The organism is Xenorhabdus mauleonii, assembly GCF_900113945.1.
GTDB lineage: Bacteria > Pseudomonadota > Gammaproteobacteria > Enterobacterales > Enterobacteriaceae > Xenorhabdus > Xenorhabdus mauleonii.
Window position 1 is genome coordinate 57,672 of sequence record NZ_FORG01000013.1, and the last position, 57,671, is coordinate 115,342.

Here is a 57,671-nt window from a genome sequence, read left to right on the forward strand (position 1 = left end):
CCGGCGGTCGGAAAATTTAAAGAAGCGCTGAGGAAGATAAAATGGAAGAAACCCAATAAAGCCTATATCTCCAATGTCACGGGTCAATGGATCACGGCAGAACAAGCAAATTCCATTGATTATTGGGTTGCCCATTTGTGCGAAACCGTTGAATTCCACCAAGGGATTATGACGTGTTTAGATAAGCCGGAGTTGAATACGTTTATCGAAGTCGGGCCGGGCAGAACACTGTCGACTTTTGTTAAGCAAGTTATTGGAGCAAATACCGATATCTCTGTTATTAATGTGATGCGACATCCATTGGAAGAGGAAAATGATCGGGCATATTTATTAAAATTACTGAGTCAGCTTTGGATGAAGGGTTACGCCATCAATTGGCCAATCATTTATCAAGATGCCAATCCAAGAAGGATCAGCCTGCCCGGCTATCAGTTTATCTCAGAAAAAATGGGCCCCGGGAATTTACAGGCCAGCTCAAATCATGCGGAAAAAATAACTGAGACTCGGATACAAAAAAATAATATTTCAGACTGGTTGTATGGTGAAACATGGCAGGATGCGCGCTTACCCGATAAATCTAACCAATCTGAAGTAAAAACCGCCTTGTGCTTTGTTCCAAGTATGGAATGGTGCGAGCCGCTTGCCCGTCATCTGAATGTTGATGAAAAATCAATAAAGTTTGTGTTATCAGGTGATGATTACACTTCTGTGAATAATGTGATTACATTGGCCGCAGGTGAAGCCAGCCATTTCGAAAAACTCTTCCATGAATTAAAAGAAAATCAGCTACAACCTGATTCGGTGATATTTGCCTGGCCTTTATCGGGCCATCGGGATTTGAAAAATACTTGGTTTTCTGCCATTACGTTGCTTCAGGCATGGGCAGCCGTAGGGAATATGGGGGATTTCCGGTTATTGTTGGTGAATACAGAACAACCCGAATCCGGAATGCTCAAAGGGTTGGTCAAAGTCATTACTCAAGAAGTCGGTAAATGCCATCCCAGATTAGTTCAAATCAATACAACAGAATCGATTGAAAGTACCTGTGAGATATTAACTGAAGAATTACTGGCAACAGATAAGCGTTTTATCGTTTGCCGGACAGAGGGGCGTTGTTCTCAACAAGCCTATGAACGGCTTTATGTGGAGCCACAGAAGAAGGATTCGCTCCTGAAACAGCGGGGCACTTACCTGATTACCGGCGGGCTGGGTGATTTAGGTTTGCTGTTTGCAGAATATCTTTTGAAAGAATATCAGGCAACGGTGATTCTGTCTGGTCGCCGGGAATTACCCGACAGGTATGAGTGGCAGCAGGCAGCCCAAGCAGATTTATCGACCACCGGCCTGTTGCAGCAACTGAATAAACTTGCCGATCTTGGCAAAGGCAATGTGGTTTATTATTCGGCGAATGTGGCCGATAAATCCGCCATGCAGCGTTTATTGCAGACGATAGATAAGCAACATGGCGCATTGAATGGCATCATCTGTGCGGCGGGTGTGACGGAAGGCGATTCGTTTCAGGGCATTAACCGGATAACGCTGGATGCTTGTTCGCCACAAATAGAAACGAAAGTTGAAGCCTATAAAATTCTGGCAGAATTAACAGAAAATCAGCCACTGGATTTTTGCCTGCTTTGTTCTTCAATCGCTTCCATGCTGGGGGGCTTAAGTTTTTCTGCCTATAGCTCTGTCAGTGCATTTGCTGATGAGTTTGCAAAGCAACAAAACCAGAAAGGCAACCCCTGGATTAGTATTAACTGGGATGGCTGGGTGTTTGAACGCAATGATTCTGGTGATGCTCTGGGTTCCTCATTGAGCCAGCTTTTAATTGAACCGGATGAAGGCATTCAAATTCTGGAACGTGTTTTACAATCACCATTGCGAGGGCAAATTATTGTCTCCACCGGTGATTTGAATCAACGCTTTGAACAATGGGTTGGTTCTCATTTAAAACCCTTTGATATTAATAAAAACAGTCAATCTCAAAGCAAAACAATTTCCAAAGATCAGATCACAGAAACCATCGTTTCAATTTGGAAAGATTTCTTAAAAATCAACCAGATTAACAGTGAAGATAACTTCTTCGAATTAGGGGCAAATTCGCTGGATTTGGTGCAGGTTAATAAAAGATTAACCGATGCCTTAGATATTGATATCTCTGTTGTGGATATGTTCAGTTATCCCACCTCCGCGTTATTGGCTGATTACATAACGAGTCAATATGGAATAGTCAGCACAACTGATAGCCAGCCTGATACAAGCCATCATAATGATGAACGTGATGTTGTAGCAGAATACGCGGTTAAACCGGATACGGTTCTTGATAATCATATTGCGATTGTCGGAATGGCCGGAAAATTCCCGGGTGCCGAAGATATTTATGCGTTTTGGGATAATTTGTGCTACGGCAAAGAATCAATCAGCATACTGAGCAAGGAAGAATTAATTGAATCAGGCATTGATGCCGATTTATTAGATGATCCGAATTATGTTCGTGCCAAAGGCATCATGCCGCATTCCGGTGAGTTCGATGCTGAATTCTTTGGTTATACACCCCATGAAGCACGGCAAATGGATCCACAGGTTCGGGCAATGCACATTTGCTGTTGGCAGGCATTGCAGGACGCGGGGATCTCGCCCAAAAACAACAAGCTGAAAATTGGTTTATATACTGCGGCGTCAGGCAATCTGCCGTGGCTGGCACAGGCAATGGCAACGGCTGAAGGCAGCGCCGGCCAATACAGTGCGATGGTTGTGGCAGACAAAGATTATATGTCGACCAGTGTGTCATATAAATTAAATTTGTCCGGGCCAAGTATGGTCATTTCAACGGCTTGTTCTTCATCGCTGGTTGCTGTGAACGAAGCAATTAAATCATTGCGCACGGGTGAATGTGATGTTGCAATGGCTGGTGGTGTTTCAATTACGTTGCCAATTAAAGCCGGATATTTATTTGAAGAAGGCATGATTTATTCCAAAGATGGAAAATGCCGGCCATTTGATATTCAGGCTAACGGAACAGTATTTAGTGATGGCGTTGGCGTCGTCGTTCTGAAACCACTGAAACAAGCGATAGCAGACAAAGATGATATTTATGCCACTATTATCGGCTGCGGCATTAATAATGACGGTGGCATGAAAGTAGGTTATACCGCGCCCAGTACAAAAGGTCAGGTTGACGTTATTCAGGCCGCATTGCGGGATGCCAATGTTTCATCAGAATCGATACATTTTGTAGAAGCACACGGCACAGGCACGAATTTGGGTGATCCCATTGAATTTAATGCGCTGAAACAAGCGTTTTCAACGGATAAAAAGAATTATTGCAGAATCGGCAGTGTGAAGTCGAATATCGGCCATCTCAATTTCGCTTCTGGGGTTGCAGGGCTGATCAAAGCGGCTTTGTCTATCAAGAATAAAGTATTGCCGCCAACGCTGCATTTTGCCCGTCCCAATAAAGAAATGGATATTGCGAATAGTCCATTTATGGTGAATAACCAATATACGGAACTGCATGGCAATAAATACCCGATTAGGGCGGGTGTCAGCTCCTTTGGTCTTGGCGGCACGAACGTGCATATTGTGCTGGAAGAGTATCGGGTTGACCAAAATAAATTATCCGGACAAAAGGCAACTAATCGCTTGCCATTGATTTTATCGGCACCGGACGAAAAATCATTGCAGTCATATAAGAAACAGCTAAAGCAGTTTATTCAAAGTGATAACCAAACACTGAATATCAGTGACGTAGCTTACAGCTTGATGCAAAGAGAGCCAATGGCTTCACAATTTATTGCTGTCGTGAACAACCGTGAAGAATTGATCCACGCGCTCTCTTCAACAGAAAAAGACAATATCAAACTGTCACGCGGAATTAAGCGGAAAGTAGTGTTTTTGTTCCCCGGCCAAGGTTCGCAATATATCGCTATGGGGCAAGATCTCTATAAAAATAATGTCTTGTTCAGGCAGTGGTGTGATAAAGGGTTCGTGATTGCAAAAGAATATTGCACAACGGATTTGAAAGCGTTGCTGATTAATGATTCTCAAGAGCATTCTATTTACGAAACTGAAATTGTTCAGCCATTATTGTTCATTATTGAATATGCCTTGGCACAGGTTCTGAAATCTTATGATATTACACCTGATGTCATGATAGGTCATAGTTTGGGAGAATATGTAGCCGCCACACTCGCCGGTGTATTCTCATACGCAGAAGCAGTTAAGATTATCTGTATTCGTGGCAGATACATGCAATCGACAGAAACGGCGGCGATGCTCTCTGTCATGGCTTCTTCAGATAAAGTAAGGGAAATCTTACCGGAAGGTCTTGATATTGCCTTGGATAACAGCAGTGAAATTTGTGTTGTTGCGGGATCAGATGAGGCAATGATCCAATTCGAAGAAATCTGCCGTACAGAATCTATCAAAGCAAAACGTCTGGAAATTAAAAGAGCTTTCCATACGCGTTATATGGACTCTATTTTGAAAGACTATGGTCAGGCGCTTAAAGAGATCACACTCAATAAACCTCAAATTGGTTTTATATCAAATGTGACAGGCGAATGGGTGGATAACAAACGCGTGATAGAAAGTGATTATTGGGTGGAGCATATTCGTCAGCCTGTCCGTTTCAAACAATCCATTGCGACAGCCTTAGAAAATGAACATTGTTTGTTTATTGAAGTGGGGCCGGGCAATGGGCTTTCGACGCTAGTGCAAAATCATTCCGGCTATAATGCCAACCACGCCTGTCTTGCTTGGCAGAGTCACAAAACCAAAGGGATGAGCCACCATCATGAACTGATAGAAAAATTAGCCATGATCTCTTTATATGGTGTCCGTGTGAATTGGCAGCAGGAGCTGGATGAACAGCAACCCGAATTAATTCATTTGCCACCCACGCCAATCCGCGGAAAAGAGTATCCGACCGATATCAAACGATTGCAGGCATTATTTTCTGGTAATTCGTCGGGTATTGTCGAACAGGTTGAGAAAGCGGAAAAAATAAATACTCACCAGGCCGATCGGGAAAGAGCGCAGCACAGCGTGATTGATCAATTAAGCGCTATTTGGAAGCTCATTCTGGGTATTGAACATATCGACAGCAGCGATGATTTTATTTCTCTGGGGGGCAGTTCTCTTTCTGCCGTACAAGTGATTGCAAAAGCGAAGGAGATAAATTTACCGATTAACATCAATATGTTGTTATCAGGTAAAACACTGCTGGAAATCAATCAATTATTGGGCAATGAGAATAACGTTGAATATAAGACAACACGTTGGACATTCAATGAAAAATTTTCGCCTGAATTATATCCAGAGTATGCAAGCTGTCTGTATTCCGCCGTCAGAGAAAAATTGAAATATGAGCACCAATTAGACTGTAGTGATGCGCTTATGTTGGTTTCAGACGGTAGCCCGTTATTCGGCATAACATTACAGCAGCGTGAAAATGAAATTCAATTATCGCATCAGGAGGTTAATTTTGGCAGCCAGCTTGGCTGGCCTGCTTTAGACGAGAGTTATTCTTTCTCTTATGCCAAGAAATTCTTTGATGATTATGAATCCTATCGTAATTACTGTGAAAAAGAGTTATCCCTTGGGCATGTTGTCATTGTAGCAGGAAGTGATTACTACTTACCTTTCTCACCTTCATACGGCTTATCAGAGGCGGAATACATAGCAAGGCCGCTATTTCAGGATATCGTTTTGGATGATGAGGTCATTCCACACACGTTTGTATTGGTTGGAAAGACAGAATTGGGTTATCAAGTCTACGACGGCAGCTTCCAATACTTTGGCGAAATTACCGAACAGGAATTTGCACAAACAGTGATTGGGTTCAAGGGATTGGATTTTATGCAATCACATGAAGTCTATAAGAAATCCCGTCCCTATTTGGTGATTACCGTAAATTGTGTTGGTGATTTTCCTGATAGCAAAGAACAACAAAAAATCATTTTGCAGAACCTGACTCATGATTTCAGAAAAGAGGAAGAGATTACATACAATGAAAATGAGTTTTCTTGTTATATAGGGTTGGCTGCAATCGAAAAACTCATTGCAATGCCCGCATTGTTAACGAATAGTACAGTGACTGATTTGGAAAAAATGTTTGTGCGCTGGCGTGATCAAATGTCTTCATTAAAGAGATTCCTGATTATGGCCAAGCCAGAAAGTGCCAGTCAGCTTGAAAATTCATTCTCTGTCATCCAAGAGAAAATGGAAGAGCTGATAGTATCGTGTGCAGCTCATGATAATGGCGGTGATAACGTCAGTCGCTTAATTCAACTTAAGTCTGAATTGGAACATGTTATTAAGATTATTTCAGAATAAACTTTCTGACACTTGAACGTTCAGATTTCATCTTCACTAAATAAATTCATTCCAGTCATATAGCCTATACGCGTCGTACTTCAAGGTGCATGTATTATCATCCTGCGACGCGGGATGATAATACGTTGCTTCCTGAAACTTGGAGTTAATCGGGTATATAACTATGTGACTGTGAATGAATGCGCAATAAATTTCATCATTGAATATTAGGAGTGTTGTTGGATGAGAATAAGATTGCTTCTTGCATTTTTTAGTCTTTTATTCATGACAATGTCTTTTGCTAAAAATGACTCAACGGATCATGCTGAACTAAAGAAACAACTGCTTGAATATATGGAAGTGGGTAAAATTCCGGGGCTGTCACTGGTATTTATTGATCAACAAAATAACACTCATTTGATAACGTTGGGAAAGAAAAATGAAACCCCCGGAGAAATCATCAAACCGGAAACAATATTTGAATTGGGTTCGACAACTAAGGCATTTACTGGGTTGATAGCCGCAAAGTTTCTTGAAGACGGAATAATAAAACCAGATACAACCGTATCGTCTATCTTGCCGGAACTCTCATTTTATTATGAAGATAAGCCGATAGATGTGAGTTTTATTCAACTGTTGCATCACTCATCGGGGATTCCGTTTTCCAGTGTTGATTTTATTTATGGTGGCAATAGTGATGATTCATTAGGGCAGATGATAAAGAATATTGGGCGGATAAATCTTGAGGATAAGCCTGATACGCGTTATTCCTATGCCACCATTAATTATGATATTGCAGCCAGAATGATGGAAGTTGTTACACACCAACCTTATTCCAACTTATTGCAGGATTATGTGTTAACACCGATAAAAATGAGCGATACGTCCATTGATCCGGCGGTCAGCAATAAAGCAACCGGATACCAGATAAGTTATCTTGAACCTCGTCCTCATGATGCCCCTTTTTTCACTTCCAATATTCCTGCCGGATATATTCAGACAAACGCAACAGATATGGAGAAATGGCTGCGTTTCCTTATTGAAGATAATGACTCACAGTTAAGCCAATATAAGAAACGGAAGTTGGAGCCTAACACAAAATTATCGACCAATGAGGGCGAAAATGTTCATTATGCTCTGGGGTGGTTGATAAATAATGATAAGGTTTATCATACTGGAATGAATCCGGATTTCTCCAGTTTCGTTGGTTTCAATCGTGAATCTCACGTCGCTGTTGCTGTGATGGCGAATGTGAATAGTAATGTTCCATTTGCCATTGGCGAACAAATTCTGAAACAACTATCGTCAGGTGATAAGACCATAAAATTAACACCCGCTAATGATATTGAGCTGTTTGATACATTTGATCGTATATTTTTAATAGTGAGTGCCTTACTTTCCCTGTTCTTAATATGGATTGTATTTAGAGTTTATCGCAATATTGCGAAGAAAAACCAACAACTTCTTTCCGAAATAAAGAAATTCACTGTAATTGTTTTGGTCTTCTTTTGTCTATTTTTAATGCTGCTATGCTTTTCTTTTCCTTCCATTCTATTAAATATGTCTTGGAATTCATTGATCATCTGGATGCCAATGAGTTTTATATCAATGCTGGCAATATTAATGTCAACGTTAGTCATGAGTCTGATTAATCTGCTTGTTATATTTTCAAAGCATATCTCTTATGCAAAAAAATAGCGTTATTCCCTGTGAGAATGTTTTTAATACGGCACCTGTATTCTGGTAAATGGTTCCAAGAGTGTCTTTATCTCCGATTAAAATATTAAATTAGACATCGGTTATTTAACTTATCGATATAAATTAGGTTTTTAATATATGACGAATTCATTCGATATAGCCATAGTTGGAATGGCTTGTAATTTTCCTGATGCAACAACACCACAAATGTTTTGGCAAAACCTGATTGCAGGAAAAGAAAGTATAAGAAAATTTACGCATGAAGAATTAATCAAGAATGGTTACAAAGAGGAAGAGATCAATGATCCTAACTTTGTACCTGCTAAAGCCATACTCAAAGATTACAAGTCCTTTGACAATAACGTCTTTGGTTATCTCAAAGATGAAGTTGATAAAATGGATCCCCAATGTCGGCTATTGCATGAATGCTGCTGGCACGCCTTAGAAGATGCAGCTTATGTCCCCGGTGAAATGCAGGACAGGGTAGGTTTGTTCGCCGGAACCTCATTCAATTTACCGTGGATTTCTAATCAGTTAAAACAGACGCTGACTCCAGCTGAAATATTTGATGTTGTCAATTGGAGCCTCCCGGAATCGGTTATTACCCGCATAGCCTATCGATTGGGCCTCAATGGGCCTGTCATGTCCGTCCATACGGCATGCTCAACGTCGCTGGTTGCCATCCATACCGCTTGCCAGTCAATATTAAGCGGCGATTGCGATCTCGCTTTGGCGGGGGGCGTTTCCCTTTCATTGCCCCAGGAATCTGGTTATACGTACCAGAAGGGAATGATCCGTTCAGCAGACGGCCATTGCCGGCCATTTGATGCGGATTCAGGCGGTACTGTCGGCGGCAATGGCGTTGGGATTCTGCTGCTGAAGTTGCTTGATCGCGCTTTAGAGGATAATGATCACATCCATGCGATTATAAAAGGCACCTCAGTCAACAATGATGGGCAACGTAAAGTCGGCTACACGGCGCCAAGTATAGAAGGGCAAATTGAAGTTATTACCAATGCACAAATGCTGGCGGGTGTTGAACCTGAAGATATCAGCTACATAGAATGCCACGGGACTGCAACTGAAATAGGCGATCCCATTGAAGTCACGGCGTTGGCTCGTGTATTCCAGCATTCTCAGCAGACTTGTTGGCTAGGTGCGGTAAAAAGCAATATCGGCCATTTAGATGAAGCCGCAGGAATTGCGGGCGTCATTAAAACTGTTATGTCATTGAAGAATAAACAGTTGGCACCGACTCTGCACTACAAAAAACCGAATGATAAATTATATTTAGACGAAACTCCGTTTAAAGTTGTTGATCGTCCGATGGAATGGGCCGTTCCTGAAGGTAAACAGAGAATGGCAGGGGTCAGTTCGTTTGGTATTGGTGGCACGAATGCACATATTGTACTTGCCGAAGCTGACAGCCAAGAACATATGCCAGAGGATGAATCTCCCAATGTATTTTTAATCTCAGCCGAAACGCCTGCAGCGTTGCAGAATAATCAACAGAATTTGCTTAACGTGCTGAAAGATTCGAATTCGTACCGTTTAAAGGATGTTGCCTATGTTTTGCAGGAAGGGAGAAAACATTTCCGCTATCGCAAAGCATTTACTGGTTCAACATCCCAAGAACTCTGTACCGCGCTGGAAAGGGCAACAACCAATCCGGTAAAAGCAAAAGATGCAGAGCAGAGTATCGTGTTTATGTTCCCGGGCCAGGGAGCACAATATACAAACATGGCATTATCACTTTATGAAAACCATCCATCATTCCGTTCTAGAGTGGATGCCTGTTTACTTCTGGCTTCAGAATATCTTGGTGAATCACTCCGGGATAAGTGGTTTGAGAACGGTAATAATGATTACCTTAGCCAGACACAATATGCACAGCCCGCCATTTTCATTATCGAATATGCGCTTGCCCATTGCTTGATTGATAATGGAATAAAACCTTCGGTTCTTATTGGCTATAGCTTTGGGGAATTGGTTGCAGCAACCATTGCTGAAGTTTTCACCTTGGAAGATGCGCTAAAATTTGTCGTAAGGCGCGGGCAGCTTATGCAAAACCTGCCTACGGGTGCAATGCTGAGTATCCCGTTGCCTGCCGGAGAAGTATTGCCGCTTTGCCCTGAGCACATTGTTATTGCGATAGACAATAAAGATTCTTGTGTCGTTTCATCCGATGAAAAATCCATTGACGCTTTTTCTCAGATATTGAAGAAAAAACGTATTTTAACGACAGCCATAAAATCTAAACATGCCGCCCATTCCCCTGCAATGGCTGAAATAAATAAAGAGTTGTTGCAAATACTTTCTGGCTTTACGTTAAGCGCTCCGAAAACAGCCATTATGTCGTCTGTGACCGGCAAGGTTCTGTCTGAGGCAGAGGCAAAATCAATTCAATATTGGGCGGAACAAGCAGAAAGGACTGTGTGTTTTGTTCAGGGAATCGAAAATATTCTCCATAGCAGTAAGCATTATGTATTACTTGAAGTTGGTGTGGGAAGGGATCTTGTTAATCTGGTTCGCCGATATACATTACCGGAAAATGCCCAAGCCATTATTCAATTGCTGCCGGAAGATAATAAAGCTGCAACCCAACCTTATTTGTTCTGGTCTGGCTTAGGAAAAATATGGCAGCAAGGCGTTAAAGTCCAATGGGACAAAACACGCCCATCGCTGGATTATAAACGTATTTCCCTGCCAGGTTATGCGTTTGACAGAAGTATTTACTGGCCTGAAAACGCCAATTTCTTACACCTGTTTTCCGGTAATCATGAAAGCAACGAAACAGGTCAGAATTCGATTATTAAAAATGAAAATAGATCAGATTGGTTTTATCAATCAGTCTGGCAGCAAGATATTCTGAAATATTCGAAGCAAAATAAACATGCCAAAACCGCATTGTTATTCAAATTGGGCGAGCGTTCTGAGCAAAGCACTCTTTATGAACAAGAGTTAATTAATCATTACCCTAAACTTATGCAGGTTAGGGTTGATTCACAATGCAGATTTGAGGTTGGAATACCCAGTACTATTCGTGCTCTTCACGCAGACGATTATGAAAATCTATTCAAGTTTCTTAATAAGAATGAAGCTCCTGTTGAAGAGATTATCATCGATTGCACAGGGGGAAATCTGCTGGTTAATGAACAATTGGCTTCGATTCTCTATTTAATCAAATCACACCGCGCATTTTGTCATATCAATAAACTCACGAGTATCACTTTACTTGTTCAAAATGCACGTGAAGTTTGCAACGAGCCAGAGATTGATCCACGGGCTGCCGCGATATTGGCTGTCAGCACCGTTATTCGGCAAGAATTTCACGAAGTGGATTGCCGCGCAATAGACGTTGGCAATTTTGATGATTGCTCTGCCGAAATATTAATGCGCGAAATAGCGGCGGGTGGGAATAAAACGGTTATCTACAGAAATAATCGAAGATGGACTGAAACGTTTTTACCCTACAGCCCTTTTATTAAAGATAACCTTCCTGGCCTGAAAAAAGAGGGAGTATATTTACTCATTGGTGGGAGAGGATTTATCGGCCATACATTCTCTGAATATCTTGCAACAGAATATCATGCCCGCTTGGTCATTTCTTCACGGTCTGAATATGAGTATACCAATGATCAGAAATGGCAATCCGTAGCAGAAACTGCCGCTGACTTAGCATTTGTTCAGGTGGATGCAAGCGATCGTGTTGCAATGGAAAAACTGGTCAATGACATGATGTCCAAATATGGCGGTATTGATGGCATTTTCTATTTGGCGGGTTTAACCGATGATGCATCATTTAGGTCTATCAGTGAAACAGAGATGGAATATATTGACAGCCATCTGGTGCCAAAGCAAAAAGGGATAACGGTATTAGAACAGGTTTTAGAACCTATTGATTATGATTTTTGTTTGGTTATTTCTTCTTTAGCCCCGATTCTCGGTGGCGTCGGGTTTTATGCCTATGCAGCCGCCAGCGCTTATTTAGATGAGTTTGTGTTGCAACATAACAGGAAGAATCAGAAAACTTGGTCATTAATTAACTGGGATGGCTGGGAATTAGCTGAAAAAGATAAAATTAACGAAAAAGTGGGAAGCAGTTTATCACACTTGCTTGTGACGAGAAACGAAGGCATTTCTTTATTAGAAGATGTACTCAAATATCAGGAAAGGCAGGCTGTTGTCATTTCAACGGCAGATATCAATGCACGTATTGCCCAATGGTCAGCGCCTTCTATCCATGATAATGAAGCAGGGCCGCAGAATGAGGATTATTCCGCCAGGCCCGATTTAGATGTTGAGTATGTTGTGCCAAATAGTGAAATTGAAGAGAAATTAGTCTCAATTTGGCAAGATTTCTTAAGAATCAAACCTATTGGTTTAAAAGATGATTTCTTTGAGCTGGGCGGAAATTCACTTAAAGCAATCACATTATTATCACGCATTCACAAGAGCTGTAAGATAGATGTTTCATTAACACATTTCTTTAAAAACCCGACAATAGAGGATATTGCCATATTATGCGGCTCTCAGTCGGAATCAGAGTATCAAATAATATGCCCGGCAGCGGAACAAGAGCATTATCCATTATCTTCCGGCCAGCGCAGGCTTTATCTGCAACAGCTATTTAACAAAGATTCCGTTGCTTATAATGAAGTCGCTGCGTTTAATGTTATCGGCAAATTAGATAAAGATAAATTTAACAAAACGCTTCAATTATTATTCAAACGGCACGATTCACTGAGAACGTCATTTGTTTTATCTGACGGAGAGCCAAGACAAAAAATTAACAATGACATTGAATTAAATATCGATTATTTAAAACTCGATTCATCCAAGATGAATGATGATGAAATAAACGCTAAAGTTAATAGCTTGATTAAACCGTTTAATTTAAATGAACCACCTCTGATCAGAGTGACTTTGCTTGAAATCAGAGAAGAACAATATATATTCTTCTTGGATTTACACCATATTATTTCAGATGGATTGTCTCAAGATATTTTTGTCAGGGATTTTTTAAGTATTTATCAAGGTGAAGAGCTAACGCCTTTAGAAATACAATATAAAGATTATACTGTCTGGCAACAAGCAATGTTAAATGATAGCCGTATATTGAAGCAGAAAGAGTTTTGGTTATCAAATTTAAAAGATTTGCCTGAATTTAAATTACCGACAGATTATGCCCGAACAAATGAAGCAGGCAACACAGGCGGCTGGATAAACTTTGCTATTGGAAAGGAGTTGAGTGATCAACTTGATGCTTTGGCAGAACAGGAGAATATCACCAAATTCATGCTGTTCATTTCATCTTACGCTCTTTTATTGAAAGATATCTCCGGGCAGGGTGAGTTTGCAGTCGGCACGCCAATATTGGGACGGCCACAAAGTGAATTGCAAGATATTATCGGTATGTTTGTTAATTTGCTGCCGATCACCTTTAAATGTGAAAATGAATTATCATTTAATCATTTTGTTAAGAATGTTGCTGACACCACAATAATTTCATTTGAAAATGCTAATTTTCAGTTTGAGGATATGGTAAAAGAGCTGAATATCAAGCCACGATTAAACAGAACACCGATCTTCGATACGGTATTTTCCTATATGAATATTGGTATGGCTGATTTTATATTGCCTGAGGTTACATTCTCTCGTTATGAGGTTAATCAGAAAAATACCCGATTCGATATCACTTTCTTTGTGAAGGAAAATCCTGAGGGTTATGAATTCAATATTGAATACAAAAAGAATTTATTTAAAGAGGAAACGATAGCGTATTTTAAAAAGAGATATTTGATGTTGTTGAACAATATTGTTTCCCATCCGGATACAGCAATCAAACAGATATTGAATATAGGCCATGAGAAGCGTGAGAGTGAAAAGGCAGAGGGCGATTTATTTGATTTCAATTTCTAGCCATTGTCACGTCTCCATGAATATAACAATATTTTATTAAGCCACAGTAAAAATAACCCCCAGGATGAATACTTGCTATTCATCCTGGGGTAATAATGGCTGATAAATTCAAATAATATGGATTTCTAATATGTTAGATCAAATTCATTTAAATGAACCTGTCAATGCGAAATTAAGATTATATCTTTTTCATCACGCAGGGGGATCGCATATGCTCTATCGCGGATGGCAACGTGAATTGCCGGACTGGATAGAGTTTATTGCGATAGAGCTTCCAGGCAGGGGTTTAAGTTTTGGGAAAGCATGTCTGGAATCGATGGAAGAAATTATCGATAAATTATTGTCGACGATTAAAACTGATAAACCATTTGCGTTTTTTGGTCATAGTATGGGGGCATTGATTGCTTATGAGTTGACGCTGGAATTACAAGCACGTTGTATTCATCCATTATGGATAGGGTTATCTGCTTTTAAGCCTGCATACATGAAGAAGGCCGAGTTAGACACATATCATATGATGGAAGATAAGCCATTTTTGGATTATTTGAAAACATTGAGTGATATCAGTGAATTAGAGGAAGATAAACCTGCATTGCAAATGATGCTTGCCATAATCAGGGCGGATTTTAAAGTCATTGATAATTGTGACATGAGTGAATCTCAAATTGATGATAAAACAGCGGTGAGTCTGTTTTACAGTAAAGATGATCAAGAGATTAGCTATGAAATAATGAAAGGCTGGTCGAGATACATCTTAGGTTCGTGCACAATTTATGAACTTCCGGGGGATCATTTTTATCTACAAAAATATAAAAATGATGTCATCGACAAAATCACATTCGAATTAGATGAAATTATATAGGACATAAAATGAAATATGTCATTATTTGGACATTGGTATTTCATGATAAATGGAATGCTTTAACGAGACATGAACGGAAGAAATTGCAAAATACATCATTGCCTGAAATTCTGGAAAAATACCATTCAACCATTAGTTTAAGAACGATTGATACAGAAGGGTTTACGGCAGAGTTTCAAGATTTTGTGATTATAGAAACGGAAAATTTAAGTGATTATTACTGCATGTTGCAGGATATGAGAAACACCCTTGTTTTCTCTGAGAAATATTTATCTATATCTAAAGTTTTCATGGGGATTGAAAATGCCCATGAAATTTATCACGATAATTAATTTTAGTCAGTCTTATCGATAGAGTGAAAGAAATTAAATGATAGAGTGTTTATATTATGAATGTAAGAGATGAGCTAAATACAAACGTGGATAAAGTCTATTTTTGGAAGAAAGTCATTAATGGATATGAGCCATCAGAATTTGAAAAATCGTTGAGGTTCAATAATGAAGGCGTCAATATACAAAATATAGCACTTTCACATGAAGCATCAAAAAACCTCTTGTTTATGGCAAATAATTCAGATAAGCGATTAAGTCTTCTTCTTTTATCGTTGTTTGGGTTTGCCGAATCAGTGATGCAAAGAAGTAAGAACTCTTTAATTCTGACCACCAATTACATGGATGATGATGAGTGTTCAAAAATACTGTGTGTTCCGGCAAAGTATGAATCTGATCAAACTTTGGTCGGGCTTATAAAAACGGTATCTAAAAGTATCCATGATTTATTGCAGCATGGATTGGATTCCTTTCAGGATGTTTGTGCGCAATCTAAGTTTTTTACGTCTTGTGTTTTATTGAAAAATTGTCAGTCAGTGAATAAAGAAATTGATGATTTATCTGTTTCGCAATTACTTTTTGAACATGATAACGAAATAATTAGCTGTGAAATCCGTTCTCCTTATTCTGCCAGTTATTATCATGAACTGATGAAGATGGTAGAGCTATTGGTACAGCAGATTCGTTCTGAAAAGACGCTCAGTACCCTTAAATTAGCTGGGGAGTCGGGCCAATATACCGATCCATTGTCACCTAAGATTGAACATCATTTTACTATCCACTCTCTATTTGCGGAAAAAGCGAAAATACACCCTTTGCGTACCGCAATAACGGATGAAAGTTCGTCACTCAATTACAGCGAGCTAGATAAATTAAGTTCATTTTTTGCATCTCAGTTGTTAAGTCAGGGTATTAAACAATATGATGCGGTTGGCATTCATATGAACCGTTCATGTGCAGCCATTGCCGCTATGTTGGCAGTTCTGAAAATAGGTGCTAAATATTGCCCGTTTGATATCAATTGGCCGCTGGAACGAAAAAAATATGTTAAAGAAACCGCTGATATTCAGTATTTAATTGTTTCTGATGAAACGGTTTGTGAGCTGGAAAATTGTCAGAATGTTGTTTATGCGCCACTTGAGCTTAATACTGATATTGATGCCAGCGAAAAACGGCATATAACAGCAGAAGACTCAGCGTATATTATTTTTACTTCAGGTTCGACAGGAGCACCGAAAGGTGTGGAAGTTCCTCACTCGGCTGTAATCAATTTGGTTTTCGGGCTGCATGATCGGGTTTATCAACGTTATCAAGCTCAAACTCCTCTTAATGTCGCAATGATGTCTGCATTGAGTTTCGATGCCTCAGTACAACAGTTATATCCTGCGTTGTTGCTCGGTCACACTCTCCATATAGTACCGGAATCTGTCAGGCGAGATGGAAAAAGTGTCGTTGAGTTTTGGCGTAAAAGAGCCATCAATATTGCAGATTGTACTCCGACACATTTGCGTATGATCCACACGCAATTTGCTGAAAATGCAATTCATTTCACCGTGAATCACCTGATGATTGGTGGTGAATTGTTAGAAAAACACAACTGGCGCAACTTTGCCAAATGTTGGGCGTCGGTGCCTAACGCGTCCAATGCTTATGGCCCTACAGAGTGTTGTGTCCAGTCTGCTTCTTTTGAATTTGACGAGAATAGTGATATTCAAACATCCACGATCCCGATAGGTTTTCCTATGCCGGGAGAAGAGATTATATTGATTGACGATTGCTTAAGGCAGTTACCTCAAGGTGCCGTTGGTGAAATAGCCATTGCGGGAAATGGCCTGGCAAAAGGTTATATCAATAAACCAGCGTTGACAGCTGAAAAATTTATTATCATTGACGGTAAAAGATATTATAGAACAGGCGATCTCGCCCAATATTCTGGTGAAAATGGTTTAATCTATCTTGGCCGCAGCGATAGTCAGGTGAAAATTAATGGCTACCGGATTGAATTAGGCGAGATAGAAGCCATTACGCAAAAATTAGTTTATGAGCAACTGAATGAATCTGAACTGAATTCAGAGGCCGTGTGTGATGTTTTTGTCATGGTTAATTCTCAAGATTTAGATAATAAAATTCTGGTCGCCTATATTTATACCCATATTGCCTTTGATCAGAAAACGTTGAAAAATGCCTTGGCTAAACACCTGCCAAGTTACATGATCCCCAGTTATTTCATTAAGGTCGACGAATTTCCACAAAACAATAGCGGTAAAATTGATGTGTCAAAATTACCTGATCCCAGAAGTACAGTAAGAAATAGTGAGTTTAAACCTTGCAGCAGTGAAATTGAAGCCAATATATTATCTTTATGGGCTGATGTTTTAAAAACAAATCAAGAAAATATCAGTGTACATGACAATTTCTTTGATTTGGGTGGTTCTTCATACACGCTATTACAACTCAGTATTAAATTAAATGAGTTCTTTAATAAAGAAATTGAGGTTGTTGAGTTGTTCCAATATACAACGATAGAGCAACAAGCCAATTTCATCGAATCTTATGGGAATACAGAGGAAAATAATTCATTTGAGAATGAACAATCGGGACAACTTGATAAGGTGATAAGCCTGTTTAATTAGTCATCGTTGGCAATAAAAATAAAAGTCATGTTTGATTAATATATTGGTGAGTTTTATTCACTTCAGTGGTGTATTTATTGTATTGGTGACGACATATTATGAATAAAAAAGAAAGTCAGATTGATTATCAAATACCTCAGAAACTAACGGGCTTGGAAATCGCGATTGTTGGTGTTTCTTGTCAATTCCCCAATAGTCCAACGGTAGAAAGTTTCTGGAAAAACTGTCTTGAAGGTAATGATTGCATTACCCGTTTTTCTGATGAAACTTTAGCTGAAAATGGGGTTCCTGAGAATGAATATAAAAGCCAGAATTATGTCAATGCAAAAGGTGTGATTGAAAACCCTTTAATGTTTGATGCTGAATTTTTCCAATACAATAAGCGAGAAGCTGAATTACTCGAACCACAAATCAGGCACCTGCATCAATGTAGTTTTGACGCATTGGGTTCAGCAGGTATAGCACCTTCGGTTTATAAAGGAAAAATAGGCTGTTATTTGGCAGCCAGTGCACAGTTGCAGTGGCAAATGGCTGCTTATGAAGAAAGTAAACAAGATGCAGTCGGTTTATTTTCTGCATTTAGTCTTATTGAGAAGGATTTTGCCGCGACGCGTTTGGCATATAAGCTCGGTTTGACAGGGCCGGCAGTCGCATTACAAACGGCGTGTTCTTCTTCATTAACTGCCGTGCATATTGCCGCCCGTGCATTATTGCTGGGTGAATGTCAGATGGCTTTAGTGGCCGCCGCTGCTTTGACGTTACCTAATCAGCAGGGATATCTCTATTTGGATGGCATGATTGAGTCACCGGATGGGAAGTGCCGTCCTTTTGATGAACATGCCAATGGCACCGTTGGCGGAGAAGGTATTGGTGCCATTGTCCTGCAACCTTTGAAACAAGCCCTCGAAGAAAAACGTCCGATCATTGCTCTGATCAAGGGAAGTGCCATCAATAATGATGGTGCGCGCAAAGTGGGTTATACCGCGCCGAGTATTGAAGGGCAAACAGATGTGATTCGCAGCGCAATCACTGTATCTAAAGTTGATCCTAAATCAATTTCATATATTGAAGCTCATGGAACTGCCACTAAGCTCGGTGATCCCATTGAAATGGCAGCGTTAAAAAATGTATTTGGTGATTGTCCCGCGGGCAGTATCGCAATAGGGTCGGCTAAATCCATTCTCGGACATCTTGATAGCGCAGCAGGCATGGCCGGTTTAATTAAAACCGCGTTAATGTTGAAGAATAGGATGCTGTGCGCCAATCAATATTTCAACGCACCAAACCCTAAGATTAAGCTGGAATCGTCACCTTTTTACATTAATACGCAGAGCCAGGAATGGCACAGCCAATCGATCAGAAGGGCCGGAGTCAGCTCTTTTGGCATTGGCGGGACAAATGCGCATGTGATTCTTGAAGAAATGCCATATCAGATAGTGGAAACTGAAACGCCGGGGTCACTTACACTTTTGCCGCTTTCAGCCAAAAATGAAGCCAGCTTATCAATGATGGAAAATGAATTGCTGAAATTTTTGTCAGAGAAGCAATATAAATTATCTGATATTGCTTATACCTTGCAACAAGGACGGGAACACTTTGATTATCGCTCTGTACTGGTTTGCTCAGGGAATAAAGAAAATTATGCTTTATCTGATTTTATACGCGGCAAGGTCAAATATTCTGATAAAAAGATGGTCTTTTTATACCCAGGACAAGGAACACAATATCCGGGGATGACTTATGCATTATATCAGCAGGAACGTATATTCAGGGAGAAATGCCAGGAATGCCTATCTTTATTGCCGGAAGGTTCTAGACAAAAACTGTATGACTTTTTTGTGAATACGTCTGAGCAAGTGAATGTCTCTAACGAGATAACTCAATTAGCGATTTTTATTGTTGAATATGCGATGACGTCTTTATTCCAGAGCAAAGGTTTTCAACCTTTTGCTTTGCTTGGGCATAGCTTGGGCGAATATGTCGCAGCAACAATATCGGGGGTATTTTCACTGAGTGATGCTTTGTATTTGGTGAGTCAGCGAGCAAAACTCATTGAAACAATGTCACCGGGTGTCATGTTGAGCGTGTCATTGAGCGCAGAGCAGGTAGGTCATTATCTTAATGAAGAACTTGAAATAGCGGCAATTAATGGCAAAGAGTCTGTTGTTATCTCTGGTAATGAAAGGAATATTGGTAAGCTAGAATCATCCCTTCAAAATGACAATATTTATTGCAGAAGATTAAAAACCTCCCATGCTTTCCATTCCAGATCAATAGAGGAAATTCAAGCAAAATATGCGGATTCGTTAAACTCAGTGAATTTTGAACACCCCAATATTCCCATGATTTCTAATTTAACGGGTGTGTGGCATTCTGTGGAAAGTATCCGATCTCCTGAGTATTGGCTGGCACATCAGCGAAATACCGTTGATTTCCTGAAGGGATTGGAAACATTATCTGAGTTTAATGACCTCGTATTTATCGAAATGGGGCCGGGTAATACGTTATCCAGTTTTGTGCATAAGTATTATCAAAACGAGAGTAAAAATAAGCCGTTAATCATTAACATGATTAAGCATCCTAATTTGACTGATGATGATCATGAGTATTTCTATCGCCAACTGGGGAAAATAGGGTGCAATACAGAAGGCGTCGAATGGAAAAATATCGATCAACCAGAAGGGCGGTTGATTCATATGCCAGTGTATCAGTTTGCCAAAACAGAATATTCTAAACTAAGAGATAAATTAGTTTCTGGTTTAAACATTAACAGTGGCAGCAGCCAGGCGAATGAAAATAAACTTTACTCTCCGGGTTGGCAACGGGAACTTTATTATCAGGCAGGGAAAGTTCTGGCAGGGGAAGAAGCGCAATATCAACAAGTTTTTATCCTCTGTACACAAACAAATAATTCTTATCACCTGGATTTAAGCAAGACATTGTGGTCGCACAGTAAAGTCATTTTTATTGATAAGTTAGAAGAAATTAAGCCATTAACATCATTGTCTGACAGCACTTTTATTCTCATTCCTGAAAATGAACCGCAACAAGATGACCCTATTGAACATTATCTGCAATGGGTAGAGGCGCTTCGCGTCATTTTAAATCGACTTGAGTTACAGGCTGCGCAATTTGTCCTTTTTACCCCTGAGATTGAAGATGTATTGGGATATGAACGGCCTAATCCTGCCATTTCCCTATTAAAGGGATTGGTTCAGTCCATTTCCCATGAACATCAACAGCACCAAACTATGCAGATCGATTTTTCTGGAAATGAAGTGTCAGACAATCGATTGAATTCACTGATACGCGGGCTGGTTGAATCGGGTCAATGCGGTTTTAGTAAAAATGGTGTTAATAAATATAACCATGCCGCAATAAGACATGGTCAGTTGTGGGTGCCTGAATTTAAGGTGTTATCGACGGGTTCCCTGAATCAGGTTAAGAAAGAGCATGAATTACAAACAGGTGATTTAGTCTTTATCAGTGGAGGTCTTGGCGGTATCGGGCTAACGTTGGCAGAATCATTAGCAATTCAGTATCGCGCACGTCTTGTGTTGTCATCCCGTTCAAAATTCCCGGCGAGAGCTGAGTGGGGTTCAATAAAACAAGATCCGGCACAAATAGAAACGATTAAAAAGATTGAGGCTATTGAAAAAATAGAGCAATTTGGCGGCGAAGTTTATATCCATTCTGTTGATGTTTCTTGCAAAAAAGATCTTCATGCTTTGCTTCAATCTATTGAAAACGAATTAGGGCCATTTAGTATGGTTATTCATGCTGCCGGATCTGATGCAGGTGCACTCATTGTGCAACCTAATCTGATATTGCATCGGGACATCATGGCGGCCAAAGTTAATGGGGTGAATAACTTGCTGTCATATTTCAGTGACAAAAATTTGCGTACTATGCTGCTTTGTTCTTCTTTACTTGCTTATTATGGTGCATATGGGCAGTCAGCCTATGTTGCTGCCAATGCGTATTTAGAAGCTATTGCAGATAATCCTAATTACCCGTTCAGAATTAGCGCCATCTCTTGGGACAGATGGTTAGAGGTGGGAATGGCCGCTAAAAACAAACTGGATACCAACAAAACAGTTGGCCTGACTAACCGGGAAGGGCAAGAAGTCTTTCTTCAAATACTTTCTCATTACCCCAATCGATTTGCAGTATCCGTATTGCCAATAAAAGACAGAATGGAAGAGAGTGAACTGTTAAGATTAGATAATAAAGAGCATATATCCAATACAGAAATTTCTTATACCGAAGATTTGATAAAGAAAGTCATTCTAGAAGTCTGGGAACATCAACTGGGGTTGGTTAACCTTGATGAGAATATAAGCTTTTTTGATCTGGGCGCGACTTCGCTTGATATCGTTCAAACCAATGAGAGATTAAAGGAAAAATTAAAGGTAGATATTCCCATTGCCATGATGTTTACCTATAGTTCTGTTAATAAGCTCTGGTCAGCGCTACAGAATATGATGAATAAATCTTTCGGCAACACACATAAAGATAAGGAAGCCACAAATCAAAATAATAGAAGGAAATTAGCTAAAGATCGGGTAAGTAAAAAATTGAGGAATAGCTGAGTTCTGAAAGGTAGGAAATACTGACATTTTATTAAATGCCATTCATGCTTTATGATGAAGTATACGCGTCGTACTTCAAGGTGCATGTATTATCATCCCGCGACGCGGGATGATAATACGTTGCTTCCTGAAACTTGGAGTTAATAGGGTATAGATACATTTATTATTTTGTAACTGATTGCCTTTCACGTTCAGTTAATTAACAATCAGTTATTTTCTGGGTAAGGTGTTAGGAAAATATTTTCTGGTTTTAAAGTTAAACGCCTCTTTGGAGTATTTTATACTCATATTCCTGAGCATTAAGCTGCATATGCAATTCTGTTATAAATTCATCTTGGTGTTTAAACTCACTACAGACAAATAAATCAAGTGCGGCATAATGATACTCAGGCCATGTGTGAATCGTAAAATGCGATTCAGCCAATATTAATGCGCCACTAACACCCCAAGGCTTGAATTGATGAAAATTATGAGTAACAACATTCAATCCAAATTTTTGAGCAACTTCAAGCATGATTTTTTCAATGTCTGAGACTGATTTCAATATCCCTGCATTGCAATCTTTCATATCCACAATAATATGAGTGCCAAGTTGGCTTATATTAGTTGATGGATTTAACTTCTCTTGGCCTTTATATTGAAATTTATTGCCGTGACACTTATCACACGTTGCCTCGATAAGTTGTTCTATCGTTAATATATTTTTTCCAGACCCAATGGTTATCATGTTATTACATGATTTACATTGATAAAATTTTATACGAGGATTTAATTCACCTGTGTATATTTTATCGGAGTAGTCACTTTTACCTGAAATGATCGGATAGGTTTGTGGTGTCACAGAAAGAACATATAAGTCACTGACATTACTTATAATACTTCCCCCATGATATTTATTGAATTGTGGATAAATATTCTTGATAAGGAGATTTTGGCTATTGATTAATCGCTGTATCTCTTGGTTTTCCATTGGTTTTTTTTGACCAAATGAAAGCAAAATCTCACTGTTATCATTTTTAGCTAAACTGATTGCCCGAGATAAGAATAATTTTAATCCACTCAACGTATAAGGGGGATCTGTCCAAATAATGTCAAAATCTTTGTGGTAAACATTGGCTTTTTTTAGATCTAAGTATTCAGTGTGGATAACAAAATCATTTTGTTCCGCCACATCTTGGATAAACGTCAATAATTCTTGATCTATATCTTTAACAAAGATGTTTTTTGAAGAAGAGTGCCCCAGTTTTTTAAATGCCATCATTAAGGCTAAAGAAGTTAAATCATCATCGCCTAAGAATAAGATGTTTTGTTTAAATACGCGTGGGTTATTCAGTAATAACATGACCCTGCTTATTGATGTCTCTACTGTTGCATGAGCTTGGTCTAATAAGACATTAACTTGTGGTCTGTTATTATATATAGGTTCCAGTAATGCGGATAATTCACTTTTAAACTCTTCACGTTTTTCATCGGAAGAGAGCAAATTGTATTTATTGATATCTACTGATTTATATTCCAGTTCATTTTTAACATATTTTATGCCTGTGGGGTTTAATTTAAAAACACCTTTATTTTCTGCAAAATTATATTTTATTAATTCTTTTTTAAATGCGGATACTATAGGAATGGGTAAATTGCTTTTTAATGAAAGATCTTTGTTCGATTTGCTATCATATAAATATAAGCGTATCAGTAATGTTTCCAATACTTCAACGGGGTGTGATAAGTTCATATTGTTTTTTATAATATTAAGTATATTCATCGTAATCTCTTTTTACAAACTTTTATAATTTAATAATGTAATTAGTATGCTAGGGTATCCAAGTTATGTTTGAAATTGCCATTCCCGCACTTTCTAAATTCTATCATTTATCTTCCCAATAATTTTTATAAATATGATGGGTTATTGATATAATTTAAGATTATATAGCACCTGATAATTTTCAACCAGTTTCTATTAAATTTTTAATAATAACTTATAGTAATATGATGGAATCCTTGAATGGATAACCTATTAAACTGTAATTTTAGTTATAATAACAATTGGTTATTATGTGGGCGCCATAAAACTTAAGTTATGTGTAAGCTGTTACTATATTATCTTTGGCTCAATAAACCCTATTTTGGGGCGATTTTTTAATTTCTGGTATTCTTTGTAGGAAATTAGTTCTATTCGTTAATATAATCACTCGGGAAAATTATGGTTTGGGATTTTTTATAATTTTCAGAACGAAAGTTGAACTTAGTGTGTCCTAAGTGATTTTTTGCTGTATTAGCATCATATATTAAGTGAAGTATTGCAATGGGATAAATAAGAGAATATTGATTTAAATAACTCATTCGTTGATTTGTAATGTTTTTTCCAAGAATGATTATTTAATAGGTTTATCATAAATTTCATTCTCACTTTAATAACTTATTAAAATTGTTTTTTGCGCAATAATATTGGGTTGATCTATTTGTATCCCTGTTCGTTTGTTCAAATGAAAAGCCAAAATAAACAGCATTGACTGTAATACTGCGTAGTCTTAGAAGTACAATATAAATTGCTAGTATGACAACCATATGATATTTCAGATGGGAGCCTCTTTGGTGGCGTCGAAGCTTCGCAGTTCGGGCAACTTTGTCTAGGGTCGTATTGGTGTAAACCCGCTTTAGCTCGGCCTTAAAGACGTTTTATAACAGCAGCGAGTGACAGGAGAAGATTAAAATAACGGTGCCGATTGTTTGTATATGCAATGTTCTGAACATCATGAATGCGATACTTAGAAAGAACAAGAAATGGGATGAGTGTTACCATTAAATCACCCTGTATTTTAACTAAATGTTTTATTATTAATATATCATCGTATTTCAAGTTTAATTATGATGATAAATAACAATTTTTATTCAGGATCTGTGAAAAAATATGATGTTAAAAAATGTTAATCTGAGTTTATTTCAGGCAAGATTTATTTACTTTTCGATATTATCTCTATTTTAAACTAAAAGTTGATGAGATTTTATTAAGTGACTTTGAACGAGTTCAAAAAAATTGACTTCTTTCAGGCCGGAAATCTGATATCCTTTTATTTCGGTCAGTTGAATGTAGGCTATATTATCTGTTTTTTTGAAGAAAAAAATGCCATTGATAATAACTGATCGCATTTCTTAGAAATGACACTTATTAGACGAACCAATAATTTATTAGGCTAATGAGGATATCAGAATGATGAGATTTAAAGACAAAGTAGTCATTATTACTGGTGCAGGAAGCGGTATTGGTGAAGCGACAGCAAAACGCTTTTCACAGGAGGGGGCTATTGTCGTCTTAGCAGGGCGGGATACAGATAAGCTCCAGCGTGTACGCAGTGAATTATCATCGGACCAAGCTTTGGTAATCCAGACCGATGTTGCGGACAGAGAGTCAGCCAAGAAGATGGTTGATGAAACTATCCGGCATTTTGGTCGGATAGATATTTTGGTGAATAATGCCGGGTTGTACGTCGTTGGTGATTTATTGAGTGTCTCACAGGAAGAAGGCAACGATGTATTGGGAACGAACCTGAATGGCGTAATCAATTGTAGCTATTTTGCTTTGCCGCATTTGCTGAAAAGCAAAGGCACTATTGTCAATAATGCCTCTGTGTCAGGCTTAGGGGGTGATTGGGGGGGAGCGCATTATTGTGCAGCAAAAGGGGCAGTTGTGAACTTGACCCGCGCTATGGCTCTGGATTATGGCTCACAAGGGGTTCGCGTCAATGCGGTGTGCCCAAGCTTGGTGAGAACACCCATGGTTGCTCGCTTTGACGAGGAAACCTTAAAGCTATTTGATAATCGGATTCCGATGCAAAGAGCGGGTCAAACTGCTGAAGTGGCAGCCGGTATTGCATTTTTGGCAAGTGATGATGCCAGTTTCATTAATGGCGTGAATTTACCAATAGATGGTGGTGTCAGCGCTTCTAATGGGCAGCCAAATTTTAATTAATTGATGTGGGGATGAAGTAGGCTCCCGTCTGGGTGTAGGCGGGAGGATAGTTTGGTTGAAACCAGCATAAAAGCGATGTTTCAAAAACAATGTCTTAAAGCAAGGTGTTAAAAACAAAGTATTAAAAACAAAGTCTCAAAAGCAATTTATAGCACCATCTCATTAATGATTACCACCAGACGGTCGAAGATCTCTCCAAACAGCCGTTCTGTAAATGGCACCAGCATCGGAATGAGCAGGGAAAGCGTGAAAATCCCCACCGTCAGGGTTAATGGAAAACCCACCACAAACACAGAAAGCTGAGGTGTCATTCGGTTAAGAATGCCCAAGGAAAAGTTCAAAACCAGCAGCAAGGTGATCATGGGCATTGCCAGCATCATGCCGTTGACAAAAATCAAATTGGCGCTCTGGGCCAACATCAGGAAACCTTTCGGGTTCAACTGAGTGGCTTGGATAGGGATGGTATAGAACGTATCGGCAAGGATAGAGAGCAACCATAAGTGTCCGTCAAATGCCAGAAATAGCAGCATCATCAGCATATTCAGAATACGGGACAAAATAGGCATGTTCGGGCCGCCGGTAGGATCGAAGAAGGTGGCAAACGAAAGCCCCATCTGCAACCCGAGAACTTCACCGGCATGGCGTACCACTGCAAAGGCGATTTGGATGGTGAGCCCCAATGCTACCCCAATCAATATTTGCTGTATCAACACCCAAATGCCGGCAACGGAGAAAATAGGGATCTGGGGAGAGGGAATGTTGGGAACCAATAGGGCGGTAATCATCAATGCCAAGCCGATCCGGACTTTTATCGGCATTTGTTTCTCACTGAAAATCGGCGCTATGCTGAATAACGCCAACAGACGTACCAAAGGCCAGAAAAAATCACTGACCAGGCGCGAGAGGGTTTCACTGTCAAACGGAATCATGGTTAACCGATAATGGAAGGAATGCTGCTAAACAGTGTGCGCATGTAATCCAGTAGCAAATTCAGCATCCAGGGTCCTGCGACAACGATAGTAACGAAAACGGCCAGAATTTTCGGGATAAACGATAATGTCATTTCGTTTATCTGAGTTGCCGCTTGCAATAGGCTGATAATCAAGCCGCATATCAAGGCTGATAAAAGGAGTGGTGCTGCCAATGCCAATGCCACTTTCATCGCCTCAACACCGAGGGCCATTACCGATTCTGGAGTCATAATTTTCTCAAACCGTTTTGTTGTCTGTTCTCAATAAAGTTTCACGTTAAGTAAAAGCTGCCTATACCCAATGGATTTCAAGTTGCACTGTGGCGACAAGGGAACGAATTTACCCGGCCAACAACGAAGCAATTTGAAAGACGAAGGGGATATCAGACATAAAAACTCTGTGCCAAAGAACCAAGCAATAATTGCCAGCCATCCACCAAAACAAACAGCATCAGTTTGAATGGCAGTGATATGGTGGCGGGTGGAACCATCATCATCCCTAATGCCATCAAGACACTGGCAACCACCAGATCAATAATCAGAAATGGAATGAAAAGGGTAAAACCAATCTGGAACGCGGTTTTTAATTCGCTGGTGATAAAAGCCGGAACCAACACACGCATTGGAACGGAATCTGCCGTTTCAAATGCTTCCTGATCTGCCAGCCGGGCAAATAATGCCAGATCGTTTTCCCGTGTCTGGCGCAGCATAAATTGGCGCAAAGGCTGTGCCCCCTTATCCAACGCAGATTCTAGCGTGATTTTGTCTTCACTGTAGGGCAGGTAGGCATTTTGGTAAACTTTATCGAAAACGGGTGCCATGATGAAAAAAGTCATGAACAGCGCCAAGCCCAGCATCACTTGGTTGGGGGGAGCCGAAGGCGTTCCCAGTGCGTTGCGCAGTAAGCCAAGTACGATGATGATTCGGGTAAAGCTCGTCATCATCAATAACGCGGCAGGGATAAAGCCCAGAGCGGTGATGAAAATGAGGGTTTGTACTGGCAATGACCAACTTTGTCCGCCATTGGACAAAGGTTGGCTGATGATGCCAGGCAATTCGGCAGCGGCGTTCATAGGAAACAGTGGCAATAAAAATGCCGTAAGTAATGCTGTGAAACGTAATGCTGTCATAACAAAAACTCTACTTTTCATCATCGTCCTTGTTGTTCTTATTTTTTCTCTGGAGTGTATTTTTTAACATCTGGCCAAATGGCAACGCCTTGAGCACGGTATCCTTTTCCTCGCTCTCCGGTGGTGCGGGCATTTGGTGCAGCATACTGATCTGTTGGGATGTCACCCCCAGTACCAGCCAGCTATCTTCGATTTCGACTACAACGACCCGCTCTTTGGGGCCAAGGGAGCAGCTTGCCTTAACATTGAGCAACCGATGTTTTTTTGACAATCGAAGGTTTTTGGCAGGCGCCAGCCCCAGACGGCGGACTAGCCATGTAATGAAGAAAATCAGCAATAAAACTCCACCCAATGCGCTGCTGACTTGCATCAGTGTCTGGCTGGCAGGGAGAGGGGGATTATTGTCTGCTGGCTTGAGCGTATTGGCGGAAGACGTTGAAAGCGTATTTCCCGAACCGGTATTCGCAAAAGCGTTAAGCGCACTGAAAGTATTGCTGTCTGTAGTGTTAACGGGTACGGCATCAGATGCCGCACCACGTTGAAAAGAAGCGTAAAGGGAAGGCTGGTTCGCCATCATAGTTAACGACTCAAGCGACGCATGCGTTCAGAAGGTGTGATGATATCTGTGATACGGATACCGTATTTATCAGATACGACAACCACTTCACCTTGTGCTATCAAATAGCCGTTGATAAGAATATCCAACGGCTCGCCAGCCAGGCCATCAAGGGTAACCACTGAACCTTGTGACAGTTTCAGCAGCTGTTTGATGGTCATTTTGGTGCGACCTAACTCAACAGAAAGTTTAACGGGAATATCCATGATCAGATCAATATCGGAAATCTGGGATAACGCATCCTGCGGTTCCAGATTTTCAAATATTGATGCGCCGCCGTTAGAGGTTTGCTGTGCGGCCTGTTGTTCCAGCGCTTCTGCCCACATATCTTCAGTCGAGCTGGCAGCTGCGGGTTGTTTAGCATCACTCATTGGGCTTTTCCTCATCCAGAGCAGTTAAAACAGGGTTAATCAAATGTTCAACACGCAGGGCATATTGCCCGTTTAGTGTTCCATATTGGCTGGTGAGCACAGGCACACCGTCAACATGAACAATTAGGCGTTCAGGTTTATCAATCGGCAAAACATCCCCGCGTTTGAGTTCGAGGATCTTGGACAATCGCAGCGGAATATCGGCGAAGTTCGCTACCAGCTCTAATTCTGAGTGTTGAACTTGTTTCACCAGTATGTCTCGCCATTGGTTGTCTTCCTGACGGGCATTTTCCACCGGTGGATTGGTCAGAAGTTCGCGCAGGGGTTCAATCATGGCAAACGGAATACAGATGTTGAATTCGCCGGTCAATGCACCAATTTCCACCTGAAACGGGGTGGTAACCACGATGTCGTTCGGGGATGTCGTGATGTTGGTGAATTTCACCTGCATTTCTGAACGCACGTATTCCACATCTATTTTAAAAATAGAATCCCAGGCGTCACGGTAAGCGTCCAGCGCCAGTTTCAGCATCCGGTTGATGATCCGCTGCTCGGTATAAGTAAATTCCCGGCCTTCCACTTTTGTAGGGAAACGGCCATCACCGCCAAATAAGTTATCAACGGCGATATAGACCAGATTCGGCTCGAAAGCGAACAGGGCAGTTCCTCTCAATGGTTTCAGATGAACCAAGTTGAGGTTGGTTGGTACGGCCAGATTGCGGGCAAATTCGTGATAAGGCTGAATTTTGATGGCGCCGACCGTAATATCCGGACTGCGGCGCAGCATGTTAAACAACCCCATCCTGAATTGGCGGGCAAAACGTTCATTGATGATTTCCAGTGACTGCAAACGTTCGCGTACAACACGGCGTTGAGTATTGGGGTCGTAAGGGCGAACCTCATTCTCCCCAGACGCAGTTTGTTCCACGTCATCCGCAGAGGCACTGTCACCATTGAGCAGAGCGTCGATCTCTGCCTGTGAAAGAATATTGTCACTCATTGTGATTATCGCAGAATAAACGTGGTAAACAACACATCGGTGATATCTTGATTAGGCTCACCGGGTATTAGTGTCGGGTGTAATGTCTGTTTGATTTCTGCCACTAAATGCATCTTGCCATCATCTTTTGCGAGATCAGCCGCTTTCTGGCGAGATAACAGCAGCAGCATACGGCTACGAACTTCGGGCAGATAATCATGGAAACGCTGACGGGTTTTTTCGTCAGACAGACGCAAAGTGACGCCAACATAAAGAACACGATCGAAGTGCTCTTCGTTGTCAATCAGATTGACGGTAAAAGGCTCCAGAGTCATAAATACGGGAGTATCAATGACTTTGTTTTTTGCTGTACTGTTATTGGCTGATTGGTTCATTGCCCACCAGCTATACCCTCCGATGGCAGCACCAAGGACAGCAATCAGTATTAACAGTATCATCCAAATTGGATTTGTGCGTTTATGCTCGTAGCTATAATCAGACATGGACAGACAAATTCCTGTTTTCCGTTGCGGATAAGTTTCCGTGCATTCCGTGGCGGAACTCCTTATCCATCAAAATCGATATCAATTATCCCGCGTCTTTGTTCCGGCAATGGCAGGAACAAACGGGGAAAAAACCATTAACTCACACGTTTGTTATCGGCCCGTTTTCGTTTTATTCCAGTGCATAATGAAATTAGGCGAATAATCAGGTGGATTATTAAGCAAACGTATCAACACCTCCCCGGGTCGAGGCGAGTTGTTGAGGTGTCATTCTGATGGCTGATGCCGGGGCAGCCGTGATTCCGGTTGCGGCTGCCGGAGCAGGAACGCCAGCGCGGGAATCGGCATGGCTGCCGGTCTGATTATTGGCATGCTGATCTTGTTGCCAATTTCCCTGAGCATCACTGTTGACGCTGCTTTGGGCCAATTGAATGCCATTTTCCGCCAGAGCATGGCGCAAGCCCGGCAATGCAGCTTCCAAAGCTGTACGAACATGTTGATGGGCAGAAACGAAATGTAATTGTGCCTGATTGTCTTCAACGCTCATGCGGATATGCAATGCGCCCAGCTCTTGGGGATGCAAGCGAAGTTCAGCTTGTTGCAGTCCATTTCGGTTAAAAAACAGCACATGCTGATTGAGCTGTTGCTGCCACTCTTCGCTCCCAAGGTGGGCACTGAGTAAAGGTGACGTGGTACCGTTTAACTGGAATTGCCCCACGGATTGATGCCCGCCCGAAAGCAGGGGAGCCGCTGCCGGGATCACTGGTGAGTGAATCGAGGCTGTGTCCGTTGTGGCCGCCGTTAACCCAGATGGGGTTTGCACTGCCGCCTGAAGCTGGCCCAGCTCTTTGCTGTTTAATGACGAACCGGCTAAGGATGCATTGCTTGAAGATGTTTTGTTCAAGGATGCACTTTTAGAAATGGCATTGGCTTGCAAGGCATTGGCATACTCCGCTTTATTGGCGGTGAGTTTTTCTTTTCCGCTGCCTGATTCCAAGACAGCGCTGGAGTTGCTGTCGCTGCCGGTATCTTCATCCAACTCATTAGCATTGGATTGTTCAGCAAGATCGGCCGAAGTCAGTCTGATGTCTTTAGCGTTCTTACCCGATAACACGTCAATGGCTGCTTCTTCGCTATCCGGCAATTCGGCTGCCAATAATTCATTTTCCGTTAAGTCATCTGTAGTCACAGAAGACCCGGCAGCATTTGCATGAGAATTGACCAACCCGGCAATTTGAATGGGGATCATCGCACTTAATGCATCAGCAGACAGCAGCTCGTCATCCTTCAATACAGTAAATTCAGCTTTATCGTCCTGCGACTTGGCCCCTGCCTGCAATTTGCCGTCAGTCTTGCCGTCAATTGCAGCGTTATCTGGCGATTTCGCTGATCCACTTTCCACTGTTTTTTCATCGACAGTTTTGTTCGCGGTTGCTTTGTCAGCGGCAGATTTTCCCTCTCTCGAATGATGGCTATCTACCTGAGTCGCCGATTTCTGCTGCATAGAGGCGGTTTCTGCATTGAGAAGTTGCCCAAATTTAGAAGAATGGTTACCGCTCACGGGATCATGCAAAGCTGACGGATTTTTGTCCGTGCCTTTATCCGTGAATTTTAAATCAGTAGGCAAAAGAGTGAGGTTCATTGTTTCATTCTCCGTTGTGCACCACGTTGTGCGTACTCGTCCATTTGTTTTTGCTCCATGCGATTTTGGTGTAACTTCAAAGTATGCTCCGCCCGCTGTTGCAGTGTGTCGAAAGCATTCAGACGCTGCTGTTTTTCCTGCCACTGTGACATGGCTTGCTCAAGCCGTTTTTTCCATTGTTCGAGCTGCAATTTGTGCTGTTCAATTGCCATTTCCAGCGTTTTCATGAACTGCTGATAGTTTTGCCAAGTTGAGCAGGACATTCCGTTGCTGAGAGTGTTATTTAAACGGGTACGATATTCATCCTGATAATTCATTAACGCCGTCAGTTGTTGCTCCATTTGTTGGTGGCTTTGCCGAATTTGAGCCAGTTGCAATGCGGCTTTCTCCGCCGCATCTTGGGCAAGCTCACGCAAAGTCACTATAGGGGAGTGTTGTTGCATGTATTTCCTCGTTATTCTCCGGAAAAATGCTCATAGGCAAAACGTTATGTCGGCAATAATTGTTGAAGCTGCGTACAGGCCGCGTCATATTCACTGCGCTCATCAATGCCTTGTTGCAGGAACTGGGCTATGTGAGGATAAAGTTCAATGGCTCGGTCCAACAGAGGGTCACTGCCTGCCGCATAGGCGCCGACATTGATCAAATCCCGATTGCGCTGGTAGCTGGAAAGCAATTGTTTAAAATGCTGCACCCGGCGGTAATGGTCACTGTCAATCAGGGCGGTCATTGCACGACTGATGGAAGCTTCAATATCAATGGCCGGATAGTGGCCGGATTCAGCCAGTGAGCGCGACAGAACGATATGGCCATCCAGAATGGCCCGTGCAGAATCAGCGATGGGATCTTGCTGGTCATCACCTTCTGTCAGTACGGTATAAAATGCAGTAATTGAGCCGCCATCGCTGACTCCATTGCCCGCTCTTTCCACCAATGCCGGTAATTTGGCAAATACGGAAGGGGGATAGCCCTTGGTTGCCGGCGGCTCGCCGATAGCCAGCGCAATTTCACGTTGTGCCATGCTGTAACGGGTCAGGGAATCCATGATCAACAGAACATGTTTACCGCGATCGCGAAAATCTTCGGCAATGCGGGTGGCATAAGACGCCCCCTGCATCCGCAAGAGTGGTGAAACGTCAGCGGGGGCGGCAACGACAACGGAACGTGACAGCCCTTCAGTTCCCAAAATATTTTCGATAAAGTCTTTGACTTCCCGTCCACGCTCACCGATAAGCCCCACGACGATAACATCTGCCTGGGTATAGCGCGCCATCATGCCGAGCAGCACACTCTTACCCACACCCGAACCGGCAAACAGTCCCATGCGTTGCCCACGACCAACGGTCAGGAGGGAATTGATGGCCCGAACGCCAACATCCAGCACATCGCTAATGGGCGTTCGTTGCAGGGGGTTGATTGGGGTGGTTGTCAGGGGAGCGCGGTAGCCTGTATCGGGTGCGGGTAAGCCATCAAGAGGGCGACCTGCGCCATCCAGAACCCGGCCAAGCAGCTCAGGCCCCAGAGGCAGACGGCGTCCGCCCCCGGCCTCTTCGCCATAAGAACGGGTATAGACGCGGGCACCCGGCACAATGCCTTCCAGCTCTTCCATTGGCATCAACAGCATTTTTTCGCCGTTGAAACCAACAACTTCGCTTTCGACTTCTTCAATGGTGTTGCCATTTTGGCGTTCGATAAAGCAAGTCGCGCCAAGCGGCATGTACAGGCCAGTGGCTTCCATCACTAAACCTGTCGCGCGGGTCAGGCGCCCGTAACGGCGCACTTTGGGCGTTTTTTCCAGACGTTTTTCCAATGAATCCAAATTTGCCAGCCAGCGTCCAAGTCTTGCTGTCATCACAATTCTCCTGATGCTGCCAGACGGCACATTTCGTGCCAGCGAGTGGCTAAACTGGCGTCCAAGTCACCTTCGTCTGAACTGATTTTACAGCCACCCGGATGCAATTTATTGTCCGCGATCAAACGCCAGTTATGCAGGGCCAATATTTCCCCCAGTTGTTGTTCAACCAAGGGAATATTTTGTGGATGGACACGTAATTGTGGTTTGCCACTGAACATCGGCTCTTGCTGGATAAACTCACGTATCTGGTTCAGCAGGGCAGTGCCGTCACAGACCGCAGGCTGCCCCAGGATATGGTTGGCCGCAGTCAATGAAAGTTGCATCAAGCGTGAAGCAATCACGGTATCCAAGCCATCCATTGAATGACTGAAATCCGCCAGTAATGCTTTCCACTTTTCGATAATAACTTGCTGCTGTTGGTTGGATTCTTGCAAGCCTTGCTCCATTCCGGCCTGTCGGCCTTCCTGAATGCCTTGCTCATAACCTTTAGCCTGACCTTCTGCAAAACCTTGCGCATGGCCGGCCAGACGAGCCTGTTCTTTCAGCTCGTCCAGCATTTTTGCCTGTTTCAAAAGAAGCTCTTGTTCAGTGGGTTCCTGTTCCTCATCCATTGAGTCCAGTTTTACCCGCAGAGTTTCCCACTGAGTCAATTCATTTGGCTGCCAAGGCTGCCAATTTCCATTATTCGACTTATCAGACATAGGTATCGTCACCACCATTCAGGATCATTTCGCCGCTTTCCGCCAAGCGACGCACCACAAGCAGGATGGCTTTCTGTTCTGCTTCCACCTGAGACATACGCACAGGGCCACGGCTTGCCAAATCATCACGCATGATTTCAGCAGCACGCTGCGACATATTGTTGAGGAAGTGATCGCGCAATGCCTGATCGCAACCCTTCAATGCAATAAGCAGGGAATCGGTGGTAATTTCTTGCAGCAGGCGTTGAATGCTGCGATCGTCCACACCGATAAGGTTTTCGAACAGGAACATTTCATCAATAATTTTCTGAGCCAATTCGCCATCGTAAATACGAACAGCATCAATGACACTCTCTTCCTGCTGACTTTTCATCAAGTTAATGATTTCTGCCGCAGTACGAACACCACCCATTTTGCTGCGTTTCAGGTTTTGGCCATCCAACAGGTTATTCAGTACTTCCGTCAGTTCAGCCAGAGCGGCAGGCTGTACACCGCCAAAGGTGGCAATACGCAGCATGACATCATTACGCAGGCGATCATCGAACAAGGCCAGAATATCGGCAGCCTGACCACGGTTCAGGTGAACCAGAATGGTCGCGATGATCTGCGGATGTTCATCGCGGATCATATCTGCTGCCATTTGTGGTTCCATAAAGTTGAGGGTCTCGATGCCTGTCGTGGTATCACGGGATTCAAGGATATCCTCAAGCAGGCTGGAAGCCCTTTCTTCACCCAAGGCCTTAACAAGTACACTGCGCAGGTAATCATTGGCGTTGATGCTGAGGGCAGCATACTGCCCCGCATCTTCTTCAAACTCCGCCAGTACTTCAACCAGTTGCTGGTTTGAGACTTGTCTCATCCCCGCCATTGCAATACTCAACTGTTGCACTTCCCGGGAATTCAGGTGCTTGAACACCTCGGCCGCCTGATCTTCTCCCAGGGTCATTAACATGACGGCACTTCTTTCTGTTCCGGTCAGGCTCATTGTTCGTTACTCATCCATTGACGGATCACCAGCGCGACGACGCGAGGATCTTTTTCTGCAAGTTCACGGATACGCTGGCTTTGAAGTTCAGCATTGACTCGTTGGCGAGCCATCTTACGGCGCATTTTTTCGTCCATTTCAGCATTGTTTTCTGTCTGCTGTTTCTGCTGATTTTTCTGCGCGTCCAGGGCGGCTTTTTCCGCAGCACGTTTTCTGGCTATTTGCGGAACGATCATCTTACGCCACAGCAGCCATGCAACCAGTGCCAACAGCAACCAACGACCCGCATCCCACAGTTTTTCCAACAGAACAGGGTGCTGCCAGATTGGCAGGGTTTCTATGACTTCGCTGGTGTTATTGAACGGCGTATTCACCACGTTCAGGCTGTCGCCACGCGCAGTAGAGAAGCCCATTGCTTCACGGGTCAATGCTTCTATCTGTGTCAATTGTTCTGGTGTCAGCGCTTTTGTTTCAGGGCCATTTTCTCCCTGAATTGAGGCATAGTTGATAACAACAGCAACCGAAAGACGTTCTACCGCGCCAGCTTGTAACTGAGTATGGCGAATGGTGCGATCCACTTCATAGTTAGTGGTTTCATCATAACGGTTGTTGCGATTGTTGCTCACCATGCGCTCATAGCTATTGTTTCTCGCATTGCGCGGCTGATCAGATTTTTCGTTACCGTTTTCTTTGGCGTTAGGTTTTTCAATCGGGGCGCTTGGCGCAGCACTTGGTTGGTTCGACAATGCGCCGGGGACACCGCCCACCAATGGCCCGCCACTTTGCTCGCTGGAACTGCTTTGCTTAGAGCGGACGGCAGCCTGATTGGGTGGCTGGTTAGGTTTGTATTCTTCCGCGGTTTCTTCACGACGGGAGAAATCAATCTGGGCTGTTACCTGAGCATGTACATTGCCACGACCGACAACAGGAGCCAGAATAGTTTCAATGCGATGCTGGAAACGATTTTCCACTTCCTGCGTATATTTCAACTGGGTGGTATTCAAATCGCGGCCCGTGGAATCGGCTTGTGTCAGCAAGCGTCCTGATTGATCCACAATCGTGACGTTACCGGCCGGCAAACCGGCAACACTGCTTGAAACCATATGCACAATGGCATTGATTTGTCCTTCATCCAGAACACGGCCTTGCAGTAATCCGACAGTGACGGAGGCGGATGGCGATTTCTGTTCGCGAACGAACAAAGAAGGCTTAGGCATGGCCAGATGAACGCGGGCGGTTTGAACAGGGCCGAGAGATTCGACTGTACGCGCCAGCTCGCCTTCCAGTGCTCGCTGATAGTTTACCTGTTCACTGAATTGGCTGATGCCGAACTTTTCTTTATCCAGTAGTTCAAATCCGGCAGCTCCCCCTTTAGGCAGTCCCTGTTGCGCCAGTTTCAGCCGGGTTTCATGTACCTTATCGGTAGGTATCATGATGGCAGCACCATTTTCGGCAAAACGGTAAGGAACATTCATTTGGGTTAATTGCGTGACGATTTCACCGCCATCCTTATCACTCAGATTGCTGTAAAGCACCCGATAATCGGGGCTGCGCATCCAGAGGAATAGGGCGACGACGATAGCGATGGCAGCAGAGCCAGCAACTAATAACGGAACTTTTGGATCAGCTTTTATCCTGCTGATAATAGCGCTGAAACCTTTATTTTGGTTTTCAACGTCGTTTGTTGCACTCATAGACGATCCTTGCCTTGCTGGTCAACATGAATACTAAAAGCGTGGCGTAACAAAACAGACTCCCCATACGCAAGCGAAAAGATTCTTCCTATTATTAATTCCATCATTATTCGCTGTTAACACCTCTTTTAATGGCACAATAAGCTTTGAATTTTTACTTCAATTAGCCGCTTTAGTTTGGAGGGGCTATGTTACGGTGGCAGCGTGGAAAACTGCCAACCAGCCCACGGCTAATATGGCACTTAATCACGTAATCAATAGGGTGATTTAACGCGAGGTTTTTATGTCAATTCAGGCAATTGAAGGTGTACTGCAACAAATGCAGGTTCAGGCATTACAGGCAGCCAATACGGCCAAGCCGATGCCGGTAAAGGGCGGATTTGCCAGCCAACTGACCACGGCTGTCGAAAAAATAAACCAAACTCGCTTGAGTGCAACCAAGCAGGCACAGGATTTCACGCTGGGAGTACCGGGGGTGGAACTCAATGATGTGATGGTGAATATGCAAAAGTCGAGTATTTCTCTGCAAATGGGAATTCAAGTCAGGAATAAACTGGTCAGTGCCTACCACGAAATTATGAACATGCAGGTTTGATTGATAAATATAACTTTATATCTTGGTATTGATTAATTGGGGCACATTTGGGGCCTGGCGAACTTCTCATTCAACAATTTAACTTGGTCATCGCTGTTTTCGGTCATCCATGCACCATACACATTATGAACCATTTGAGATGATACATGCCCCATCTGGCCTGCAATAAATAAGGGTTGGCATCAACAAGCACAGATATGTCGTGTCTGGTATGATTTTTTGAGTCTAACCCCGCTCACTTTATTAAAGCCTTCCAAATTTGCTTGAATCCAATGGATGAATAAAATTAAGTTTTTATCATTACAGCCGGATTGTCTCTCACTGTCGAAATATTTATAGTTATAGAATTCAATTATTCGGGATAACCGAATATGTGAAACTTTTATCAAATGACCATCGACAAGTATTATAAGGATTTAATATGTCTCAATTAGAAAAATTACCACTCGGTGATAAAACACCTCTCGTATTCATCTTGGGTGGGATATTTTTGCTTGTATCATCGATTTTTCAGTGGATGACATCTGACATCGGGGCGGACTGGCTATATAACTCAGTTGAAAGTTTACTGGCTATCTATTTTGTCTCTGTTGGGATCAGACTACGTAAAAAATATCAAAGCAATAACGAGTAAGTTTCAATTACCCGGAACTGCCGGATATTACGACCCGATACGAAAAAAATTCGTGAGTGCGAAGTTAGGGGATTCATGGGGTAGTCGAAGCCAGGAATCTCATGGCCGGAAGATTCGGTATGGAATCGGGCATAGGGAAGCGGATGATATCAAATCCAATCCGTAACTTTCTACGGGTTGGAGTTCTTCTTACTGTATTCTTTTTGTTTCGTCAGTTTGCCATGATAAAACATTGCGTTCAGAATCTACTTTATGTAAATCATGAATATAAAAATATAATTAATTCAATTATTTTTTCGGATAATGTATTATTAACTTATTGTACTTAAAAAATATTTTCACAAAATAATAGATTGATAATATAACAACAATATTGGATTGTTGAATTTAATTCTGCGCAATGTATTCATATTATGAATATATTTTGGATGATTTAGATAATTCCCATAAAGATAGCGATAAAGTATAAATCAGAAAAATTTAGTTTCACTTTGGGTGGTTTTATTGCAACGACTTAATTTAAATTTCAGATTAATATTTTGTTGGTATTTTTTATTTTTATATTAAGTATTGAATTTAATGCATATAACCATTTTCTTATTATGGTTAATTAACACCAAAAAATGTTAGATATTTTTGACATGAGCGAAATAAAAAAATATCATTTTTGTCGGATTCAGGACCACAACCACAATTACAAAAATATTGCTTTATATAAAGCAAGTATCAATAAAACTTAAATTTAACAATGCCAAGTTGGTGGAAAATTTAATATCCGGAAAAAAGGAAACTAATCCAGCCTCGTGTGGTGGACTCTTGGACATCTTGGCGCTTTACTCAGGGAATTTCGAAATGAAAGCATTAGCTATTATTGCGCTTATATTTGCCGCGCTATCCATATTTATCCCAGTAGGAGGGGTATTTATCGCGATGTTCTGTAGTGTTTTGGCGCTTATTGCATTTTATAAGAACCCGACATTGTCAGGTATCACTTTCGGAATTAACATCATTAATACGGCTTTTCTGTCACCAAGTATTGTAGCTACCGCTGCTTCAATGCTAAATGAAGGTGATGATGGCCTTGGGCTGTATGGCGTTTATGTTGGTTTCCATGTTGTTCTTTTCGTTCTGGCAATTATTCTCTCAGTCATTCTGAAGAAAAAAGCACAGAAGAAATCAGACGAAACAGCTGCGTGATAATCAAAAACTGATATAACAGTGGTATAAGAAAAAATTAATAACATTTATCGTATTGTACGATATTTATATGTTATGCATTTCCGCGTTGATTAATTAAATTGATATAAATGAGTATTTAAATGAAAAAGATATTGAAATGGGTAGGCATCATCTTTGTCGTATTGCTGGTAATCGGCATAATTGCTGGTAAAGATGAAAACTCATCAGAAAGCACTTCATCCAGCAGCAGTGCAATTAAATTAACTGAAAATGAATTAGATGTTGTTAAAAATATTATTCGTACAGATGTGAAAAATGGCTTTAACAATGGTGGCTCAAAATTAAACACGGATTATGTGGTTGTCTCTGCGAGAGAGATGCAAAGAACCTATGCCAGCAATGAGGCAAGAGGGGATAAGACCTATAAGGGTAAGAAAATTATCATCACAGGTATCGTTGATACTATCGACTCAAGCATTGGTGATATTCCGGTTGTGACTTTAAAAACAGGTGATATGTTCTATAAAGTTCACGTGAATTTCGACAGAAAGTACAGAGATCTTGCTGCTGACTTAGATAGAAACCAAAAAGTGACTTATGCCTGTGTTGGTGAAAGTGTCATTATTGGTTCCCCAACGGTAGGTGATTGTGTTCCGGTTTCAGTTGCTGAAGATAAGCTAGTCGACAAATTAGTATCATCTGTAAACAAAGCACTGAAAAACCCAAGTAAGGCGACAGAAGAAGACAAGAGCATGATCATGTTTGCTAAAATTGCTTCTGTTTCAACGGATGATTTTAAAACATGTAAAGCGACAGATGTAAAATGCCTGTCTTCAAGTATTGATAAATATGGCAAAGATAATCTGGATAGCAACGCAGAATTAAAAGCGCTGGCTGAAAAGTTAGGTTTACATTCTGAAACAAAACAGTAAGTTTGAAAGCCCCGTTTATTTCGGGGCTTTTTTGTCATTAGAAAATAGTAATGTAATTCTTTACATTGAATTATTGATGAGCTCAGGAACAACCATAATCACCATCAGCAGCATATTCATCAGGATCCATTGTGTTTATATCAACCTCCCAAATTTTACTGTATGCTTTTTTTAGTTTGCTGATTTATTATCGCATGATATTGAATGCGTAATAGGTAAATCGATATTTCTTTAATGTTATTCATTGTTGTTCTCATTATTCTAGTGAATTTTTATTGTTTTAACTTAATGTATTACTTATACTTCTTGTCAACCATCAATATTTATAGCTGTATTAGCTGTCCCTATAGTAGTTTCCCATTTGATGCTCTTATGAGTAACTTCGTCATATGTAATTGAATAATGTAAATTAACTCATGCTCTAGTACCATCTTCCCATGAATTAGCTTGGGCTAAATCACAATATATACGCGTCGTACTTCAAGGTGCATGTATTATCATCCCGCGACGCGGGATGATAATACATTGCTTCCTGAAACTTGGAGTTAATAGGGTATAGTATATTAAATACATGGTAATGATTTTGGGTGCCGGATAATAAAGCAGGAGGGTGGTATTTGTTTTCCGGCCTCTCAGCTGAATCTATCTTCATAAATAAAGTTCAAGCTGAACCCAGCAGAGGAAGTCCTTTAATTTGTTCAACAAGTTTTAATTTTTGATAGTAATGCACTGTTTTTTTATATATCAATGTGATTTATTTTTCCGGCTCTATTGTTAGGGCGATCTGGTATTGTCGTGGTAACTTCATAATCTCTTTCGTTGAGCGTGATTGTGTTTTTTATTATATTCACTTTGATTAATTTATAATGCTATTTATCAATATAAAATATATTTTCTGTTTTTATTATTATGAAACTATAAGTTAGGATTGATTTATTTAATGAAAGTAAAAAAATATAAATAATAAATTAAGAAATGGACTTACTTTGAAATTAAAATGGGTCATATAACTGCCTTTGGCAGTTATATGATTTTTAAGGAATAGAGGTGAAACTATCGATTAACGCCACTATTGATGAATAGTGCTATCGATCACGGAATTATTGCAAAGGAACGTACAGGAAATCCTGACGCATTTTTAGGCTTAGCGGAGATATTGAATATTATCGCTCCACGCGTTGGAACTTGATCCAGATTGGCTAATAATTCTATTTGGTAGGTGTCTTGCGCCAAGACATAATATTCACTTATAAACCCTTTATTCTGTCTTACGTCTTTCGCTGAATCGGTATCAAAGGTTTCATGCCCGATTGCTTTGATTTTTCGTTCTTCAAATAAAAATTTCAAGGCATCGATTCCCCATCCAGGGGTTTGGTTATTGCCTTGTGCATCTTTATTGTTCATTTTTTCCTGAGATGGCCAACGCTTACTCCAATCTGTTCTTAAGGCTACGAAAGTATCAGCCTCAATGATGCCATGTTCAGCTTCAAATTGAAGAATATCGGCTTTAGATAATGAAAAACTGGGATCTTGTTTCGCTCTTGCTGATTGATCAATAACAATCAAAGGTAATGCCAGCTCTTTCAATTCGATTTCATCAAGAGAGCGGGTGTCAGGGACGAAATGGCAGGGGACATCAATATGTGTGCCATATTGCCCGGCAAAGGTGAATTGTTGGGCAAAAAACCCATCTTGGTAATCAAAAAGTGTTTTAAATTCTGCGGGATTAAACATAAAAAAATGGGGAGAGTCTTTGTCAAAACTGTGGGTGAGGTCGATCCATTTTTTTGATTTCAGTATGGTGAATGCTTGTAGGATGTCGTTTGTCATAAGTACCTCATTGCCGGTTTTTTGTGATCAAATATGCATCGTTTTATGTTCGTAATGTGTTTATCAACAATCTATACACTTTGAAGAAAGTTTCACAGTTGTTATCAAACAGGGAAGGATGGAGGCTTAATTTTCAAAGTTAGTATGAATATACGAATGCTCAGTGAATGAATACTATTCTATTGGGATAATTAAAGTGATAATAAAAATTATGGAGGGAGTTCTTATCAGCTAAAGGGATGGGGATTTCGATGGGTTGAGTATAGATCACTTCTTAACCCGATAGTGTTATCGGTAACTTACTTTATCCAGTGCATTTCTGGCGGCAAGTGTTGATAGCGCATTATATAGAGTCTGATATTTACTTCTTTCAATAGCCATAATGAGGCGTTGATACAGTCTGTTATTTCATTTTTGTACAAAAATTCAGATTATCTTCTACTAAAATAAACGCTATTTTGATTGTTAATAATATATAAATAATAATGTAAATTAAGGTATTATTTATTAATATGATAAGAAATTGGATTAACGATAGAATATGATGATTATATCCCCTGTTAATTGCTTAAAGCAGTCACTGTTATTATATGTCGGTTAATTTTTTGTTAAAAAATATAATTAACTCTTCTTGATTGTTTGCAAATTATAAATAAAATAAAGTGCCGGATTAGGCTAATCAAAAAAATGATGGTGACGAATTGACACCACCTGAAATGCAGAAAATGAATGACACCATTATTTAGTGTTGTTATAAATAAAATCGCTGATGCCGTTGTTATTTTTATTTGGGTTCTATCGTTGTTAGCTCCATTTCATAGTCGCTGACAGGGAACTGCCCATAAGTATCATGTAGAAGTTGCTTGCAGCTTTCCTGTTTAATCAGGTCGCTGAGTTCATCTAACCTTTTTTGCAACAATCTCTTAGTTTCTTTTTCATTATCCAAGACAGTTTGCAAAATTTTGGTTAATTGCTGCTGTAATGAAATAGGTGCATCTGAGTTTTCTGATATTAAAGTAACCACCTCTACTGCCTTCAGATAAGTGATTTCCATCTCAACAAGCTCATCCCACTTTCCATTTTTAGCTAAATCAATCATTTGCTCACTTAAACTAAGGATCTGCTGGTAAGCTGACAAAAGATCCATATCATTTTTCATTAAACAATATCCTGACTGGCGTTGTAATGAGGACCTATTTGCCGCCAAGAATCTGAAATCTCGGTGAGTAAATCTATCACTTCGGTAATGGCCTTCTCATCATTGCGTAAATTGGCATGGAGTAGACGGCGGCTCATATAATCATATAAGGCAGAAAGATTTTGCGCAATTTCGCCGCCTTTTTCAAAATCTAATCCTTCTTTGAGACCATTATCAATGATATTGATTGCCTTTGAAATAGCTAACCCTTTTTCTGGAATATTGCCCTGTTGCATCAGAATGATTGCACGACGTAGGGCGCTGAGCGCCCCATTGAACAATATCTGAATCAACTGGTAGGGAGAGGCATTCATAATTTCGCTCTCAAGATCTACTTGAGCATATAACTGGCTTGCCGAACGTTGATACATAATGTCCTTTATTATCTTAAAAGCTGGAATAAGGATGAGCTTGTATTATTTAGTGAGTTAACAAGTTTATCCAATTCAGTAAATTGACGCTTATAGCGCTCCATGGTGGCATCAATATTATCATTCGTCCTTTCAACTTGTTTTTCAATTGTTTTTAGACGTTTGTTGATACCTTCAGTTGCTGTAGCAATAGTTCCTTCGTGACTATCCAGCGTTTTTTTCAATAAATTATAAGTCTGAGTTGCAAAACCGGTTTTTTCACCGTCGCCCATAAAGAAAGCCTTCACATTAGCCGGTTTTTCTTTTAAGTTCTTTTCCAGTTTTTCGTTGCTGATTTCAAGTGTGCCATCTAATTTTTGTTTAATGCCCAATTTATTTAGCGTGGCAATGTCCGCAACATCTTGTGCTGCAAAAATTTGGTGTCTTAACTGGCTCTGAATACCTTTTAATGTACCGTCACCCAGCAGGGCGCCATTGTCTTTTGAAGCCGCTTCACCTTTTCCAACCGGTTTATATTTAGTCAGTGAATCGAAAGTAGTCTGTGCTTCATTATAAGCATCGACCCACTTTTTAATCGCCTCTTTCATGGGTTCGATATCACGGGTAACCACCAATGTTTCGGTTTTTACCACTTCTTTGACGCTTTCTTTTCCATTATCTATAAATTTTTCGGTAGTTTTCTCCGAAACTTTTTTTAGATTCAGGATAACGCCTTCCGGTGCATCTTTTATTTCATTAGTTTGACGTTCAATTTCAACGCCATTAACCGTTAGTTTTGCATTGGCCGCCGCAACTTTCTGTGTCATGACGCCAGCCGCATTTTCATCTTTCGGTGGGTATTCCAGTAATGCATGCAGTTTATCATCGCCCTCAACTTTAATCGTCATCATGGATTTTGTGCCTGCTTTTTTGGAGGTCAAAATCAGATAATTTTTATCATCGCTTGCTTTGATAATGCTGGCGTTAACGTCACCTTCCTGCTTATTGATCGCATCACGAATTTCAATCAGAGAGGTTTGCTCGTCTGTCAGAGAAATTTTCATGAGCCTTTTTTCGCTCTTGCCTTCTTTGTCGCTTGGCTGCTCAATAAGGATAGTACGGCTATTGCCTTGTGCAGGAATATTGCCCAATTTTTCCGTGACACTGGAAACGGCGCTGGTTTGCAAAGATTGAGATTTAGCCAGTTGCTTCACTTCAATCTCATAGTTACCGGGGCTGGCTTTAGAATCCGTGCTTGCGGTAAAGGCTTTATGCTCTTCACTTGTCTTAGTTGTATTGAGCTTATCGAATTTTTTCAGTTCTTCTGATGCTGATTGTAATTTTTCTAAGCTGCCCTTTAACGTACCAAAACCGGTCAGTTTAGCTTTATAACTGGTCTGCTGTTGTGCTAATGGTTCTAAACGTTTTCTTTCTGCTGCCTGAAGTTTATCCAGCAAAGAACCCAAATCCATCCCGGATCCGGCCCCTAATGAGGAAATGCTAGCCATGTTGACTCCTTTATTAGTAAAGCATCACTGGACTTGTTATCGGAATAATTTGCGAAAAGTTTACTGATAAAATGATTTTTTTGATGGATTGAATAGTTGATGAGAACAGGCGCTGTTTGGGTTATCGGTATATCTGCCGTCTTTTATGTTGCCTTTTTGTTGTCTGCGTTCGCTACATTTGTTCATCTCGGTCACCGTTTTTATCAATATACGGTTATCTATGCTCCCAGTAATTATTGAGAGGCTCCAGCCTTTCACCGGAGGCCAGCCTTTGGTTAGGAAAATTCGTTCCCGACGAATTTGTCACTCACTTACCGCCGTGATCAAACCAAAAATACATAGTTAATACAATGAGTAAGAAAAAAAATGAAAACTTTTTTCAAGAAACATTAAAGGTTTTTTTTGAGGGGTCGATAAAACTGTTGGCGGTGATGAACACCGTGGGCAAATAAGCTCAAACTAATTATATCGACTTGATTTTAAAAAGGAACTCTACTATGGCATCAGTAATCAATACCAACTATTCAGCTCTGCTGGCTCAGAACAACCTGACTAAATCTAAAGGTGTTTTAGGTTCTGCTATTGAGCGCCTGTCTTCTGGTTTACGTATTAACAGCGCGAAGGATGACGCCGCTGGTCAAGCGATTGCTAACCGTTTCACTGCTAACGTTAAAGGTCTGACTCAGGCTGCACGTAACGCAAACGACGGTATCTCCATTGCTCAGACTACCGAAGGTGCTCTGAACGAAATCAACAACAACTTGCAACGTATCCGTGAACTGACTGTTCAGTCTCAGAATGGCAGCAACTCTGCAAAAGACCTGACTTCTATCCAGAAAGAAGTTCAACAGCGTATGGATGAAATTAACCGTATTTCAGATCAAACTCAGTTCAACAATGTACGTGTGTTGCAAGATGGTGTTCAGGGTATGTCTATTCAGGTTGGTGCGAATGACGGTGAAACCATCGACATTAAATTAGAAGCTATTAATACTAATAAATTGAACTTAGACAATTTCTCTGTAGAGACTGAGACAGCTGAAGCTAAGACAGTAAAAGAGAAGCAAGAAAAAGTAGCTGCTGCTGAAAAAACACTAGCAGAAGCAGCTGATGATACCGCTAAAACTACTGCAAAAGAAACTCTTAAAGCAGCAAACGAGGAACTAAAAACCGCAAAAGAAGCGTATGCAGAAAAAGGCCCACTGGCTAGCTTAGATAAAGCTCTGGATAAAGTCGACAGCCTGCGCAGCTCCTTGGGTGCGGTTCAGAACCGTCTGGAATCCACTGTTAACAACCTGAACAACACGGTTAACAACCTGAGCGCTGCTCGTAGCCGTATCGAAGATGCTGACTACGCGGTTGAAGTGTCTAACATGAGCCGTGGCCAGATCCTGCAACAGGCTGGTACTTCTGTTCTGGCTCAGGCTAACCAGGGACCACAAACTGTTCTGTCTCTGCTGCGTTAATTTTTATTTCTCAGTTGAGCATTTATGCAGTGCAACCTGCATAAACAACGCTTATAAAATAAGGATCGGCTTGCCGATCCTTATTTTTTAGCCATTTTATGGCGATTGTCAGGGACAGTCTGAAACTTGCAACGCACTCAGGCGGACATTAAAAAATTTCGCATAGGTGAAAAAGAAGCGCTTTTACTTCATTGTTCAAACGATTGTACCGGTTAGGTGATTGGATAATGGTATCCAGTCTCTTATCCAAAGGTGTCTGTTGTTGTGAGCGATTTGTATACCGCCGAAGGCGTGATGGACAAAAATAGCCTCTGGAAGCGCTATGTACCACTAGTTCGCCATGAAGCCCTGAGGCTACAGGTCAGGTTACCTGCCAGTGTAGAACTCGATGATTTGCTTCAGGCCGGTGGCATAGGCTTGCTGAATGCAGTGGAACGTTTCGATTCCATGCAGGGAACCGCGTTTACCACATATGCGGTACAGCGCATCAGAGGTGCAATGTTGGATGAGTTGAGGAGCCGAGATTGGGCTCCGCGTAGTGTGCGGCGTAATGCACGGGAAGTCACGCAAACCATCCGTAAACTTGAGCAAGAGTTAGGCCGTCCAGCCAGTGAGCAGGAAGTTGCTAAAGAATTAAAGATTAATCTGATAGAATATCGGCAAATACTGTTAGACACAAATAACAGTCAACTGTTTTCTTATGACGAATGGCACGAAATTCACGGTGAAAATTGTGAACCAGTAATTGAGGAAGAGCATGAGACAAATCCTCTCCAACGGTTACTGGAAGGTGATCTTCGTCAACGGGTAATTGATGTTATTGAGTCATTGCCTGAACGGGAAAAAATGGTTCTTACGCTGTACTATCAGGAAGAACTAAATCTTAAAGAGATCGGCGCAGTACTTAACGTGGGAGAATCCCGCGTAAGTCAGCTTCACAGCCAAGCGATAAAAAGGCTGAAAGCACGCTTGAATCCAGAGAAGTAACTTTTTGCTTATTTGTTTTTTTGTTAAGACTATAGACTATACACAGGGCTTTATCTCTTATGTCTGTTACAACACAAAAGAAACGGCCTCTTAGCCGTTATATCAAGGACTATAAACATAGTCAGACTCATTGTTTGCATTGTCATAAAACACTAGACCGTATTTCACTTGTTTTTAACGGTCAGGTCATCAATAAAGAAGCGATTTCTGAGATGACTGAATTAGTGGATGACAAGACTTGGAGTGAGTTACAGGGTAAATTCGTGGCGCTGTGCCGCTTTTGTAGTGAAATTTATTGTAATAGCCAAACTGATTATTTCGACATTATGTCATTTAAGCAGTATTTGTTTGAACAAACGGAGATGAGCCATAGTACAGTACGTGAGTATGTGGTTCGTTTAAGACGCTTGGATGAATTACTGACTTCAAGTAATTATCCGGCCAATGAGTTTACGCCAGAAAAAATTCAGGAACAACTCAGCGAGAAATTATCCCAATCAGCTTTCAGTAATTACAATATTGCACTGCGTAAGTATGAGCAATACCTGAGCTGGCAACAAGGCAGCCATTAATTAACTGCGCTGACATATTGCGTTAATTGGATTGAAAAGATTCGAGAGGGGAATACTGCTTTGCCGTATTCCCCTCTCTGTATTATACACTTCGTCTTTCAAACTGCCTCTTTCAAACTGCCTCTTTCAAACTGCCTCTTTGTTGGTTGCACTCGCCCGCCCCGGTCACATAGTTATCTATGCTCCCGAGGACGTTCTCCCTTGCCGCCGCGATGCAATTTGAAATCCATTGCGCGTATAGTTGTCATACTGACAGAAATTAACCAATCGTCATCAGGCTGGCATTACCGCCCGCTGCTGCAGTATTGACACTTAATGAGCGTTCATGCAGCAAGCGCTCCAGCAACAGATTGGTTTCACCACGGGCAAATCCCTGTACGGAGATAATTGGCCCAGTCCGCTGTGCTATTGCATGGCAAACATGGCGCAATTGATCACAATCACCGTGATAAATAACCGCTTCCATCGCTGTTTCACTATTCTGCCAATCACTCACCCAATGAATATGCTGGCGAATTTCATCCGGTAATTGGCGTTGTAAGCCTTGATGCAATTCATCTTTTTCCCAAAGAGCCTGACAACCGACGGAAAGTACGGCCGCCAATTGCACCAGCACATCCTGTTCATTATCAGCCAGACACAGAACTTGGCCACGAGGCAGCAGGGTATAAGTATTGCGCTCTCCGGTTGGCCCCGGTAGCAAGCGAATCGTTCCTCCTTGGGCTAATAAGCTGTATTCCTGAATAATTTTTCTCAATGCTTCATTATTCTGTGCAGCAGCCCAATCCGCAAATTTGTAGAGAGGGGTGTGGAGGGCAACGCGCATTTTGGCGTCAAGTTCGTATTCTGAATCTTGGCGCTCCAGTGTTTGTGCCGCGGCATTGATCGGGCGTTGTGACAGCAGACGATACAGGTACAAAGGACCGCCGGCTTTTGGCCCTGTGCCGGAAAGACCTTCACCGCCAAATGGCTGTACGCCAACGACCGCACCAACCATGTTGCGGTTGACATATAAATTGCCGACTTTAGCTTTGCTGGTAACTTGTGCGATGGTTTCATCAATGCGGGTATGAACCCCTAACGTTAAGCCATAACCGGAAGCATTAATTTGTTCCAGCAAGTTATCCAATTCATTGCGTTTGAAACGTACAACATGCAAAACAGGGCCGAAAATTTCTTTCTTCAATTCGTCAAAACTGTCCAGCTCAATCAACGTTGGTTTGACAAAAGTACCTTGCGATGATTCCTGATTGTCAGCGGCGTTTTCATGTGCTGCCTGATAAACCGTACGGCCTTTTGTACGCATGGCCTGAATATGGCGATCAATGCCTGCTTTCGCTTCTGCGTCAATGACCGGGCCGATATCTGTGGATAAATGCTCTGGGTTGCCCATTCGGCATTCAGCCATTGCGCCTTTCAGCATGGCGATTGTTCTTTCTGCGACATCTTCCTGAACACACAGAATACGCAGGGCAGAACAACGTTGACCGGCGCTGTCGAAAGCAGAGGCAACGACATCCGTGACAACTTGTTCGGTCAATGCAGAGGAGTCAACAATCATGGCATTCAAGCCGCCGGTTTCTGCGACCAACGGTGTTGGGCGACCCTGTGCATCAAGGCGGCCGGCAATGTTGCGTTGCAGCAGGGCGGCAACTGCGGTGGAGCCGGTAAACATCACGCCGCGTACACGCTCATCTCTGGTCAATGAAGCACCGACAGTTTCCCCTTGTCCGGGCAATAATTGCAGCACATCACGGGGAATACCTGCCTGATGCAACATTTTCACGGCAACAGCCGCTATCAGGGGAGTTTGCTCCGCGGGTTTTGCCAGAACACTATTGCCTGCCGCCAATGCAGCAGCAATTTGGCCCGTGAAAATCGCCAGAGGGAAGTTCCATGGGCTAATGCAAACCACAGGCCCCAATGGACGATGGGTATCGTTGGCAAAATCCTGACGTACTTGATCTGCGTAATAATAGAGGAAATCTACCGCTTCACGTACTTCAGCAATCGCATTGTTGAATGTTTTTCCCGCTTCACGTACCAGAATGCCAAGTAGAGATTGCAGGTTATTTTCCATTAAATCTGCTGCGCGCACCAAAATGGCCGCCCGCTCGGATGGGGGAGTGGAGAACCAAATTGCGCCGGCGTCAGTGGCTGCATTCAGTGCATGGCTGACTTCTGGCTCAGTGGTTTCGCGGACATACCCCACAATATCTGAAGATCTGGCTGGGTTAGTGACAGCGATGGCGGCAGGTAATTCTCCGGCATGCTGATAATTGCCACCCAATAAAGGCTCGCTGCTCCATGTTTCCATTGAAGAGCTGAGCAGGGCACTGGAAAGGGAAGCCAGTCGATGCTCATTGGAGAGGTCAAGGCCCGATGAGTTCACGCGATTTTTGCCATATAGCTCGCGGGGCAGAGGGATCTTGGGATGTGGCAGGCCAATCTGTCCTTCGGTTTGAGCCAAATCTTGGACGACTTTTACCGGATCAGCGACCAGTTCATCAATTGGCAGGGAAGTATCGGCAATGCGATTGACAAATGAGGTATTAGCGCCATTTTCCAGCAAGCGGCGTACCAGATAGGCCAAAAGCGTTTCGTGTGTCCCTACGGGCGCATAAATGCGGCATGGGCGGTTGAGCTTTCCGTCAGCAATCTTACCGACGACCTGCTCATAAAGCGGTTCTCCCATTCCATGCAAGCACTGGAATTCATATTGCCCCGGATAATAGTTCTGCCCGGCCAGATGATAAATCGCAGACAAAGTATGAGCGTTGTGGGTCGCAAACTGCGGGTAGATCAAGTTTGGCACGGAAAGCAGTTTACGGGCGCAGGCGATATAAGAAACGTCGGTATAGACCTTGCGGGTGTATACCGGATAGCCTTCCAGCCCATCAATTTGGGCGCGTTTGATTTCGCTATCCCAGTAGGCACCTTTTACCAGACGGATCATCAACCTATGGCGACTGCGCTGGGCTAAATCAATGATGCTGTCAATGACGAAAGGACAGCGCTTCTGGTAAGCCTGAATCACAAAACCGATGCCGTTCCAGCCTTCTAATTTTGGCTCGAAACACAATTTCTCCAGCAGGTCGAGAGAAATCTCAAGGCGGTCGGCTTCTTCCGCATCAATGTTGATGCCGACATCATACTGGCGGGCCTGCAATGTCAGGGAGAGCAGGCGCGGATAGAGTTCATCCATCACGCGTTCGTATTGGGCGCGGCTATAACGTGGATGCAGGGCTGAAAGTTTGATGGAAATACCCGGCCCTTCATAAATGCCGCGGCCGTTTGATGCCTTGCCAATCGCGTGGATCGCTTGTTGATATGAAACCATGTAGGCTTGCGCATCTTCTTCGGTTAGCGCGGCTTCACCGAGCATATCGTAAGAGTAGCGGAAACCTTTTTCTTCCAGTTTGCGGGCATTGGCAAGTGCCTGAGCAATGGTTTCGCCTGTAACAAATTGCTCTCCCATCAGGCGCATTGCCATATCCACGCCTTTGCGCACCAATGGCTCGCCGCTCTTGCTGATAATGCGATTCAATGACTTGGATAGTTTGGCTTCATTGTGGGTGGATACCAACTTACCGGTAAACAGTAATCCCCATGTCGCGGCGTTAACAAACATGGAAGGGCTTTGCCCCAAATGGGAGTGCCAATTGCCGTTGCTGATTTTGTCGCGTATCAGCGCATCGCGGGTGGCTTTATCCGGTATGCGCAATAGGGCTTCGGCAAGGCACATCAGCGCCACACCTTCTTGTGAAGAGAGCGAAAACTCCTGCAATAATCCTTGTACCAATCCGGCACGGCCGATGCCTTGTTTTTGTTGGCGCAGTTTTTCGGCAATGGAATATGCAAGTTTATGGGTTGCTTTAGCCTGTTCTTCTGAAAGCTGCGCGCGTTGCAGCAACATAGGAACAACCTGTGTTTCGGGTAGACGATAGGCGGAAGTAATTGCGGAACGATTCACCGATTGGGGTAAAATTTGCTCGGCAAAATCCAGAAATGGTTGATAAGGTGCCTCAATTTGTGATTCTTCTTCGGAAATCTTTTCTTCTTTGCTATCCTGCCCCGCTGGTATTTCTGGGATCTTGCCCTCATTTTCCAGACGTTCAAGATAATTGAAGATGGCTTGCTTAATCAGCCAGTGTGGTGTGCGTTCAATTCGTTGTGCAGCAGCTTTGATACGATTACGCGTTGCTTCATCGAGCTTCACGCCCATAGTGGTACTACCCATTCTCACTCCTTAATAGGTATGACTTAACCAAGTTGTATACAATATCTGCCATGTTGCAACTTTGTGCAACTTTGTTAAAAGCTGCCGTTTAAAATTTGTGAATCTAATCTTGTTTTTATATTAATTTGATAAATGTTATGAGCTAATTAGCATTTATCCAATTGATATATAATAAATTTATTTTAACGTTCATGAACGTTAGGTATAACTGGTTATTTATTGAGAGGTGCAACTTATCGAAGGATAAATGTGATTCGGCAGGCGTTTTTCATAAAAATCTGAGTTAATTTGTTGTTAAAAATGTTTTAACTAAACTAGGATAGAATGTAATTTTTAAATAATTACTAACATAAATAATATACATGAAAACTAATGCTATTTCAGGGTGCAACTGTCTACCTTCCGATCAAAAGCGAGTGATTTAAAGGTAGTTGCTCGAAGGCAATCGCTCAAAGACAGTTGCTCAACGGCAGGTTGGTAAAAAGTAGCCTGTTTAAAGCGCTTATTAAGTATAGATAGCATTATTTACGCAAATGAAGCATTTGCAACCACATGATTTAAAATACGATTTACAAAAACACTATGGAGAAGAACCTGCATGACAGTAAATTCACCCATGCTCATTACTTTCATTATCTATATCGCAGGAATGTTGCTGATAGGCTTTATGGCTTATCGCTCCACCAAAAATTTTGATGACTACATATTAGGTGGCCGGCGATTGGGCAGTGTGGTAACAGCATTATCTGCTGGCGCTTCCGATATGAGTGGCTGGTTATTGATGGGACTGCCGGGAGCGATTTTTTTCTCCGGTATTTCAGAAGGTTGGATCGCATTGGGCCTGCTGATGGGCGCGTATCTGAACTGGCGATGGGTTGCAGGCAGATTGCGTGTGCATACTGAAGTCAGTAATAACGCCTTGACATTGCCGGATTATTTTACGCATCGCTTTGAAGACAAAAGTAAAGTCCTGCGCATTATTTCCGCATTGGTTATCTTGGTTTTCTTTACTATCTATTGTGCATCAGGTGTTGTTGCTGGTGGTTTGTTATTTGAAAACACTTTCGGCATCAGCTATGAAAAAGCGATTTGGCTGGGCGCATTGGCAACGATTGCTTATACCTTCCTTGGTGGGTTTCTTGCTGTAAGCTGGACAGATACAGTACAGGCGACGTTGATGATTTTCGCGCTGATCATGGTGCCTGTGCTTATCCTATTTAAAATAGGCGGTGTTGACACTGCTGTCAGCATTATCGAAGCAAAAAATCCCGCATACCTAGATATGTTCAAGAACCTGAACATCATTGCCATTGTTTCTCTGTTGGGATGGGGCTTCGGCTATTTTGGCCAGCCACATATTCTGGCTCGCTTTATGGCGGCAGATTCACATCAAACTATCCATAAAGCTCGCCGTATCAGTATGACATGGATGTTATTGTGTCTTGTTGGGACTGTATCTGTTGGCTTCTTTGGTATCGCCTATTTTGACATGTACCCTGAACAAGCGGGTCCGGTCATGGAAAACCGTGAGCGTATTTTCATGGAATTGGGCATACTGCTGTTCAATCCGTGGATCACGGGAATCTTATTGTCGGCCGTTCTGGCTGCGGTGATGAGTACACTGAGCTGTCAGTTGTTGGTTTGTTCCAGTGCACTGACCGAAGATTTTTATAAAGCATTTATACGTACGAAAGCCAGCCAGAAAGAATTGGTATGGGTTGGCCGTATGATGGTCTTGCTGGTGGCAATCATTGCAATTGTGATCGCAACTAACCCGAATAATAAAGTATTGGGGCTGGTAAGTAATGCTTGGGCAGGATTCGGTGCTGCATTTGGTCCAGTAGTGCTGATTTCCGTGCTCTGGAAACGAATGACCCGCAATGGCGCGTTGGCAGGTATGCTGGTTGGTGCCATCACCGTACTGGTATGGATGGAATACCGCTGGTTTGAACTGTACGAAATTATTCCGGGCTTTATCTTCGCGACCATCGCCATTGTGGTAGTTAGCTTGTTAGGCAAAGAGCCTAGCAAAGCGACACAACAGCGCTTTGAAGAAGCAGAAGCGCACTATAAGACCAAATAATTTCGTAAAATCAAATAACTCAATAAAATAAATAGATAAAAAAGCCAAAAGCCTCTGATTGTTTCAGAGGCTTTTCCATTCAGACAATCAAATCTTGTTTTTATTCTTGTACCACGGGATAAAAAGATTGAGCATACCTCCCCAAAGAACACCATCAAGAATGCCGCTGAATAGGCCGAAAAACAGATTATAGTGTAATGAATGCACTAATGTTGGGTTGATGCTCAACATGGCGGTCATTATGAATTTGCTGGCAAAAGTCACTAAAATCAGCACTAATGTCAGCGGTGTTCCTGGCCGAATAATCAAGTTGCTGTCAGGTTTACTTTTTAACCTGGGTTGTGATTTCCACATTAGCCAGCCAATAGCGATACCCAAAATCAAGCCTATTCCAAACATCATCAATGCTACATTTGAGAAATAAGTCTCAGTGATAACACTATGTACGCCCCAAATTAAAAAGATCATTGGTAGTAAGAAAAGGCGCTCTGTTCGCATTTCACGGTCAGACAGAGCTTTAATTCCTCTCATCACAAGGAATACAAGCAAAGCCCATACCCAGACGGGGGTGTCTTTTATTATGCTGCTAACTGACATGACATTGTTCATCAAAACTCCTCGGGTTAGAAATCCTTAATGCAGGCGACACGAGTATTTTGTGATATTGCTTCTATCATTATTGTCAATGACAGTTATTTTCTCCAAGATTTAGCTTAATAACCGCCTTCCTTAAAATCGGCAGTACAATTCAATTAAAAATTGAAGTTACAGAAAATCCAGTTTAGAAAAAGATTGGCATAGCATGATGTATTAACATGCCTTGTCTTTACGAATAATAAAGCCAGAAGAGACTAATTCTGTCCGGTTGGTGACATCAGCTTTAGTAAATATATTACGAAGGTGGGTCTTCACCGTGGATAAGGAAACGCCGAGTAACTGTGCAATGCGCTTATTACTTGATCCTTCCCTAACCAGATGAATAACTTCTTGTTCTTTGGGCGTAAAAGACATTAATGAATCCGGGATAATATCGAATGTCATCAATTCAGCAACCGGAATAATGGCATTTAACCGCATGATTTCTTGATGCTGAAAGGGAACATCCCTCATCACGGAGATACCGGCAATAATTTTATTTCTGCGACGAATAAATATCTCGGCCATATCGGTTAGATTATTCGGCTGCATGAAATCATGATAAAAGCGTTGATCACGCTCTTTCATGTTATGGTTCATGCTGATTATTTTCTGTTCATCATGTTTGAAATTGTCCGGCCGCAATGGATCTAACTGTGTGAAATGTTCCAGATAAGCCTGATGCATCGGCAAGGGGATGCCATACAGGACATGGTGATTGGGTTGCCATAGTTCATTTACAAGATAATAAACGGCAGCCGAAATAGGAATAATATGGGCGATTGTATCCAAACAACAATTAATCAAGGTACGTTGATGATAGCTGAAAGGTGGTGTACTCATTGGCTTATCCTATCTGATACAACCCTTGTATTTATCATGCCCTTTCTTTGCGTCAATACAAAAAATACATGTTAATAGTGTGATGTTTGTTGCATTATTTTAAATGAATTTAAATCAATTAACATGTTGATGAATATGATTTTGTACATAATGAATTCAATTTATTAATAAGTTAATAACTATGGATTTCATTACCACTTGATATTCTTTAATTTGTGGTATTTTTTATTGTGTCTTCCGGTACTTTTCGGCAGCGGTTAAAGCCTTACTCTTCATATGGCTATCGTTCTTTAGAACGATGGCGGCTCTTTTACTCTTATTTCTATAGTTAGAAGACAGTCGACTTCTTATTTACAAGAAATAAACAAATAAATCGGTTATATGCAGGGTAAAAGAGGGAAGAAAAATGAATATATCCTCAAAATTAACATCACATATTGAAAAGGGTAAGGTCGGTTTTCCGACAACCATTGCCAGCTCTGTCGGGGTGATAATGGCAAGCCCGGTCATTTTAACGGTGACCAGTGGGTTTGGGATCGGTGGTGATACTTTTGCTTTAGCAGTATTGCTCAGCTTTATCATGATGCAGGCACAATTGACCACGTTTTCGGAAGCTGCCGCCATTCTGCCGACTTCTGGCTCAGTGTACGATTATATTTCTTGTGGCATGGGGCGCTTTTGGGCGATCACGGGGGCGCTATCCGCTTATTTGGTTGTACATGTTTTTGCGGGCACGGCGGAAACCATTCTGTCGGGGGTGATGGCACTGGTTAACTTCGATGGGCTGAATGCCGTGATGGAAAGTAATAATGCCTCATGGATGGTTGGCGTTGGGCTGGTGATTATTTTCGGAT

General features: G+C 41.8%; 38 protein-coding genes (2 of these 38 cut by a window edge). 17 read left to right on the plus strand and 21 right to left on the minus strand.

Annotation, left to right across the window (positions count from 1 at the left end):
• The 7 genes from BM100_RS13225 to BM100_RS13255 form a co-directional block, all read left to right on the plus strand.
• A protein-coding gene (locus BM100_RS13225) for a type I polyketide synthase (RefSeq protein ID WP_092511688.1) crosses the window boundary here: on the plus strand, positions 1-6,336 show its 3' portion. It extends 3,963 nt beyond the left edge of the window; 6,336 of the gene's 10,299 nt are visible here — the last part of the coding sequence; its start codon lies beyond the left edge, outside the window; it ends in the stop codon at positions 6,334-6,336.
• A gap of 222 nt (positions 6,337-6,558) precedes the next feature.
• Entirely contained in the window at positions 6,559-8,013 is a 1,455-nt protein-coding gene (locus tag BM100_RS13230; protein ID WP_092511690.1) for a serine hydrolase, read from the plus strand.
• A 138-nt stretch (positions 8,014-8,151) separates the two neighbouring features.
• Positions 8,152-13,935 (plus strand): type I polyketide synthase, encoded by a 5,784-nt coding sequence (locus tag BM100_RS13235; RefSeq protein WP_092511692.1) that lies wholly within the window; start codon positions 8,152-8,154, stop codon positions 13,933-13,935.
• A gap of 130 nt (positions 13,936-14,065) precedes the next feature.
• Entirely contained in the window at positions 14,066-14,797 is a 732-nt protein-coding gene (locus BM100_RS13240) for a thioesterase II family protein (protein ID WP_092511694.1), read from the plus strand.
• A gap of 8 nt (positions 14,798-14,805) precedes the next feature.
• Positions 14,806-15,129 carry a darcynin family protein gene (locus tag BM100_RS13245; RefSeq protein WP_092511696.1) on the plus strand — a complete coding sequence of 108 codons (324 nt, stop codon included), beginning with the start codon at positions 14,806-14,808 and terminating at the stop codon, positions 15,127-15,129.
• 56 nt (positions 15,130-15,185) lie between these two features.
• Positions 15,186-17,759: a non-ribosomal peptide synthetase gene (locus tag BM100_RS13250; protein ID WP_092511698.1), complete on the plus strand. Its 2,574-nt coding sequence runs from the start codon at positions 15,186-15,188 to the stop codon at positions 17,757-17,759.
• 98 nt (positions 17,760-17,857) lie between these two features.
• Positions 17,858-22,351 (plus strand): type I polyketide synthase, encoded by a 4,494-nt coding sequence (locus tag BM100_RS13255; RefSeq protein WP_092511700.1) that lies wholly within the window; start codon positions 17,858-17,860, stop codon positions 22,349-22,351.
• 256 nt (positions 22,352-22,607) lie between these two features.
• Here BM100_RS13255 and speD read toward each other — a convergent pair whose 3' ends face one another.
• Positions 22,608-24,113, minus strand: coding sequence for an adenosylmethionine decarboxylase (speD, locus tag BM100_RS13260; RefSeq protein ID WP_092511702.1), 1,506 nt, complete (start codon positions 24,111-24,113; stop codon positions 22,608-22,610).
• Positions 24,114-25,562: 1,449 nt separating this feature from the next.
• Here speD and budC point away from each other — a divergent pair.
• Positions 25,563-26,318 carry a meso-2,3-butanediol dehydrogenase gene (budC, locus tag BM100_RS13265; RefSeq protein ID WP_092511775.1) on the plus strand — a complete coding sequence of 252 codons (756 nt, stop codon included), beginning with the start codon at positions 25,563-25,565 and terminating at the stop codon, positions 26,316-26,318.
• A 146-nt stretch (positions 26,319-26,464) separates the two neighbouring features.
• Here the strand turns inward: budC and fliR are convergent, their stop codons facing one another.
• The 13 genes from fliR to fliF form a co-directional block, all read right to left on the minus strand.
• Entirely contained in the window at positions 26,465-27,247 is a 783-nt protein-coding gene (fliR, locus tag BM100_RS13270; protein WP_092511704.1) for a flagellar biosynthetic protein FliR, read from the minus strand.
• A 2-nt stretch (positions 27,248-27,249) separates the two neighbouring features.
• Positions 27,250-27,519 (minus strand): flagellar biosynthesis protein FliQ, encoded by a 270-nt coding sequence (gene fliQ / locus BM100_RS13275; protein WP_092511706.1) that lies wholly within the window; start codon positions 27,517-27,519, stop codon positions 27,250-27,252.
• 152 nt (positions 27,520-27,671) lie between these two features.
• Positions 27,672-28,418 (minus strand): flagellar type III secretion system pore protein FliP, encoded by a 747-nt coding sequence (fliP, locus tag BM100_RS13280; RefSeq protein WP_420855324.1) that lies wholly within the window; start codon positions 28,416-28,418, stop codon positions 27,672-27,674.
• Positions 28,419-28,428: 10 nt separating this feature from the next.
• Entirely contained in the window at positions 28,429-28,995 is a 567-nt protein-coding gene (gene fliO, locus BM100_RS13285) for a flagellar biosynthetic protein FliO (RefSeq protein WP_092511708.1), read from the minus strand.
• A gap of 2 nt (positions 28,996-28,997) precedes the next feature.
• Complete coding sequence (gene fliN, locus BM100_RS13290; protein WP_092511710.1) at positions 28,998-29,405, minus strand: flagellar motor switch protein FliN; 408 nt, start codon at positions 29,403-29,405, stop codon at positions 28,998-29,000.
• A complete protein-coding gene (fliM, locus tag BM100_RS13295) occupies positions 29,398-30,405 on the minus strand; it encodes a flagellar motor switch protein FliM (protein WP_092511712.1) in 1,008 nt (335 codons plus the stop codon). Before fliM ends, fliN begins: the two co-directional genes overlap by 8 nt.
• A 5-nt stretch (positions 30,406-30,410) precedes the next feature.
• The gene (fliL, locus tag BM100_RS13300; RefSeq protein ID WP_092511714.1) at positions 30,411-30,887 is read right to left on the minus strand and encodes a flagellar basal body-associated protein FliL; all 477 of its coding nucleotides are present in this window, start codon (positions 30,885-30,887) and stop codon (positions 30,411-30,413) included.
• Between the two features lie 217 nt (positions 30,888-31,104).
• Complete coding sequence (locus tag BM100_RS13305; RefSeq protein ID WP_092511716.1) at positions 31,105-32,529, minus strand: flagellar hook-length control protein FliK; 1,425 nt, start codon at positions 32,527-32,529, stop codon at positions 31,105-31,107.
• Positions 32,526-32,972, minus strand: a complete 447-nt coding sequence (gene fliJ, locus BM100_RS13310; protein ID WP_092511718.1) for a flagellar export protein FliJ — start codon at positions 32,970-32,972, stop codon at positions 32,526-32,528. The genes BM100_RS13305 and fliJ overlap by 4 nt, the downstream gene beginning before the upstream one ends.
• A 44-nt stretch (positions 32,973-33,016) precedes the next feature.
• The gene (gene fliI / locus BM100_RS13315) at positions 33,017-34,381 is read right to left on the minus strand and encodes a flagellar protein export ATPase FliI (protein ID WP_092511720.1); all 1,365 of its coding nucleotides are present in this window, start codon (positions 34,379-34,381) and stop codon (positions 33,017-33,019) included.
• Positions 34,381-35,085, minus strand: coding sequence for a flagellar assembly protein FliH (gene fliH, locus BM100_RS13320; RefSeq protein ID WP_092511722.1), 705 nt, complete (start codon positions 35,083-35,085; stop codon positions 34,381-34,383). Before fliH ends, fliI begins: the two co-directional genes overlap by 1 nt.
• Positions 35,078-36,070 carry a flagellar motor switch protein FliG gene (gene fliG / locus BM100_RS13325; protein WP_092511724.1) on the minus strand — a complete coding sequence of 331 codons (993 nt, stop codon included), beginning with the start codon at positions 36,068-36,070 and terminating at the stop codon, positions 35,078-35,080. The genes fliH and fliG overlap by 8 nt, the downstream gene beginning before the upstream one ends.
• Positions 36,067-37,764 carry a flagellar basal-body MS-ring/collar protein FliF gene (gene fliF, locus BM100_RS13330; protein ID WP_092511726.1) on the minus strand — a complete coding sequence of 566 codons (1,698 nt, stop codon included), beginning with the start codon at positions 37,762-37,764 and terminating at the stop codon, positions 36,067-36,069. Before fliF ends, fliG begins: the two co-directional genes overlap by 4 nt.
• A 283-nt stretch (positions 37,765-38,047) precedes the next feature.
• On the opposite strand from fliF, the gene fliE reads away from it, so the two are divergent.
• The 4 genes from fliE to BM100_RS13355 all read left to right on the plus strand — a co-directional run bounded on the left by fliE (position 38,048) and on the right by BM100_RS13355 (position 41,104).
• On the plus strand, positions 38,048-38,359 hold the full coding sequence (gene fliE / locus BM100_RS13335; protein WP_092511728.1) for a flagellar hook-basal body complex protein FliE: 312 nt from the start codon (positions 38,048-38,050) through the stop codon (positions 38,357-38,359).
• Between the two features lie 421 nt (positions 38,360-38,780).
• A complete protein-coding gene (locus BM100_RS13340) occupies positions 38,781-38,993 on the plus strand; it encodes a hypothetical protein (protein ID WP_092511730.1) in 213 nt (70 codons plus the stop codon).
• An 852-nt stretch (positions 38,994-39,845) separates the two neighbouring features.
• A complete protein-coding gene (locus BM100_RS13350) occupies positions 39,846-40,190 on the plus strand; it encodes a hypothetical protein (RefSeq protein WP_092511779.1) in 345 nt (114 codons plus the stop codon).
• Positions 40,191-40,312: 122 nt separating this feature from the next.
• Positions 40,313-41,104, plus strand: coding sequence for an OB-fold protein (locus BM100_RS13355; RefSeq protein WP_092511734.1), 792 nt, complete (start codon positions 40,313-40,315; stop codon positions 41,102-41,104).
• A gap of 1,092 nt (positions 41,105-42,196) precedes the next feature.
• On the opposite strand, the gene BM100_RS13360 is transcribed toward BM100_RS13355, so the two are convergent.
• The 4 genes from BM100_RS13360 to fliD form a co-directional block, all read right to left on the minus strand.
• A complete protein-coding gene (locus tag BM100_RS13360; RefSeq protein ID WP_092511737.1) occupies positions 42,197-42,934 on the minus strand; it encodes a cyclase family protein in 738 nt (245 codons plus the stop codon).
• 784 nt (positions 42,935-43,718) lie between these two features.
• The gene (gene fliT / locus BM100_RS13365) at positions 43,719-44,093 is read right to left on the minus strand and encodes a flagella biosynthesis regulatory protein FliT (protein ID WP_092511739.1); all 375 of its coding nucleotides are present in this window, start codon (positions 44,091-44,093) and stop codon (positions 43,719-43,721) included.
• Positions 44,093-44,503, minus strand: coding sequence for a flagellar export chaperone FliS (gene fliS, locus BM100_RS13370; protein ID WP_086956342.1), 411 nt, complete (start codon positions 44,501-44,503; stop codon positions 44,093-44,095). The genes fliT and fliS overlap by 1 nt, the downstream gene beginning before the upstream one ends.
• Positions 44,504-44,514: 11 nt before the next feature.
• Positions 44,515-45,990, minus strand: coding sequence for a flagellar filament capping protein FliD (gene fliD, locus BM100_RS13375; protein WP_092511741.1), 1,476 nt, complete (start codon positions 45,988-45,990; stop codon positions 44,515-44,517).
• Between the two features lie 497 nt (positions 45,991-46,487).
• On the opposite strand from fliD, the gene BM100_RS13380 reads away from it, so the two are divergent.
• The 3 genes from BM100_RS13380 (at position 46,488) to fliZ (ending at position 49,015) form a co-directional block, all read left to right on the plus strand.
• Entirely contained in the window at positions 46,488-47,456 is a 969-nt protein-coding gene (locus BM100_RS13380) for a flagellin N-terminal helical domain-containing protein (RefSeq protein WP_092511743.1), read from the plus strand.
• 264 nt (positions 47,457-47,720) lie between these two features.
• Complete coding sequence (locus BM100_RS13385; protein ID WP_092511745.1) at positions 47,721-48,443, plus strand: RNA polymerase sigma factor FliA; 723 nt, start codon at positions 47,721-47,723, stop codon at positions 48,441-48,443.
• Positions 48,444-48,502: 59 nt separating this feature from the next.
• A complete protein-coding gene (gene fliZ / locus BM100_RS13390; RefSeq protein ID WP_092511747.1) occupies positions 48,503-49,015 on the plus strand; it encodes a flagella biosynthesis regulatory protein FliZ in 513 nt (170 codons plus the stop codon).
• 259 nt (positions 49,016-49,274) lie between these two features.
• Here fliZ and putA read toward each other — a convergent pair whose 3' ends face one another.
• Positions 49,275-53,255, minus strand: a complete 3,981-nt coding sequence (putA, locus tag BM100_RS13400; RefSeq protein ID WP_092511751.1) for a trifunctional transcriptional regulator/proline dehydrogenase/L-glutamate gamma-semialdehyde dehydrogenase — start codon at positions 53,253-53,255, stop codon at positions 49,275-49,277.
• Positions 53,256-53,853: 598 nt separating this feature from the next.
• Here putA and putP point away from each other — a divergent pair.
• Complete coding sequence (gene putP, locus BM100_RS13405) at positions 53,854-55,338, plus strand: sodium/proline symporter PutP (RefSeq protein ID WP_092511753.1); 1,485 nt, start codon at positions 53,854-53,856, stop codon at positions 55,336-55,338.
• A gap of 87 nt (positions 55,339-55,425) precedes the next feature.
• Here the strand turns inward: putP and BM100_RS13410 are convergent, their stop codons facing one another.
• Together BM100_RS13410 and BM100_RS13415 are read right to left on the minus strand one after the other, a co-directional pair.
• Positions 55,426-55,947, minus strand: coding sequence for a DUF6622 family protein (locus BM100_RS13410; RefSeq protein WP_244590653.1), 522 nt, complete (start codon positions 55,945-55,947; stop codon positions 55,426-55,428).
• Between the two features lie 201 nt (positions 55,948-56,148).
• Positions 56,149-56,817: a LuxR C-terminal-related transcriptional regulator gene (locus tag BM100_RS13415; protein ID WP_092511755.1), complete on the minus strand. Its 669-nt coding sequence runs from the start codon at positions 56,815-56,817 to the stop codon at positions 56,149-56,151.
• 406 nt (positions 56,818-57,223) lie between these two features.
• Here BM100_RS13415 and BM100_RS13420 point away from each other — a divergent pair, with 406 nt between their 5' ends.
• Positions 57,224-57,671, plus strand: partial view of an APC family permease gene (locus BM100_RS13420; protein WP_092511757.1) — the 5' end (the start) only. 1,046 nt of this gene lie beyond the right edge of the window; 448 of the gene's 1,494 nt are visible here — the first part of the coding sequence; the start codon lies at positions 57,224-57,226; the stop codon falls past the right edge of the window.

Excerpts from the sequence above, each read along its gene's own strand:
- fliD (WP_092511741.1), bottom strand. The coding sequence starts at position 45,990 with ATGGCTAGCATTTCCTCATTAGGGGCCGGATCCGGGATGGATTTGGGT.
- BM100_RS13415 (WP_092511755.1), bottom strand. The coding sequence starts at position 56,817 with ATGAGTACACCACCTTTCAGCTATCATCAACGTACCTTGATTAATTGT.
- fliG (WP_092511724.1), bottom strand. The coding sequence starts at position 36,070 with ATGAGCCTGACCGGAACAGAAAGAAGTGCCGTCATGTTAATGACCCTG.
- fliL (WP_092511714.1), bottom strand. The coding sequence starts at position 30,887 with ATGTCTGATTATAGCTACGAGCATAAACGCACAAATCCAATTTGGATG.
- fliM (WP_092511712.1), bottom strand. The coding sequence starts at position 30,405 with ATGAGTGACAATATTCTTTCACAGGCAGAGATCGACGCTCTGCTCAAT.
- fliI (WP_092511720.1), bottom strand. The coding sequence starts at position 34,381 with ATGACAGCAAGACTTGGACGCTGGCTGGCAAATTTGGATTCATTGGAA.
- BM100_RS13305 (WP_092511716.1), bottom strand. The coding sequence starts at position 32,529 with ATGAACCTCACTCTTTTGCCTACTGATTTAAAATTCACGGATAAAGGC.
- BM100_RS13355 (WP_092511734.1), top strand. The coding sequence starts at position 40,313 with ATGAAAAAGATATTGAAATGGGTAGGCATCATCTTTGTCGTATTGCTG.
- BM100_RS13230 (WP_092511690.1), top strand. The coding sequence starts at position 6,559 with ATGAGAATAAGATTGCTTCTTGCATTTTTTAGTCTTTTATTCATGACA.
- fliH (WP_092511722.1), bottom strand. The coding sequence starts at position 35,085 with ATGTCTGATAAGTCGAATAATGGAAATTGGCAGCCTTGGCAGCCAAAT.
- BM100_RS13380 (WP_092511743.1), top strand. The coding sequence starts at position 46,488 with ATGGCATCAGTAATCAATACCAACTATTCAGCTCTGCTGGCTCAGAAC.
- BM100_RS13360 (WP_092511737.1), bottom strand. The coding sequence starts at position 42,934 with ATGACAAACGACATCCTACAAGCATTCACCATACTGAAATCAAAAAAA.
- BM100_RS13340 (WP_092511730.1), top strand. The coding sequence starts at position 38,781 with ATGTCTCAATTAGAAAAATTACCACTCGGTGATAAAACACCTCTCGTA.
- fliJ (WP_092511718.1), bottom strand. The coding sequence starts at position 32,972 with ATGCAACAACACTCCCCTATAGTGACTTTGCGTGAGCTTGCCCAAGAT.
- BM100_RS13245 (WP_092511696.1), top strand. The coding sequence starts at position 14,806 with ATGAAATATGTCATTATTTGGACATTGGTATTTCATGATAAATGGAAT.
- fliT (WP_092511739.1), bottom strand. The coding sequence starts at position 44,093 with ATGAAAAATGATATGGATCTTTTGTCAGCTTACCAGCAGATCCTTAGT.
- fliN (WP_092511710.1), bottom strand. The coding sequence starts at position 29,405 with ATGAGTGATGCTAAACAACCCGCAGCTGCCAGCTCGACTGAAGATATG.
- BM100_RS13235 (WP_092511692.1), top strand. The coding sequence starts at position 8,152 with ATGACGAATTCATTCGATATAGCCATAGTTGGAATGGCTTGTAATTTT.
- fliE (WP_092511728.1), top strand. The coding sequence starts at position 38,048 with ATGTCAATTCAGGCAATTGAAGGTGTACTGCAACAAATGCAGGTTCAG.
- putA (WP_092511751.1), bottom strand. The coding sequence starts at position 53,255 with ATGGGTAGTACCACTATGGGCGTGAAGCTCGATGAAGCAACGCGTAAT.
- fliO (WP_092511708.1), bottom strand. The coding sequence starts at position 28,995 with ATGATGGCGAACCAGCCTTCCCTTTACGCTTCTTTTCAACGTGGTGCG.
- BM100_RS13410 (WP_244590653.1), bottom strand. The coding sequence starts at position 55,947 with ATGAACAATGTCATGTCAGTTAGCAGCATAATAAAAGACACCCCCGTC.
- fliQ (WP_092511706.1), bottom strand. The coding sequence starts at position 27,519 with ATGACTCCAGAATCGGTAATGGCCCTCGGTGTTGAGGCGATGAAAGTG.
- fliZ (WP_092511747.1), top strand. The coding sequence starts at position 48,503 with ATGTCTGTTACAACACAAAAGAAACGGCCTCTTAGCCGTTATATCAAG.
- BM100_RS13350 (WP_092511779.1), top strand. The coding sequence starts at position 39,846 with ATGAAAGCATTAGCTATTATTGCGCTTATATTTGCCGCGCTATCCATA.
- BM100_RS13240 (WP_092511694.1), top strand. The coding sequence starts at position 14,066 with ATGTTAGATCAAATTCATTTAAATGAACCTGTCAATGCGAAATTAAGA.
- fliP (WP_420855324.1), bottom strand. The coding sequence starts at position 28,418 with ATGACAGCATTACGTTTCACAGCATTACTTACGGCATTTTTATTGCCA.
- fliS (WP_086956342.1), bottom strand. The coding sequence starts at position 44,503 with ATGTATCAACGTTCGGCAAGCCAGTTATATGCTCAAGTAGATCTTGAG.
- putP (WP_092511753.1), top strand. The coding sequence starts at position 53,854 with ATGACAGTAAATTCACCCATGCTCATTACTTTCATTATCTATATCGCA.
- fliR (WP_092511704.1), bottom strand. The coding sequence starts at position 27,247 with ATGATTCCGTTTGACAGTGAAACCCTCTCGCGCCTGGTCAGTGATTTT.
- budC (WP_092511775.1), top strand. The coding sequence starts at position 25,563 with ATGAGATTTAAAGACAAAGTAGTCATTATTACTGGTGCAGGAAGCGGT.
- fliF (WP_092511726.1), bottom strand. The coding sequence starts at position 37,764 with ATGAGTGCAACAAACGACGTTGAAAACCAAAATAAAGGTTTCAGCGCT.
- BM100_RS13250 (WP_092511698.1), top strand. The coding sequence starts at position 15,186 with ATGAATGTAAGAGATGAGCTAAATACAAACGTGGATAAAGTCTATTTT.
- BM100_RS13255 (WP_092511700.1), top strand. The coding sequence starts at position 17,858 with ATGAATAAAAAAGAAAGTCAGATTGATTATCAAATACCTCAGAAACTA.
- speD (WP_092511702.1), bottom strand. The coding sequence starts at position 24,113 with ATGAATATACTTAATATTATAAAAAACAATATGAACTTATCACACCCC.